General features: G+C 66.7%; 54 protein-coding genes and 1 pseudogene (1 of these 55 running past the window's edge). 32 read left to right on the top strand and 23 right to left on the bottom strand.

Features of this window, described 5'->3' with window-relative positions:
- Positions 1–186: hypothetical protein (locus tag CAG41_RS28760; protein WP_218192175.1), on the top strand; the 186-nt coding region annotated here is incomplete at its 5' end.
- Between the two features lie 196 nt (positions 187–382).
- Here CAG41_RS28760 and CAG41_RS21795 read toward each other — a convergent pair.
- Both CAG41_RS21795 and CAG41_RS21800 read right to left on the bottom strand, forming a co-directional pair.
- Complete coding sequence (locus CAG41_RS21795) at positions 383–1,876, bottom strand: CoA-acylating methylmalonate-semialdehyde dehydrogenase (RefSeq protein ID WP_085640943.1); 1,494 nt, start codon at positions 1,874–1,876, stop codon at positions 383–385.
- A gap of 75 nt (positions 1,877–1,951) precedes the next feature.
- On the bottom strand, positions 1,952–3,301 hold the full coding sequence (locus tag CAG41_RS21800; protein WP_085582597.1) for an aspartate aminotransferase family protein: 1,350 nt from the start codon (positions 3,299–3,301) through the stop codon (positions 1,952–1,954).
- 138 nt (positions 3,302–3,439) lie between these two features.
- Between CAG41_RS21800 and CAG41_RS21805 the strand changes: the two genes are divergently transcribed.
- The 3 genes from CAG41_RS21805 (at position 3,440) to CAG41_RS21815 (ending at position 5,734) form a co-directional block, all read left to right on the top strand.
- Positions 3,440–4,360 (top strand): LysR family transcriptional regulator, encoded by a 921-nt coding sequence (locus CAG41_RS21805; RefSeq protein ID WP_085582599.1) that lies wholly within the window; start codon positions 3,440–3,442, stop codon positions 4,358–4,360.
- A 134-nt stretch (positions 4,361–4,494) separates the two neighbouring features.
- On the top strand, positions 4,495–5,145 hold the full coding sequence (locus CAG41_RS21810; RefSeq protein ID WP_085582601.1) for a TetR/AcrR family transcriptional regulator: 651 nt from the start codon (positions 4,495–4,497) through the stop codon (positions 5,143–5,145).
- 7 nt (positions 5,146–5,152) lie between these two features.
- Positions 5,153–5,734, top strand: a complete 582-nt coding sequence (locus CAG41_RS21815; protein WP_085582602.1) for a YigZ family protein — start codon at positions 5,153–5,155, stop codon at positions 5,732–5,734.
- Positions 5,735–6,164: 430 nt separating this feature from the next.
- Here the strand turns inward: CAG41_RS21815 and CAG41_RS21820 are convergent, their stop codons facing one another.
- Positions 6,165–6,614 (bottom strand): hypothetical protein, encoded by a 450-nt coding sequence (locus tag CAG41_RS21820; RefSeq protein ID WP_085582954.1) that lies wholly within the window; start codon positions 6,612–6,614, stop codon positions 6,165–6,167.
- Between the two features lie 83 nt (positions 6,615–6,697).
- On the opposite strand from CAG41_RS21820, the gene CAG41_RS21825 reads away from it, so the two are divergent.
- From CAG41_RS21825 to CAG41_RS21840, 4 genes are all read left to right on the top strand, one after another.
- On the top strand, positions 6,698–7,054 hold the full coding sequence (locus tag CAG41_RS21825; protein ID WP_085582957.1) for a MerR family transcriptional regulator: 357 nt from the start codon (positions 6,698–6,700) through the stop codon (positions 7,052–7,054).
- A gap of 19 nt (positions 7,055–7,073) precedes the next feature.
- A complete protein-coding gene (locus CAG41_RS21830) occupies positions 7,074–7,757 on the top strand; it encodes an SDR family oxidoreductase (RefSeq protein WP_085634066.1) in 684 nt (227 codons plus the stop codon).
- Between the two features lie 258 nt (positions 7,758–8,015).
- Positions 8,016–9,374, top strand: a complete 1,359-nt coding sequence (locus CAG41_RS21835; RefSeq protein WP_085582606.1) for an 8-oxoguanine deaminase — start codon at positions 8,016–8,018, stop codon at positions 9,372–9,374.
- 190 nt (positions 9,375–9,564) lie between these two features.
- Positions 9,565–10,518 (top strand): adenosine deaminase, encoded by a 954-nt coding sequence (locus CAG41_RS21840; protein WP_085582608.1) that lies wholly within the window; start codon positions 9,565–9,567, stop codon positions 10,516–10,518.
- Positions 10,519–10,629: 111 nt separating this feature from the next.
- On the opposite strand, the gene CAG41_RS21845 is transcribed toward CAG41_RS21840, so the two are convergent.
- Both CAG41_RS21845 and CAG41_RS21850 read right to left on the bottom strand, forming a co-directional pair.
- The gene (locus tag CAG41_RS21845; RefSeq protein WP_085582610.1) at positions 10,630–11,361 is read right to left on the bottom strand and encodes a helix-turn-helix transcriptional regulator; all 732 of its coding nucleotides are present in this window, start codon (positions 11,359–11,361) and stop codon (positions 10,630–10,632) included.
- Between the two features lie 225 nt (positions 11,362–11,586).
- Positions 11,587–12,516, bottom strand: a complete 930-nt coding sequence (locus CAG41_RS21850; RefSeq protein WP_085582612.1) for a LysR family transcriptional regulator — start codon at positions 12,514–12,516, stop codon at positions 11,587–11,589.
- 117 nt (positions 12,517–12,633) lie between these two features.
- On the opposite strand from CAG41_RS21850, the gene CAG41_RS21855 reads away from it, so the two are divergent.
- The 3 genes from CAG41_RS21855 (at position 12,634) to CAG41_RS28675 (ending at position 14,279) form a co-directional block, all read left to right on the top strand.
- A complete protein-coding gene (locus CAG41_RS21855) occupies positions 12,634–12,927 on the top strand; it encodes a putative quinol monooxygenase (RefSeq protein WP_085582959.1) in 294 nt (97 codons plus the stop codon).
- Positions 12,928–12,954: 27 nt separating this feature from the next.
- Positions 12,955–13,968 (top strand): zinc-binding alcohol dehydrogenase family protein, encoded by a 1,014-nt coding sequence (locus CAG41_RS21860; protein WP_085695308.1) that lies wholly within the window; start codon positions 12,955–12,957, stop codon positions 13,966–13,968.
- 137 nt (positions 13,969–14,105) lie between these two features.
- On the top strand, positions 14,106–14,279 hold the full coding sequence (locus CAG41_RS28675; protein ID WP_170929978.1) for a hypothetical protein: 174 nt from the start codon (positions 14,106–14,108) through the stop codon (positions 14,277–14,279).
- Positions 14,280–14,289: 10 nt separating this feature from the next.
- On the opposite strand, the gene CAG41_RS21865 is transcribed toward CAG41_RS28675, so the two are convergent.
- Positions 14,290–15,498 (bottom strand): multidrug effflux MFS transporter, encoded by a 1,209-nt coding sequence (locus tag CAG41_RS21865; RefSeq protein WP_085640939.1) that lies wholly within the window; start codon positions 15,496–15,498, stop codon positions 14,290–14,292.
- Positions 15,499–15,602: 104 nt separating this feature from the next.
- On the bottom strand, positions 15,603–15,800 hold the full coding sequence (locus CAG41_RS21870; RefSeq protein ID WP_085582618.1) for a heavy-metal-associated domain-containing protein: 198 nt from the start codon (positions 15,798–15,800) through the stop codon (positions 15,603–15,605).
- A gap of 150 nt (positions 15,801–15,950) precedes the next feature.
- Here CAG41_RS21870 and CAG41_RS21875 point away from each other — a divergent pair, with 150 nt between their 5' ends.
- From CAG41_RS21875 to cueR, 3 genes are all read left to right on the top strand, one after another.
- On the top strand, positions 15,951–16,334 hold the full coding sequence (locus CAG41_RS21875) for a hypothetical protein (RefSeq protein ID WP_085582620.1): 384 nt from the start codon (positions 15,951–15,953) through the stop codon (positions 16,332–16,334).
- A 225-nt stretch (positions 16,335–16,559) separates the two neighbouring features.
- On the top strand, positions 16,560–18,953 hold the full coding sequence (locus CAG41_RS21880; protein ID WP_085634062.1) for a heavy metal translocating P-type ATPase: 2,394 nt from the start codon (positions 16,560–16,562) through the stop codon (positions 18,951–18,953).
- A complete protein-coding gene (cueR, locus tag CAG41_RS21885; RefSeq protein WP_085582624.1) occupies positions 18,950–19,363 on the top strand; it encodes a Cu(I)-responsive transcriptional regulator in 414 nt (137 codons plus the stop codon). Before CAG41_RS21880 ends, cueR begins: the two co-directional genes overlap by 4 nt.
- A gap of 289 nt (positions 19,364–19,652) precedes the next feature.
- On the opposite strand, the gene CAG41_RS21890 is transcribed toward cueR, so the two are convergent.
- Positions 19,653–20,549, bottom strand: coding sequence for a PA4780 family RIO1-like protein kinase (locus tag CAG41_RS21890; protein ID WP_085582626.1), 897 nt, complete (start codon positions 20,547–20,549; stop codon positions 19,653–19,655).
- Between the two features lie 410 nt (positions 20,550–20,959).
- Here CAG41_RS21890 and CAG41_RS29245 point away from each other — a divergent pair.
- Both CAG41_RS29245 and CAG41_RS29250 read left to right on the top strand, forming a co-directional pair.
- Positions 20,960–22,048 (top strand): annotated as a pseudogene (locus tag CAG41_RS29245) (cache domain-containing protein); the annotation flags it as partial.
- A gap of 129 nt (positions 22,049–22,177) precedes the next feature.
- The gene (locus CAG41_RS29250; protein ID WP_371856110.1) at positions 22,178–22,906 is read left to right on the top strand and encodes a methyl-accepting chemotaxis protein; all 729 of its coding nucleotides are present in this window, start codon (positions 22,178–22,180) and stop codon (positions 22,904–22,906) included.
- Positions 22,907–23,057: 151 nt separating this feature from the next.
- Here the strand turns inward: CAG41_RS29250 and CAG41_RS21900 are convergent, their stop codons facing one another.
- Entirely contained in the window at positions 23,058–24,335 is a 1,278-nt protein-coding gene (locus CAG41_RS21900; protein ID WP_085707467.1) for an acetyl-CoA C-acetyltransferase, read from the bottom strand.
- Positions 24,336–24,571: 236 nt separating this feature from the next.
- Between CAG41_RS21900 and CAG41_RS21905 the strand changes: the two genes are divergently transcribed.
- From CAG41_RS21905 to CAG41_RS21920, 4 genes are all read left to right on the top strand, one after another.
- Positions 24,572–25,924, top strand: a complete 1,353-nt coding sequence (locus CAG41_RS21905; protein WP_085640935.1) for a 3-oxoacyl-ACP reductase — start codon at positions 24,572–24,574, stop codon at positions 25,922–25,924.
- Positions 25,925–25,926: 2 nt separating this feature from the next.
- On the top strand, positions 25,927–26,781 hold the full coding sequence (locus tag CAG41_RS21910; protein ID WP_085707468.1) for a MaoC/PaaZ C-terminal domain-containing protein: 855 nt from the start codon (positions 25,927–25,929) through the stop codon (positions 26,779–26,781).
- Positions 26,782–27,137: 356 nt separating this feature from the next.
- On the top strand, positions 27,138–28,739 hold the full coding sequence (locus CAG41_RS21915) for a collagen-like triple helix repeat-containing protein (RefSeq protein ID WP_085707469.1): 1,602 nt from the start codon (positions 27,138–27,140) through the stop codon (positions 28,737–28,739).
- Positions 28,740–28,872: 133 nt separating this feature from the next.
- Positions 28,873–30,543 (top strand): ShlB/FhaC/HecB family hemolysin secretion/activation protein, encoded by a 1,671-nt coding sequence (locus CAG41_RS21920; RefSeq protein ID WP_085707470.1) that lies wholly within the window; start codon positions 28,873–28,875, stop codon positions 30,541–30,543.
- 757 nt (positions 30,544–31,300) lie between these two features.
- On the opposite strand, the gene CAG41_RS21925 is transcribed toward CAG41_RS21920, so the two are convergent.
- The 3 genes from CAG41_RS21925 to CAG41_RS21935 all read right to left on the bottom strand — a co-directional run bounded on the left by CAG41_RS21925 (position 31,301) and on the right by CAG41_RS21935 (position 32,306).
- Positions 31,301–31,708, bottom strand: coding sequence for a response regulator (locus CAG41_RS21925; RefSeq protein WP_085582640.1), 408 nt, complete (start codon positions 31,706–31,708; stop codon positions 31,301–31,303).
- Between the two features lie 69 nt (positions 31,709–31,777).
- Positions 31,778–31,990 (bottom strand): Flp family type IVb pilin, encoded by a 213-nt coding sequence (locus CAG41_RS21930; protein WP_085582642.1) that lies wholly within the window; start codon positions 31,988–31,990, stop codon positions 31,778–31,780.
- Positions 31,991–32,096: 106 nt separating this feature from the next.
- Positions 32,097–32,306, bottom strand: coding sequence for a Flp family type IVb pilin (locus CAG41_RS21935; RefSeq protein ID WP_085582961.1), 210 nt, complete (start codon positions 32,304–32,306; stop codon positions 32,097–32,099).
- Between the two features lie 343 nt (positions 32,307–32,649).
- Here CAG41_RS21935 and cpaB point away from each other — a divergent pair, with 343 nt between their 5' ends.
- Genes cpaB through CAG41_RS21975 form a run of 8 tightly spaced genes read left to right on the top strand, consistent with a single transcriptional unit; the run spans position 32,650 to position 40,116 of the window.
- Positions 32,650–33,600, top strand: a complete 951-nt coding sequence (gene cpaB, locus CAG41_RS21940; protein ID WP_085707471.1) for a Flp pilus assembly protein CpaB — start codon at positions 32,650–32,652, stop codon at positions 33,598–33,600.
- 20 nt (positions 33,601–33,620) lie between these two features.
- Positions 33,621–34,844 (top strand): type II and III secretion system protein family protein, encoded by a 1,224-nt coding sequence (locus tag CAG41_RS21945; protein WP_085640927.1) that lies wholly within the window; start codon positions 33,621–33,623, stop codon positions 34,842–34,844.
- On the top strand, positions 34,841–36,031 hold the full coding sequence (locus tag CAG41_RS21950) for a pilus assembly protein (RefSeq protein ID WP_085582648.1): 1,191 nt from the start codon (positions 34,841–34,843) through the stop codon (positions 36,029–36,031). The genes CAG41_RS21945 and CAG41_RS21950 overlap by 4 nt, the downstream gene beginning before the upstream one ends.
- Positions 36,028–37,311 (top strand): CpaF family protein, encoded by a 1,284-nt coding sequence (locus CAG41_RS21955; RefSeq protein ID WP_085582650.1) that lies wholly within the window; start codon positions 36,028–36,030, stop codon positions 37,309–37,311. Before CAG41_RS21950 ends, CAG41_RS21955 begins: the two co-directional genes overlap by 4 nt.
- Entirely contained in the window at positions 37,311–38,195 is an 885-nt protein-coding gene (locus CAG41_RS21960) for a type II secretion system F family protein (protein WP_085582963.1), read from the top strand. The genes CAG41_RS21955 and CAG41_RS21960 overlap by 1 nt, the downstream gene beginning before the upstream one ends.
- Before the next feature lies 1 nt (position 38,196).
- Positions 38,197–39,081, top strand: coding sequence for a type II secretion system F family protein (locus tag CAG41_RS21965; RefSeq protein WP_085640925.1), 885 nt, complete (start codon positions 38,197–38,199; stop codon positions 39,079–39,081).
- Positions 39,082–39,103: 22 nt separating this feature from the next.
- Positions 39,104–39,826 carry a tetratricopeptide repeat protein gene (locus tag CAG41_RS21970; RefSeq protein WP_085582654.1) on the top strand — a complete coding sequence of 241 codons (723 nt, stop codon included), beginning with the start codon at positions 39,104–39,106 and terminating at the stop codon, positions 39,824–39,826.
- A gap of 17 nt (positions 39,827–39,843) precedes the next feature.
- A complete protein-coding gene (locus CAG41_RS21975; protein ID WP_085582656.1) occupies positions 39,844–40,116 on the top strand; it encodes a DUF3613 domain-containing protein in 273 nt (90 codons plus the stop codon).
- A gap of 80 nt (positions 40,117–40,196) precedes the next feature.
- Here the strand turns inward: CAG41_RS21975 and CAG41_RS21980 are convergent, their stop codons facing one another.
- The 3 genes from CAG41_RS21980 to CAG41_RS21990 form a co-directional block, all read right to left on the bottom strand.
- On the bottom strand, positions 40,197–40,571 hold the full coding sequence (locus tag CAG41_RS21980; RefSeq protein ID WP_085707472.1) for a DUF6124 family protein: 375 nt from the start codon (positions 40,569–40,571) through the stop codon (positions 40,197–40,199).
- Positions 40,572–41,876: 1,305 nt separating this feature from the next.
- The gene (locus CAG41_RS21985; protein WP_085582965.1) at positions 41,877–42,650 is read right to left on the bottom strand and encodes a response regulator transcription factor; all 774 of its coding nucleotides are present in this window, start codon (positions 42,648–42,650) and stop codon (positions 41,877–41,879) included.
- Between the two features lie 123 nt (positions 42,651–42,773).
- On the bottom strand, positions 42,774–43,244 hold the full coding sequence (locus CAG41_RS21990) for a prepilin peptidase (protein WP_085582661.1): 471 nt from the start codon (positions 43,242–43,244) through the stop codon (positions 42,774–42,776).
- 75 nt (positions 43,245–43,319) lie between these two features.
- Between CAG41_RS21990 and CAG41_RS21995 the strand changes: the two genes are divergently transcribed.
- Positions 43,320–43,760 (top strand): TadE/TadG family type IV pilus assembly protein, encoded by a 441-nt coding sequence (locus CAG41_RS21995; protein WP_085582663.1) that lies wholly within the window; start codon positions 43,320–43,322, stop codon positions 43,758–43,760.
- Complete coding sequence (locus CAG41_RS22000; protein WP_085707473.1) at positions 43,757–46,498, top strand: PAS domain-containing sensor histidine kinase; 2,742 nt, start codon at positions 43,757–43,759, stop codon at positions 46,496–46,498. The genes CAG41_RS21995 and CAG41_RS22000 overlap by 4 nt, the downstream gene beginning before the upstream one ends.
- On the opposite strand, the gene CAG41_RS22005 is transcribed toward CAG41_RS22000, so the two are convergent.
- The 5 genes from CAG41_RS22005 to CAG41_RS22025 all read right to left on the bottom strand — a co-directional run bounded on the left by CAG41_RS22005 (position 46,495) and on the right by CAG41_RS22025 (position 51,098).
- A complete protein-coding gene (locus CAG41_RS22005) occupies positions 46,495–48,483 on the bottom strand; it encodes a pilus assembly protein TadG-related protein (protein ID WP_085656627.1) in 1,989 nt (662 codons plus the stop codon). The genes CAG41_RS22000 and CAG41_RS22005 overlap by 4 nt on opposite strands.
- Before the next feature lie 329 nt (positions 48,484–48,812).
- Complete coding sequence (locus CAG41_RS22010) at positions 48,813–49,370, bottom strand: DUF4136 domain-containing protein (RefSeq protein WP_085582670.1); 558 nt, start codon at positions 49,368–49,370, stop codon at positions 48,813–48,815.
- Between the two features lie 52 nt (positions 49,371–49,422).
- Entirely contained in the window at positions 49,423–50,034 is a 612-nt protein-coding gene (locus CAG41_RS22015; RefSeq protein ID WP_085582672.1) for a DUF4136 domain-containing protein, read from the bottom strand.
- 12 nt (positions 50,035–50,046) lie between these two features.
- Positions 50,047–50,796, bottom strand: a complete 750-nt coding sequence (locus CAG41_RS22020; protein WP_085582674.1) for a methyltransferase domain-containing protein — start codon at positions 50,794–50,796, stop codon at positions 50,047–50,049.
- Positions 50,793–51,098: a MazG-like family protein gene (locus tag CAG41_RS22025; protein ID WP_085582676.1), complete on the bottom strand. Its 306-nt coding sequence runs from the start codon at positions 51,096–51,098 to the stop codon at positions 50,793–50,795. Before CAG41_RS22025 ends, CAG41_RS22020 begins: the two co-directional genes overlap by 4 nt.
- Positions 51,099–51,271: 173 nt before the next feature.
- On the opposite strand from CAG41_RS22025, the gene CAG41_RS22030 reads away from it, so the two are divergent.
- Both CAG41_RS22030 and CAG41_RS22035 read left to right on the top strand, forming a co-directional pair.
- A complete protein-coding gene (locus CAG41_RS22030; RefSeq protein WP_085582678.1) occupies positions 51,272–51,565 on the top strand; it encodes a hypothetical protein in 294 nt (97 codons plus the stop codon).
- Positions 51,566–51,615: 50 nt separating this feature from the next.
- A complete protein-coding gene (locus tag CAG41_RS22035; RefSeq protein ID WP_085582680.1) occupies positions 51,616–52,965 on the top strand; it encodes an MATE family efflux transporter in 1,350 nt (449 codons plus the stop codon).
- Between the two features lie 4 nt (positions 52,966–52,969).
- Here CAG41_RS22035 and CAG41_RS22040 read toward each other — a convergent pair whose 3' ends face one another.
- The 3 genes from CAG41_RS22040 to speA form a co-directional block, all read right to left on the bottom strand.
- Entirely contained in the window at positions 52,970–53,764 is a 795-nt protein-coding gene (locus CAG41_RS22040) for a DUF4123 domain-containing protein (protein ID WP_085582682.1), read from the bottom strand.
- A complete protein-coding gene (locus CAG41_RS22045; protein WP_085582684.1) occupies positions 53,761–55,074 on the bottom strand; it encodes a type VI secretion system Vgr family protein in 1,314 nt (437 codons plus the stop codon). The genes CAG41_RS22040 and CAG41_RS22045 overlap by 4 nt, the downstream gene beginning before the upstream one ends.
- Positions 55,075–55,307: 233 nt before the next feature.
- Positions 55,308–55,382 carry the 3' end of an arginine decarboxylase gene (speA, locus tag CAG41_RS22050; RefSeq protein WP_085582687.1) on the bottom strand. 1,839 nt of this gene lie beyond the right edge of the window, so only the last 75 of its 1,914 coding nucleotides appear in the window; its start codon lies off the right edge, out of view; its stop codon occupies positions 55,308–55,310.

Below are 55,382 nucleotides of genomic sequence, written 5' to 3' on the forward strand. Positions count from 1 at the left end.
TCAAAATTTCTTTTTCAACTTCAACCACTTGCGCTTTCGATCTCTCGTCAGCGGGAGGCGAATTCTACAGCGTTGCACGCTGCTGTCAACACCTCTTTTTCTCCGCTTTCGACCGGGAGGATCGAAACGCCGAAAGGGCCAAACATCACCGCCCTCTTCGACTCCCTCCGGGCTTCGCTGAACTGAAGCGACCCGCTGCCGAAAACTTCGTAACTCGTTGAATCTCAAGGAGTTTTCCGTTTCGACTGCGCCGGAAGTGGGGCGAATTATAGAGAACTGAAATCTGCCGTCAACACCTTTTTCATATTTCTGTCATATCGGTCAAGGCACCCCGAAAACAAGAAGGCCGACCTCTTCGAGGTCGGCCTTCTTTTCCCTCTATTTACAAGCTAGGGAACGCGAACTGCGAGGCTTCATGGCTCGAACGCTGCGGCCAGCGCTGGGTGATCGCCTTGCGGCGGGTGTAGAAGCGCACGCCGTCCGGGCCGTAGGCATGCAGGTCGCCGAACAGCGAACGTTTCCAGCCGCCGAAGCTGTGATAGGCCACCGGCACCGGCAGCGGCACGTTGACGCCGACCATGCCGACTTCGATCTCGTCGCAGAACAGCCGCGCCGCTTCCCCGTCGCGGGTGAAGATGCAGGTGCCGTTGCCGTATTCGTGATCGTTGATCAGTTGCATGGCTTCTTCCAGGCTGTTCACCCGGACGATGCACAGCACCGGCCCGAAGATCTCTTCTTTATAGATACGCATCTCGGGAGTGACGTTGTCGAACAGGCAGCCGCCGAGGAAGAAGCCTTCTTCGTGCCCCGGTACGCTCAGGCCGCGACCGTCGACCACCAGGGTCGCCCCCGCCGCCACGCCGTCATCGACATAACCGCTGACCTTGTCGCGGGCCTGACCGGTCACCAGCGGCCCCATGTCCAGGCCGCAGGAAGTGCCGGCGCCGATCTTCAGTGCCTTGATCTGCGGCACCAGTTTGGCCACCAGGGCATCCGCCACTTGGTCGCCGACGCACACCGCCACCGAAATCGCCATGCAGCGCTCGCCGCACGAACCGTAAGCCGCGCCCATCAGTGCGCTGACGGCGTTGTCCAGGTCGGCGTCCGGCATCAGCACCGCGTGGTTCTTCGCCCCGCCCAAGGCCTGGACGCGCTTGCCGCGCTTGGTGCCTTCGGCATAGATGTATTCGGCGATCGGGGTCGAACCCACGAAGCTCAGTGCCTTGACTTCCGGCGCCTCGATCAGCGCATCCACGGCCGCTTTGTCGCCATGCACGACACTCAGCACACCTTTGGGCAGGCCCGCTTCCAGCAGCAACTGAGCAATCAGCAGGGTCGAGCTAGGGTCACGCTCGGACGGCTTGAGGATGAAGCAGTTGCCGCAGACGATAGCCAGCGGGTACATCCACAGCGGCACCATGGCCGGGAAGTTGAACGGCGTGATGCCGGCCACCACGCCCAGCGGCTGGAAGTCGGACCAGGCGTCGATGTTCGGGCCGACGTTGCGGCTGTACTCGCCCTTGAGGATTTCCGGGGCGGCACAGGCGAACTCGACGTTCTCGATGCCGCGCTTGAGCTCGCCCACGGCGTCTTCCAGGGTCTTGCCGTGCTCTTCGCTGATCAGTTGGGCGATGCGCGATTCGTTCTGCTCCAGCAGTTGCTTGAAGCGGAACATGACCTGGGCGCGCTTGGCCGGCGGCGTGTTGCGCCAGGCCGGGAATGCTGCCTTGGCCGCGTCGATGGCGTGCTGGATGGTTTCGCGGCTGGCCAGCGGCAGCTTGTGGATCGCCTGGCCGGTGGACGGGTTGAACACATCGACCGCGCGACCGTTCTCGGTCACCAGTTCGCCATTGATCAAATGCGGGATAACGCTCATCGGGAACTCCTGAATTTGTCCACAGGCACCCATGGCCGGGTGCCTGCTATTTGTAGGTCTATATAGAGAGAAGAATCAGTCGAGCTTGTTCAGCACGTCGCCGACCGCGTCGAACAGACGGTCGAGGTCTTGCGGCTTGCTGTTGAAGGTTGGGCCGAACTGCAGGGTGTCGCCGCCGAAGCGCACGTAGAACCCGGCTTTCCACAGCGCCATGCCGGCCTCGAACGGACGCACGATGGCGTCGCCGTCGCGGGCGGCGATCTGGATCGCGCCGGCCAGGCCGTAGTTGCGGATGTCGATGACGTTCTTCGAACCCTTCAGGCCGTGCAGCGCATTCTCGAAGTGCGGCGCGACTTCGGCCACGCTCTGCACCAGGTTTTCCTTCTGCAGCAGGTCGAGGGCCGCGATGCCGGCGGCACAGGCCACTGGGTGCGCCGAGTAGGTGTAGCCGTGGGGGAATTCCACCGCATATTCCGGCGTCGGCTGGTTCATGAAGGTCTGGTAGATCTCGGTGCTCGCGATCACCGCACCCATCGGGATGGCGCCGTTGGTGACTTGCTTGGCGATGCACATCAGATCCGGGGTCACGCCGAACGTGGTGGCGCCGAACATGGTGCCGGTACGGCCGAAACCGGTGATCACTTCGTCGAACACCAACAGGATGCCGTGCTGGTCGCAGATTTCGCGCAGACGCTTGAGGTAACCCTGCGGCGGCACCAGCACGCCGGCGGAACCGGCCAGCGGCTCAACGAAGACCGCCGCGATGTTGGAGGCGTCGTGCAGTTCGATCAGCTTCAGCAGCTCGTCGGCCAGGGCGATGCCGCCCTGCTCCGGCATGCCGCGGGAGAAGGCATTGCTCGCCAGCAGGGTATGCGGCAAGTGGTCGACGTCCATCATCGCCTGACCGAACAGCTTGCGGTTGCCGTTGACGCCGCCCAGGCTGGTGCCGGCGATGTTCACGCCATGGTAGCCACGGGCGCGGCCGATCATTTTGGTCTTGGTCGGCTGGCCTTTCAGGCGCCAGTAGGCGCGCACCATTTTCACCGCAGTGTCGGCGCACTCGGAGCCGGAGTCGGTGAAGAACACGTGGTTCAGGTTGCCCGGGGTCAGCGCGGTGATTTTCTCCGCCAGCTGGAACGACAGTGGGTGGCCGTACTGGAAACCCGGCGAATAGTCGAGGGTGCCCAGCTGCTTGGTGACCGCTTCCTGGATTTCCTTGCGGGTGTGCCCGGCGCCGCAGGTCCACAGGCCGGACAGCGAGTCGTACACCTTGCGGCCCTTGTCGTCGATCAGCCAGCTGCCCTCGGCGCCGACGATCAGGCGCGGATCGCGCTGAAAGTTGCGGTTCGCGGTGTACGGCATCCAGTGCGCGTCCAGCTTCAGTTGGCTGGCCAGTGGCGACGACGCGTTTTCAGGCATGTTCATGGGCAAAACCTCGCAGGGCGATAAGCGGCAGGGAGATGAAAGTCGTTGTTGCAGCTACGTTGCCACGCCGATAAAGTCGGTGAAATTCAACTTTTCTAACCTTCAGTTAGAACACCGCTAAACATTGAGCCTTTGAACATGAGCAGCCGCCGCCCCGATCCGCTGGCCCAGGTCAGCGACTTTGACATTCGCTTGCTGCGCATCTTCCGCAGCGTGGTCGAGTCCGGCGGGTTCTCCGCGGCGGAGACCGTGCTCGGCATCGGCCGCTCGGCGATCAGCCAGCAGATGAGCGACCTTGAGCAGCGCCTCGGCCTGCGCCTGTGCCAACGCGGGCGCGCCGGGTTCTCCCTGACCGAAGAAGGCCGGGAGGTCTATCAGTCGGCGCTGCAACTGTTGAGCGCGCTGGAAACCTTCCGCACCGAGGTCAACGGCCTGCACCAGCATTTGCGGGGTGAGCTGATCATCGGTCTGACCGACAACCTCGTCACCCTGCCCCACATGCGCATCACCCATGCCCTGGCGCAACTGAAGGAGCGCGGGCCGGACGTGCAGATCCAGATCCGCATGATCGCCCCCAACGAAGTCGAGCAAGGCGTGCTCGACGGTCGCCTGCACGTCGGCGTGGTGCCCCAGGCCAGCGCGCTGTCGGGGCTGGAGTACCAGCCGCTGTACAGTGAACGCTCGTTGCTCTATTGCGCGGTCGGGCATCCGCTGTTCTATGCGGACGACAAGCAACTGGACGACGAGCGCCTCAACAGCCAGGACGCCATCGCCCCGACCTTCCGCTTGCCGGCTGAGATCCAGGCGCACTATCAGGCGCTCAACTGCACCGCCAGCGCTTCGGACCGCGAGGGCATGGCGTTCCTGATCCTCACCGGGCGCTACATCGGTTACCTGCCGGATCACTACGCCAGCCTCTGGGTGCAGCAGGGACGTCTGCGGGCGCTCAAGGCCGGCAGCCGCTTCTATGACCTGAGCCTGGCTTCGGTCACGCGCAAGGGACGGCGCCCGCATCTGGTGCTGGAGAGTTTTCTCGACAGCCTGGCGGCCACGCGCTGAAATCCGTGCGCCCCAGCGCCATCGCCAGCAGGCTGGCGCCTGCACGGGGTTTATCGCACCAGGTCTTGTCTGGGACGTGCGGGTGCGCTATCAACACCACTGGTTTCCCCAACAAAACCGACCCGGAAGCGCCTATGACCCTTGAAGTCCCAGCCCATGGCGGCAAGCCCGCCAGCCGCATTCGTCAGAAGAACGAAGAGACCATCATCAAAGCCGCCGAAGACGAGTTCGCCCGTCACGGGTACAAAGGCACCAGCATGAACACCATCGCCACCAAGGCCGGGTTGCCCAAGGCGAACCTGCATTACTACTTCACCAACAAGCTGGGGCTGTACGTGGCGGTGCTGAGCAACATCCTCCAACTGTGGGACAGCACCTTCAACACCCTCACCGCCGACGACGATCCGGCCGAAGCGCTGACCCGCTACATCCGCGCCAAGATGGAATTCTCCCGGCGTCAGCCGCAGGCCTCGCGGATCTTCGCCATGGAGGTGATCAGCGGCGGCGAATGCCTGACCGAGTATTTCAACCAGGACTACCGCGCCTGGTTCCAGGGCCGGGCAGCGGTGTTCCAGGCCTGGATCGACGCCGGCAAGATAGATCCGGTGGACCCGGTGCACCTGATCTTCCTGCTGTGGGGCAGCACCCAGCATTACGCCGACTTCGCCACACAGATCTGCCGGGTCACCGGCCGCAGCAAACTGACCAAGCAGGACATGGAAGACGCCGGCGACAACCTGATCCGCATCATCCTCAAGGGCTGCGGCCTCACTCCTTCTATATAAGACGCTTATGCCATTCACCCTCAGCGGCCTTTGCGAATTCCGCGAAGAGATTCGCAAAAGCCGTTTCATCACCTTCGCCGCACCGATCGACAGCCCCGCCGAGGCGCAGGCGTTCATCGAACGGCACAGCGACCTGAACGCCTCGCACAATTGCTGGGCCTGGAAACTCGGCGACCAGTACCGCAGCAACGATGACGGCGAACCGGGCGGCACCGCCGGGCGGCCGATCCTGGCGGCCATCGAGGCCCAGGACTGCGACCGGGTCGCGGTGCTGGTGATCCGCTGGTACGGTGGCATTCAGTTGGGCACCGGCGGCCTGGCCCGGGCCTACGGCGGCGGGGCCAACAAGTGCCTGCAGGCAGCGGCGAAAACCGAGCTGGTCAGTCGCGTGCCGCTGCGCTGCGCCTGCGCCTTCGGCGAACTGGCCTTGGTGAAACTGCGGGTGGCGGAACTCGGCGGGCTGGTGGAAGAGGAAATCTTCACCGCCAACGGCGTCGAATTGCGACTGGCCGTCGGTTCGGCGCAGATCGAGGCACTGCAAACGCAACTGGCCGATTTGAGCCGCGGGCGGATCGTGCTCCAGCGCTGAGGCCCGCCGAGGCACCCTGACCGCTTATTCCACACAGTTGCCCACATCGCCTGTGGGCCCGGCTGTGGATAACCTGAGCACATCCCGCTGTAACCCTTCTGTCATGGGGCTTTGCGGGGTTTGTTCACTTTTCGCCCAATTTGCCGATCGAAAAGCAAATTCCACACTAAAACAATCAGTTAGCTCGGTTTATCACCTTTGGAAGAAAGCCGGGCGGCGCTTATGCCCGGCGTTTGCGCTTGCGCACAAATACTGTGGAGCAACCTGTGGATAAGCCGTTCATGGCTGGCGCAGCCGCCGATCCCGCAAGGTTTCCACTGGCTTGATCGTTTTTTGACCAGCCCACGACGCGCAAAACCTGTGCCGGAGCAACGGCCTCGGCGCCAAGTGGCGTCTGCTCATGCAGCCTTTTGGGGTTGAGCGCTCTGCATCAATGGCCGCCGGCCCCTGCCGCAGCGTGGTTCTGACCAGATGGCCAGGAAACCGCTTTATCCACAGGCAGCACCTGGGCGATTCCCCACGCCAGCTCAAACAGCAGGAAGCCCAGCAACAACGCGCTGGCGCCGTGCACCCAGGCGTAGGCTTGCCAGGTCGCGAAGAGAAACCTCGCCACTGCGTCGTACCGACCGTACAGCGGTTGCGGATCACGGATCCGCAGCACCGCCCATACGCACACCACTGAGCCCAACAGGTTCGCCATCAGCAAGTGCTCCGGGGCAAACGCCGGCAGCTCTCCGGGCAGACCCAGTGCCCGGCCCAGCACCGTCAAACCTTCATGCACCCAGGCAAAACTCCACGGTGTGGCAAACGCCGCCGTCACGATCAGGTCATACCAGGCACTGCCGCGCACCAGGCGGCGATACTGCGTTGAAGTCCACATCGTCCATGCTCCGAACATTCAGGGAGCACTCACGCTAAAGCCTGGAGTATGCTCCAAGGTCAAACACTTTCGGGATGTCCCAGATGCGCATCGGTGAGTTAGCCCAGGTCAGCGCCGTCAGCCGCGACACTTTGCGCTTCTACGAGCAGCGCGGGCTGATCGCCGCACAGCGCACGGCCAACGGCTACCGCGACTATCCGCCGGAGACGGTGCAACTGGTGCTCTACATCAAGACCGCCCAGCGCCTGGGATTCACCCTCAACGAAATCGGCGGCAGCGTCGCCGCGCTGTGGCAGGCGCCCGACCCGGACAGCGCCGTCGCGCAACTGCTGCGCGACAAGCTGCAATTGATCGAAACCCGCATCAACGAACTGGGCGCCCTGCGCGCCGAGCTGCAGCAGCGGCTCGGCCAGGCGTGCCCGCTGAACCCACGAGCCTGAACATTCAAGGAAGCCCTTCATGTCCGCAAAAACCGCACTGATCATCGGCGCCTCCCGAGGCCTGGGCCTGGGCCTGGTGAAAACCCTGCTGGCCGACGGCTGGCAAGTCACCGCGACCGTCCGCGATCCGCAGAAGGCCCAGGCGCTGCAAGCGCTGGGCAAGGTGCGCATCGAGAAACTCGACATGGACGACCAGCAAGCCGTGATCGCCCTCAGCCAGCAGCTCAAGGGCGAGACCTTCGATCTGCTGTTCGTCAACGCCGGGGTCAAGGGCCCCGAGGTGCAGACGCCCGGCGGCGCGACGCTGGCGGAGGTCGGCCAGCTGTTCTTCACCAACGCCGTGGCACCGATCAACCTGGCCCAGCGCTTCGTCGGGCAGATCCGCGACGGCAGCGGTGTGCTGGCGTTCATGAGTTCGGTGCTGGGCAGCGTGACCATGCCCGACGCGCCGGAACTGGCCCTCTACAAGGCCAGCAAGGCAGCGCTCAATTCGATGACCAACAGCTTCGTCACCCAGTTGGGCGAGCAGAAGCTCACCGTGCTGTCGCTGCATCCGGGCTGGGTGAAGACCGACATGGGCGGCGAAGGCGCCGACATCGACGTGGACACCAGCACCCGCGGCCTGGTGGATCAGGTGGATGCGTTCGCCGGCAAGGGCGGGCATCATTTCGTCAACTACAAGGGCGAGACCATTCCCTGGTGATCCCCTGCCCGCTCCCACAGGGCTTTTGGGTGGCCGCAGATTCTGCATTCACCCCAAGCTTCCTGTGGGAGCCAGCCTGCTGGCGATGGCGTCAGTGAGGGCAGCGCATTTGCGGGGGCTGTCCGGTCGGAAGCGGCTTGCCCGCGGCACGGTTTTGCCCGACACTGCGCACCTCGCCCCCGCGGCGACCCTGGATCAGCAGACAGGGCAACACTGAGCTGGCAACCCTGAACCCTACTTTCAGAGGAGCCGGCCACCATGCCTGCGACCCGTATCTGGCTACAGAATCCCCTCGCGATCTTCACCGCCAACCACCTCGACGCCCGTGGCGGCCTGGTGCTGCAGGACGGCCTGATCGCCGAAACGCTCGCCGCCGGCCAGCGACCGTCCGCGCCGTGCGATCAAGTGTTCGACGCCCGTGAGCACGTCATCCTGCCGGGCCTGATCAACACCCATCACCACTTCTACCAGACCCTGACCCGCGCCTGGGCGCCGGTGGTCAACCAGCCGCTGTTCCCGTGGCTGAAGACCCTGTACCCGGTGTGGGCGCGCCTGACGCCGGAGAAGCTCGCGCTGGCCACCAAGGTCGCCCTGGCCGAACTGCTGCTGTCGGGCTGCACCACCGCCGCCGATCACCATTACCTGTTCCCGGACGGCCTGGAGAACGCCATCGACGTGCAGGTGCAGAGCGTGCGCGAGCTGGGCATGCGGGCGATGCTCACCCGGGGCTCGATGAGCCTGGGCGAGAAGGACGGCGGCCTGCCGCCGCAGCAGACCGTACAAGAAGGCCAAGTGATTCTGGACGACAGCCAGCGCCTGATCCGCGAGTACCACGAGCGCGGCGACGGTGCGCAGATCCAGATCGCCCTGGCGCCGTGCTCGCCGTTTTCGGTGACCCCGCAAATCATGTCGGCCAGCGCCGAACTCGCCGACAAGCTCGACGTGCGCCTGCACACCCACCTGGCCGAAACCCTCGACGAGGAAGACTTCTGCCTGCAACGGTTCGGCCTGCGCACCGTGGACTACCTGGACAGCGTCGGCTGGCTCGGCCCGCGCACCTGGCTGGCCCACGGCATCCACTTCAACCCCGACGAAATCGCCCGCCTCGGCGCCGCCGGCACCGGCATCTGCCATTGCCCGAGCTCGAACATGCGCCTGGCGTCCGGCATCTGCCCAAGCATCGAACTGACCGCCGCCGGCGCGCCGCTGGGCCTGGGCGTGGACGGTTCGGCGTCCAACGACGCGTCGAACATGATCCTCGAAGCACGCCAGGCCCTGTATATCCAGCGCCTGCGCTACGGCGCCGAAAAGATCACCCCGGAACGGGTGCTGGGCTGGGCGACCAAAGGCTCGGCGAGCCTTCTGGGGCGCACCGACATCGGCGAGCTGGCGGTGGGCAAGCAGGCCGACCTGGCGCTGTTCAAGCTCGATGAACTGCGGTTCTCCGGCAGCCACGACCCGGTGTCGGCGCTGCTGCTGTGCGGCGCGGACCGGGCCGACCGGGTGATGGTCGGCGGCCAGTGGCGGGTCATCGACGGCCAGGTCGAAGGGCTGGACCTCAAGGGCCTGATCGCCGACCACAGCCAGGCGGCCCGGCAACTGATCGCCGGCGCCTGATCCTCGGGCATCCAGGGTGGGAGCGACGGTATTGCTCCTGCCTTGCGGTGCCTCGACCGACGCCATCGCCAGCTGGCTGGCGCCCAGCGTTTTTGTCCGAGCCGCACGATGATCGCCCGGTCAGGTTTTGCCATCTGTTGCGGCGCACATCTGTAGAATGCCCGCCAACCGCACCTGATGAGAAAAGACCATGTACGACTGGCTGAACGCCCTGCCCAAGGCGGAGCTGCACCTGCACCTCGAAGGCTCGCTGGAGCCCGAGCTGCTGTTCGCCCTGGCCGAACGCAACAAGATCGCCCTGCCGTGGAGCGACGTCGACACCCTGCGCAAGGCCTACGCCTTCAACAACCTGCAGGAATTCCTCGACCTGTACTACCAGGGCGCCGACGTGCTGCGCACCTCCCAGGACTTCTACGACCTGACCTGGGCCTACCTGCTGCGCTGCAAGGCACAGAACGTGATCCACACCGAACCGTTCTTCGACCCGCAGACCCACACCGACCGGGGCATCCCGTTCGAGACCGTGCTCAACGGCATCGCCGCCGCCCTGAAGGACGGCGAGCAGCAATTGGGCATCACCAGCGGCCTGATCCTGAGCTTCCTGCGCCACCTGAGCGAAGACGAAGCGCAGAAGACCCTCGACCAGGCGCTGCCGTTTCGCGATGCGTTCGTGGCCGTGGGCCTGGACAGCTCCGAGATGGGCCATCCGCCGAGCAAGTTCCGGCGGGTGTTCGACCGCGCCCGCAGCGAAGGCTTCCTGACCGTCGCCCACGCCGGCGAGGAAGGCCCGCCGGAGTACATCTGGGAAGCCATCGACCTGCTGAAGATCCAGCGCATCGACCACGGCGTGCGCGCCATCGAAGACGAGCGCCTGATGCAGCGGATCATCGACGAGCAGATCCCGCTGACCGTGTGCCCGTTGTCGAACACCAAACTGTGCGTGTTCGACCACATGTCCCAGCACAACATCCTCGACATGCTCGAACGCGGAGTGAAGGTGACGGTGAACTCGGACGACCCGGCGTACTTCGGCGGTTACGTCACCGAGAACTTCCACGCGCTGCACACCCACCTGGGCATGACCCAAGACCAGGCCAAACGCCTGGCGCAGAACAGCCTGGACGCACGGTTGGTAAAACCCTGACGCCGAAACTGCACAAGCCCGCCTGCCGGCGATGGGGCCATGGCATTCAACCTCTCCGTTGACTGGACATCCGCCATCGCCGGCATTCGGGCTCCCGCACCCGCATCGCCGCTACGCCATCTCCAGCTCGGGCTCGCGGACAAACCGATGGATTTCCCGCTGCCCCGCCGCCGTCAGCTGCAGCGCCCGGGACTCGTTGAGCAGCATCAGCCAGCCCGATTGCATGAACAGCTGGAGCAACGCCGCGCCGAGCGAGCCGCCCATGTGCGGGCGGCGTTCGCTCCAGTCCGGACAGGCGCAGGCCACCTGCACGTTGCGATGGGCCAGGGCCTGGATGAACACGCCCCGGGCCGCCAGTTGCGTGGCCCCCTTGTGGGTGACCGCGACCCGTTGCTCAAGCTGCTCGATCCAGCCGGCATCGAGCAGGCTCTGGTAAAGATCGGCGGCCAGCGTGCCGCCCAGGTGGTCATCGCAAAAGCGCGCGCGCAGCAGCGGCGACGGGGCCGGTCGCGGCCGCAGGATCGGTGCGGTGCGGGTGAGCGCTGGCGGAATGTCCCGGGGGGCGCTGGCGATCGAGGCACTGGCCAGTGCCTCGATCGCGGCCCCGACCTCCGGCGCCGCCAAGCGGAAAAAGCGCTTGCGCCCACGGTTTTCGACCTTCAACAGACCACCGGAGGACAACCGCGTCAGGTGCGCGCTGGCCGAAGACGGCGACAGCCCTGCCAGCAGGGCCAGTTCCTCGGTCTGCCGGGCCGAACCGTCCATCAGCGCCCACATCATCGCGCTGCGCTTGGGATCGGCCAGCAACGCGGCGATCTGGCTGATGCAAGGTGCATGTTCCATGTATTCACTCCCTGTTGAATCGATTCGACTACTGCCCGCGGGCATCTTGACCGGTCAAGGACCGACGGCCAAGGCGCGCCGGCGGCCGTGCAGCGGACCGCTCGCGCAAACGCCCGGGCAGGCACGAGGCGAGCGCTAGTATAAGCGCGATGGTCGCCGCGTCCCGCGCCGGGACGGGCTTGAGTGGTGATTGATCCTGAGGGAAATTTCTCTATTTGCATGCGACTAATGATCAACCGCGCGCAAAGCGGGAAACCGGCTACCCACTTCCGCGCATCGGCTGGCGAGCATCGCCCGCAAAAGGTTCACCGGCTTACTCAACTGAGCGCGATGGGCGCACAGCAGATTCAGCGGAGCCCGCTCACACAGCAGCTCAGGCAGCAGCACCCGCAGGCGCCCGGCCTCGACATCCGCCGCTACATCCAGCCAGGACTTGTAGGCGATGCCCGCCCCCGCCACCGCCCACAGGCGCACCACGTCGGCATCGTCGCTGAAGCGGTCGCCGCTGACGGTCAACCCGACCTCGCGCTTGCCGTCGTGAAAGGTCCAGTGGTCGTGGACCCGGCCGCCGAGCATGTACAGCAGGCAATTGTGCTGCGCCAACTGCTCCAGCTGGCGCGGCTCCCCGCACCGTTTCAGGTAGGCCGGCGCTGCGCACAGCACGCGGCGGTTGTCGGGCGCGACGGGCAGCGCCACCAGGCTGGAGTCTTCCGGCTCACCGTAGCGCAGGGCGATGTCCACCGGTTGCCGGAACAGGTCGGCGATGCGGTCGCCCAGCAACAGGCGCACGGTGAGCCTGGGGTGTTCGCGCTGGAACTCGTCGAGCCACGGCAACAGCAGGTTGCGACCGAAGTCCGAGGGCGCGGACAGCTGCAAGACACCGCTGACCTGATCCTGCCCGCTGGCCAGCAAACGCCGGCCTTCATCCAGGCTGCCCAGCGCCGCCCGGGCGTATTCGAGAAACCCTTCGCCCTCGGCGGTCAGGCGCAGGCTGCGGGTGGAGCGCGCCAGCAGACGCGCGCCCAACTGACGTTCGATGCGCTTGAGCGCCGCGCTGGCCACTGCGGCGGACATGTCCATCACCCGGGCCGCCGCCGACAGGCTGCCCAGGTCCGCAGCCCGCACAAACAGCTGCAAGTCATCGAAACGCAGCATTCCGACCTCGATTATCAAAAAACCATTGAAAGAGACTGTTCTTTTAGCCGGTTTTATCGCGCACCGAAATAGCCAATGATCCACCCCATCGAACACATCACGCTTGCGGAGCCGAACATGTCCCAACCCTTCACCGCCATCGCCACCCTGATCGCCAAACCCGGCCGGCAAGAGGCCCTCGAACAGCACCTGCGCGCCCTCATCGCACCGACCCGTGCCGAGGCCGGCTGCAGCCAGTACGACCTGCACCAGGACCTGGCCAACCCGCTGGCCTTCTACATGATCGAACGCTGGGCCAGCGACGAAGCCCTCCAGGCCCACGACGCCAGCGCCCACATCCAGCATTTCCGGGCGCAGGCCGGCGAGTTCCTCGAACACTTCGAACTCAAGCGCCTGCGCGCCATCGCCTGATCCCTTTCCCTTTTCCCGGAGTCCCTCATGAAAGCCATCGCCTATTACGCGTCCCTGCCGATCAGCGACGAGAAATCCCTGCAAGACATCGAACTGCCGGAACCGGTCCCCGGCCCCCGCGACCTGCTGGTGGAAGTCAAAGCCATCTCGGTCAACCCGGTGGACACCAAGGTCCGCCAGAACGTGGCGCCGGAAGGCGGCGCGGCGAAAGTGCTGGGCTGGGACGTGGCCGGCACGGTCAAGGCGGTCGGCAGCGAGGTGACGCTGTTCAAGGCCGGTGACAAGGTGTTCTACGCCGGCTCCATCGCCCGGGCCGGGGGCAACAGCGAGCTGCATGTGGTGGATGAGCGGATCGTCGGCCACATGCCCACGTCCCTGGGGTTTGCCGAAGCCGCCGCCCTGCCGCTGACGGCCATCACCGCCTGGGAACTGCTGTTCGAACGCCTGCAGATCCGCGAAGGCGCGCAAGACGAAGGCCAGAGCCTGCTGATCGTCGGCGCGGCCGGCGGCGTCGGCTCGATCCTGACCCAACTGGCCAGCCGCCTGACCGGCCTGACGGTGATCGGCACCGCTTCCCGCCCGCAGACCCGCGACTGGGTGAGCGCACTGGGCGCCGACCACGTGATCGACCACAGCCAGCCGCTGAGCGAAGCGCTCAAGCGCGCCGGCATCGGCCACGTGACCCACGTCGCCAGCCTGACCCAGACCGACCAGCATCTGGACCAACTGGTCGAGGCCCTGGCGCCGCAAGGCAAACTGGCGCTGATCGATGACCCCAAGTCGCTGGACGTGACCAAGCTCAAGCGCAAGAGCCTGTCGCTGCACTGGGAGTTCATGTACACCCGCTCGCTGTTCGAGACCGCCGACATGCTCGAACAGCACAAGCTGCTCAACCGCGTAGCCGGGCTGATTGACGACGGCACCCTGAAGACCACGGTCGGCGAGCACTTCGGCCGCATCACCGCCGCCAACCTGCGCCGCGCCCACGCGCTGCTGGAAAGCGGCAAGGCCAAGGGCAAGATCGTGCTGGAAGGCTTCTGATCCGCAGGGCTGACGGTGCCGTCCGACGGCGGGCGGCACCGTCAGTCCGAGAATTGACCCTTGTCACAAATGCGATCGCATTCGGGTCTACAATCGAGACCTCTGCGATGCAATCTTTTACGTACGGGAGGTCAGCAATGAAGATCCTGATAAAAGAAGTGGCAAAGTCCCAGTGGCAAGTCCGTCTTGACCAGCACGCCGTGACCTTCCGCAGCGAGGCCGAAGCCTTGGCCTTCACCCGCACCCTCGAAGCGCGCCTTCACGCGCCCCACCGGATCCCCGACCCCGGCCAGCAACGCGCCGCCGGCTGACCCAAGCGCCTCAGGCCTCGGCCTGCGCCAGCGCCAGCGCCAACGCACGGGCATTCTGCAAACGACGGGTGAACACCGCCGCGCTCACCACCAGCAGTCCGCACAGGCTGATGACCATGGCCATCGGCATCGCGCTGCCGTCGTGCAGCACGCCGACCAGCGCCGCCGCCCCGGACGCCACGCTGAACTGCAGGAAACCGAGCATCGCCGACGCGCTGCCGGCCCGGGCGCCCTGGCCGTTCATCGCACAGGCCGACGCATTCGGCAGGATGCAGCCCAGGCTGGCGATGCAGATGAACAGCGGAATCAGCAGTGGCCACAGCGCAGCGGTATGCAGCGCACTGACCGCCAGCAGCGTCAGCCCGGCCGTCAGGTACACCCAGACCGCACGCGCCAGCAGGAACGCCGGGCCGCGCTTGGCCAGCAGCCGCGCATTGACCTGCGCCACCAGAATGAACCCCGCCGCGTTGGCGCCGAAGAACCAGCCGAAATGCTCGGCCGGGACGCCGTAGAGTTTGATCAGCACGAACGGTGAACCGGCGATGTAGGAAAACATCCCGGCGATGGCGATGCCGCCGGTCAGGGCGTGGCCGAGATAGATCGGATCCTTGATCAGCCGTCCGTACTGGCGCAGCGCGCCGGACAACGGTTGACGCGGCACATGGGCCGGCAGACTTTCCGGCAGGCCCAGCGCCACCGCCACTCCGGCCAGCGCGCTGAAGCCGGTCAGCGCCAGGAAGATCGACTGCCATCCCGTGGTGTTGACCAGCAGGCCGCCGAGCATCGGCGCCAGGATCGGCGCCAGCCCCATCACCAGCATCAGTTGCGAAAAGACCTTGGCCGCGCCCACCGCGTCGCACTTGTCGCTGACCACCGCCCGGGAGATCACCATCCCCGCGCAGCCGCCGAGCGCCTGCACGAACCGCGCGCCGATCAGCCACTCCAGGCTCGGCGCATAGGCGCACGCCAGGGAGGCGACGGTGAACAGGCCGATGCCGGTGAGCAGCGGAATGCGCCGGCCGAAACGGTCAGCCACCGGGCCGTACAGCAACTGGCCGAAGGACAGCCCGAGGAAATACGCCGCCAACGTCAGCTGAACGTGTTTCTCATCGGTGCCGAACGCCTGCGCCATGGACGGGAAGGCCGGCAGATAGAAGTCGATCGCCAGCGGGCCGAAGGCGCTCAAGGCGCCGAGAATCAGAATTGTACGCAGGTTCATCAGGCATCCAGGTCGGGCAAGGTGTCGGGCATGGGACAAGCCCGACAGTCTAGCCGCGCCGGGACGCCTCGGACAGTCCGGTAGCTCGCTATCTATCGAACCGGTCAGGCAACCTTGACGGCGTAGCCTTCCTCGCTGATGGCGGCGATCACTTGTTCGGCGCTCAGCGCACTCTCGACACCCACTTCCCTGGCCGCCAGATCGACCCGCACGCTGGCGGCGGGATCCTTGCTCTGCACCGCCTGGGTGATGGCCCGGACGCAGTGACCGCAGGACATGCCTTCTACCGTGAACACTTGCATGGAACGACTCCTTTTCGAGTGAGGTTGCCGGCAGTCTCAGGCTTGCCACCATGGCAAGGTCAAGTTCTGCGAACAACTGCCGGGCTGGCAATCGACGCTTCAGTCGGCCAAGCTGCGTGCATCAATGACTCGATTTCAGGAGATTCAGCCATGCGCTGGTCAGTTTTCAGCCTGTTTGGCTTCCTCAGTCTCTTTGCCGCGATCCCTTCGGCGCACGCCGCCGCCGAGGATTACGGGGTGCTGATCATTTCCCGCGAGCGCCTGGAAGTCTCGACCCCCTGCGAGATCGGCATCTACATCCAGGATCAACTGTCGGCGCGGCTGTTCCAGGAACAGAGCACCTCGTTCAACCTGCCGCCGGGCACCGTGTCGCTGCGCCTGAAACTGCTGCCGGGGCAAATGCCGGGCTGCAATCCGGGCATGCTGGCGCCGGGTTCCCAGGACATCACGCTCAAGGCCGGCGACGTGCAGAAATACCGGATCGCCATGACCCGCGACGGCATGTACCTCAAGCGCACCGGGCTGGGCTACTGAGCCTTGATTCCTGCTTTGCGGTGTCTGGGCGGGCGCCATCGCCAGCAGGCTGGCTCCCACAGGGAATCTCGCCTGACACCGCGGAACACTTGTGGGAGCCAGCCTGCTGACGATAGGCCCCCCAAGTGCACCGCCCTCCCCTGCGACAACCTGGCGATTGGCGCTTGACCTTGCCCGCATGGCAAGGTTGATCCTTGTAGGCATCCACTACAGGGAGTACGACCGATGTCCGAATCCATCACCTTCGACCTGCCCATCGCGGGCATGACCTGCGCCAGCTGCGCCGGTCGGGTCGAGCGGGCCTTGAGCAAGGTCAGCGGCGCCAGCGCCGTGAGCGTCAACCTCGCCACCGAGCAGGCCCGCGTGCAGGCGCCCGGCGACAGTCTGCCGGCGCTGATCGACGCCGTGGCGCACGCCGGCTACAGCGTACCGCAGCAGACGCTGGAACTGAGTATCGACGGCATGACCTGCGCCTCCTGCGTCGGCCGGGTCGAACGCGCCTTGGCCAAAGTCGCCGGGGTGAAGCACGTCAGCGTCAACCTCGCCAACGAACGGGCCCACCTGGAGCTGCTCGGCGCCGTCGACCCGCAGCGCCTGATCGCCGCCGTGAGCAAGGCCGGCTATTCGGCCAGCGTCTTCGAGCTTGAGCAGCCCGGCGCCGACACCCAAGAACAACGCCTGAACCATGAGCGCTGGGCGCTGTTCTGCGCCATCGCCCTGGCCTTGCCGCTGGTGCTGCCGATGCTGCTGCAACCGTTCGGCGTGCACTGGATGCTGCCGGCCTGGGCGCAGTTCGCCCTCGCCACGCCGGTGCAGTTCATCTTCGGCGCACGGTTCTACAAGGCGGCCTGGAAAGCCGTGCGCGCCGGGGCCGGCAACATGGACTTGCTGGTGGCCCTGGGCACCAGCGCCGGTTATGGCCTGAGCGTGTACGAATGGGCCACCGCCGCCGGGCGCATGCCGCACCTGTACTTCGAAGCGTCGGCGGTGGTGATCGCCCTGGTGTTGCTGGGCAAATACCTGGAAAGCCGCGCCAAGCGCCAGACCGCCAGCGCCATCCGTGCGCTGGAGGCGCTGCGGCCCGAGCGTGCCGTCCAGGTCGTCGACGGCCGCGAACAGGACGTGGCCATCAGCGCCTTGCGCCTTGACGACATCGTGCTGGTCAAACCCGGCGAACGTTTCCCGGTGGACGGCGAAGTGCTCGAAGGCCAGAGCCATGCCGACGAAGCGCTGATCAGCGGCGAAAGCCTGCCGGTGCCCAAGCGGCCGGGGGACACGGTCACCGGCGGCGCCATCAACGGCGAAGGCCGCTTGCTGGTGCGCACCACCGCCCTCGGCGCCGAAAGTGTGCTGGCCCGCATCATCCGGCTGGTGGAGGACGCCCAGGCGGCCAAGGCGCCGATCCAGAAACTGGTGGATAAAGTCAGCCAAGTGTTCGTGCCCACCGTGCTGGTGCTGGCGCTGGCCACACTGGTCGGCTGGTGGCTGTACGGCGCACCGCTGGAGACCGCGCTGATCAACGCCGTCGCCGTGCTGGTGATCGCCTGCCCGTGCGCCCTCGGCCTGGCCACGCCCACCGCGATCATGGCCGGCACCGGCGTGGCGGCGCGCCACGGGATCCTGATCAAGGACGCCGAGGCGCTGGAGCGGGCCCATGAGGTCAACGCCGTAGTCTTCGACAAGACCGGCACCCTGACATCCGGCACCCCGCGCATCGCCCACTTCAGCGCACTGGACGGCGACGAAGACACCCTGCTGAAACAGGCCGGCGCCTTGCAGCGCGGCAGCGAACACCCGTTGGCCAAAGCGGTGCTGGACGCCTGCGCCGAACGCCGGCTGAGCGTGCCGGACGTCAGCGACAGCCAGTCCCTGACCGGCCGCGGCATCGCCGGCCACCTCGACGGGCGGCGCCTGGCCCTGGGCAACCGCCGGCTGCTGGAGGAAAGCGGACTGGGCGCCGGCACGCTGGCCGACGCCGCCAGCGCCTGGGAGGCCGAAGGCCGCACCCTGTCGTGGCTGATCGAGCAAGGCCCCGAACCGCGCGTGCTCGGCCTGTTCGCCTTCGGCGACACCCTCAAGCCCGGCGCCCTGCCCGCCGTGCAGCGCCTGGCCGCAGAAGGCATCCACAGCCACCTGCTGACCGGCGACAACCGCGGCAGCGCCCGGGCGGTCGCCGAGGCACTGGGCATCGACAGCGTGCACGCCGAAGTGCTGCCGGCGGACAAGGCCGCCACGGTCGCCGAGCTGAAGAAATCCGGCGTGGTGGCGATGGTCGGCGACGGCATCAACGACGCCCCGGCCCTGGCCGCCGCGGACATCGGCATCGCCATGGGCGGCGGCACCGACGTGGCCATGCATGCGGCCGGCATCACCCTGATGCGCGGCGACCCGCGCCTGGTGCCGGCGGCCCTGCAGATCAGCCGCAAGACCTACGCCAAGATCCGCCAGAACCTGTTCTGGGCCTTCGTCTACAACCTGATCGGCATCCCGCTGGCGGCGTTCGGCCTGCTCAACCCGGTGCTGGCCGGTGCGGCGATGGCGCTGTCCAGCGTCAGCGTGGTGAGCAATGCGCTACTGTTGAAGACTTGGCAACCCGAGGATCCGGAGGACAACCGATGAACATCGGCCAAGCGGCCCGCCACAGTGGCCTGAGCGCGAAGATGATCCGCTACTACGAGTCGATCGGCCTGCTCCAGGCGGCCCACCGCACCGACAGCGGCTATCGGATCTACGGCGACGGCGACCTGCACACCCTGGCGTTCATCAAGCGCTCGCGCGACCTGGGCTTTTCCCTGGAGGAGGTCGGCAAGCTGCTGACCCTATGGCAAGACCGCCAGCGCGCCAGCGCCGACGTGAAGGCCCTGGCCCGCCAGCACATCGACGAGCTGAACCAGAAAATCCGCGAACTGGGCGAACTGCGCGACACCCTGCAGGACCTGGTGGAGCACTGTCACGGCGATCACCGCCCGGACTGCCCGATCCTCAAGGAACTGGCCTCGGGGTGCTGCGCGCAGCCGGTCCGCGCTTGAGATCCATCGCCAGCAGGCTGGCTCCCACACTGGCATCGTGATTCACGCCAATCACTGTGGGAGCTGGCTTGCCAGCGATGGGGCCAGAACATTCAACATTGGGGGAGGCTGTCAGGCCGCTATCGCTGGCAAGCCAGCTCCCACAGGTACTGCGAATCCACTCAGGATCGGCGCTCATCCCAAACCATTGCGGGAGATTGACTGCAAGCGACAGGGCCGGCACAGCCAAATCTCGGTTGGCTGTCTGGCAGCTATCGCCAGCAGGATTTCAGTGTCCGGAGTCACTCGCTCACTGCATCCACGGCGGCGTCGGCGGCTCGTCGGACTTGCCCGGGGGCGCATCCTCCGCTTCACGCAGGGCCCGGCGGCGTTCCTCCTCGCGGCGGGCGGCTTCGATCTCGCGCATCACCCCACCGACATCCGCCAGCTCTTCGGAGTCGGCGAACTCACCGGTCAACACGCTGCCCGGATGCAAGGTGCCGGCCTCGTAGAGCGCCCACATTTCCTTGGCGTAGCGGGTCTTCTTCAGCTCCGGGGCGAACCGGCCGAAGTACGACGCCATGTTGCCGACGTCCCGCTCCAGCATGCTGAAGGCGTGGTTGTTGCCCGCCGCGTCCACCGCCTGCGGCAGGTCGATGATGACCGGCCCGCTCGGCGCCAGCAGCACGTTGAACTCCGACAGGTCGCCGTGCACCAGGCCGGCACACAGCATCAGCACGATCTGCGAGATCAGGAACGCGTGGTACTCGCGGGCCTGGTCCGGCTCCAGCACCACGTCGTTGAGCCGCGGGGCCGCGTCGCCGTGCTCGTCGGCCACCAGTTCCATCAGCAGCACGCCCTCCAGGAAGTCGTACGGCTTGGGCACCCGCACGCCGGCGTTGGCCAGGCGGAACAGCGCCGCGACCTCGGCGTTCTGCCAGGCGTCCTCGGCCTCCTTGCGCCCGAACTTCGAGCCCTTGGCCATCGCCCGGGCCTGCCGGCTGTTGCGCACCTTGCGGCCTTCCTGGTACTCGGCCGCCTGACGGAAACTGCGTTTGTTCGCCTCCTTGTAGACCTTGGCGCAACGTAACTGATTGCCGCAGCGCACCACATAAACAGCTGCTTCTTTACCGCTCATGAGCGGGCGCAGCACTTCGTCGACCAGACCGTCTTCGATCAGGGGTTCAATGCGTTTTGGAGTCTTCATCAGCTTTTATTGTGGGTCCTTTATAACCAAACACGCGAATGTCACTCGTTATACGGCAATCCTCGCGTCACGGGGAGGGGTTGCCGACCTGTGAACCTGCGATGCACACACTGTGCCGGAACGTGGCGAATCATAGCCGAGCCTGAGCGGACTGTTATCGGCGGATCCCGAAGGCATTTGCGACAGAATCTGACACAGGGAGCCGCCGCCCGAAGGATTTTTCCGCGCGGCCCTCAACTTCCCTCTCCGCCAGCCGAAGTCCTCAGAGACAGAGGATTTTGTCCGACAATCGTTCCCCGAAAAAGAACGAAGCCGCCCCGAAGGATCCGGACGCTGCACAACGTTTTTCGGCTGCCAATAACCGCGAGTCATCTGCACTGCGTGGGCTAACAAGAAAATCTGGAGCGCGGATGAACATCAAACAGAAGTTGACTTGGGCGTTTGCGATCATCGCCTGCTTGCCGGTGGTGCTGGTCGCCACCCTGGTGGTACTGAACCTGCGCAGCGATGCCCGGGACGAATTCGTCGACGGCAGCGGACGCGAGATCCGCCAGGTCAGCAACGCCATGCAGCTGTTCTTCGACGGCATCAGCCAGAACGTCGACTACCTGGCGACGCAACCGCTGATCAAGAACACCGACGACAGCCTCAAGACCTACATGAGCGCCAACGCCGAGAGCGTCCCCCAGGGCGAGATGGACAAAAAGGTGTTCGCCTTCCTGCAGGACCTGGGCAACAGCCACCCGGCCTACGCCTATGCCATCGTCGGCACGGCGGCCGGCGGCTACGTGTCGTGGCCCGACGACCCCAAGCTGAACAACTACGACCCGCGCCAGCGCCCCTGGTACAAGGCCGCCCAGGCCAAGCCGGGCAAGCCGCTGCGCACCGCCGCCTACTACTGGGCGCAGGACGACGCGACCTACGTCAGCACCGTGCGCACCATCGACAACAAGCTGGGCGCCAACGGCGGCGTGGTCAGCATCGACGTGACGCTCAAGCAGCTCACCGAGATCGTCAAACAGATCAAGCTCGGCGAAACCGGCTACCTGATGCTGCTGGAGAACAGCGGCACGGTGCTGGTGGATCCGAAGCGCCCGGAACACAACTTCAAGGCCCTCGACAGCCTCGGCGACGGCTATGCGCAACTGGCCAAGGCCGGCAAGGGACTGGTGGAAGTCGAGCTGGACGGCGAACGCTACATGGCCAACGTCTGGCCGTCGGAGCAACTGGGCTGGACATTCGTCGGCCTGATCAAGCGCAGCGACGTGATGAGTTCCGCCACCCAGCTGACCTGGCTGATCGCAATCATCGCCGCGGTGCTGGCGGTGGTGTTCGCGGTGGTCGGCGCCAGTTTCGCCAGCCTGATCGTGCGGCCGATCCGCAGCGTGGCCAGCGGCCTGGAAGGCATCGCCCAGGGCGAAGGCGACCTGACCAAGAACCTCGACATCCGCGGCAGCGACGAAACCGCGCAACTGGCCAACTGGTTCAACCAGTTCCTCACCGCGATCCGCAGCCTGATCCAGCACATCGGCGGCGCGGCGGGGAAAATCCTCGCCACCTCGCAGAGCTCCACCCGGGTCTCCGGCGACATGGCCGAAGCCGCCGGGCGCCAGCGCGAAGCGGTGGACATGGTGTCCACGGCGTTCCACGAAATGGTCGCCACCGCCAACGAAGTCGCCCGCTCGTGCAGCCAGGCCGCCGAGTCCGCCGACAGCGGCCAGCGCCAGGCGCGCCACGGCCAGCAGCAGATCGACGCGGCGGTGAACAGCGTCGACCAGTTGAGCCAGGAGCTGGAGCAGTCGGCCCAGTCGATGCAGCAGCTGGAGCGCGACAGCAACGACATCCAGTCGATCCTCGGCACCATCCGCTCCATCGCCGAACAGACCAACCTGCTGGCGCTCAACGCCGCCATCGAGGCGGCCCGGGCCGGCGAGCAGGGCCGCGGCTTCGCGGTGGTGGCCGATGAGGTGCGGGCGCTGGCCAAGCGCACGGCGGACTCGACGGCGGAAATCGACGGGCTGTTGGGCAACCTCGCCCGCCGCACCAGCGAAGTCACCCAGCAGATGCGCGCCAGCCTCGACGTGTCGCAGCAGTCGGTGGCGCGCATCGGCGAAGCGCGGGAAAGCTTCGGCCAGATCCGCGAATCGGTGGACGTGATCCGCGACATGAACACCCAGATCGCCACGGCCGCCGAAGAGCAGCACCAGGTGGCCGAAGACATCAACCGCCACATCAGCCAGATCCATGGCGATGCGCAACTGGTGGCGGAACTGGCGAACTCGGCGCGGCTGGACTCCCAGAGCCTGGCGGGGCTGTCGAACGAGCTGGACGGGTTGGTCAGACGCTTCCGCACCTGACGTTTTCTGCGGCGCCTTCACTGGCGCCATCGCCAGCAGGCTGGCTGGCTCCCACAGGGTTTCGGGGTGAATGCTAAACCTGTGGTCACCGCAAGCCCCTTGTGGGAGCCAGCCTGCTGGCGATGGCGGCCGAGAGGCCGCCGACAGTCCCTCAGCGTTCGAGGATGGCAGTGACGCCCTGCCCGCCCGCCGCACAGATCGAGATCAGGCCGCGCCCCTGGCCCGCCGCGTCCAGCAGCTTGGCCAGGTTGGCCACGATCCGCCCGCCGGTCGCGGCGAACGGATGCCCGGCCGCCAGCGAACTGCCCTTGACGTTCAGCCGGCTGCGGTCGATGGCGCCCAACGGCGCGTCGAGCCCCAGACGGGTCTTGCAGTAGTCCGCATCTTCCCAGGCCTTCAAGGTGCACAGCACCTGGGCGGCGAAGGCTTCGTGGATCTCGTAGTAGTCGAAGTCCTGCAGGGTCAGGCCGTTGCGCGCCAGCAGACGCGGCACCGCGTAGACCGGCGCCATCAGCAGCCCCTCGGCGCCGTTGACGAAATCCACCGCCGCCGCTTCGCCGTCCCGCAAGTACGCCAGCACCGGCAGCCCCCGCGCCTGCGCCCACTCCTCGCTGCCCAGCAGCACCACCGAGGCGCCATCGGTCAGCGGCGTGGAGTTGCCGGCGGTCAGCGTGCCCTTGGCGCTTTTCTCGAAGGCAGGCTTGAGGGTCGCGAGTTTTTCCAGGGTCAGGTCCGGGCGCAGGTTGTTGTCGCGGGTGAGGCCCAAAAACGGCGTGGTCAGGTCGTTGTGCCAGCCTTCGCTGTAGGACGCCGCCAGTTTGTGGTGACTGTCCAGCGCCAGCAGGTCCTGGTCTTCGCGGGAGATGTTCCAGGTCTGCGCCATCAGCTCGCAGTGCTCGCCCATCGAAAGGCCGGTGCGCGGCTCGCCGTTGCGCGGAAACTCCGGGATCAAGTGCCGGGGACGCAATTGCAGAAAGGTCTTGAGCTTGTCGCCCGTGGTCTTGGCCCGGTTGGCTTGCAGCAGGATCTTGCGCAGGCCTTCGCTGACGCTGATGGGGGCGTCCGACGTGGTGTCGACGCCGCCGGCCACGCCGCACTCGATCTGGCCGAGGGCGATCTTGTTGGCCACCAGCAGCGCCGCCTCAAGGCCGGTGCCGCAGGCCTGCTGGATGTCGTAGGCGGGCGTGGCCGGCGACAGCCGCGAGCCGAGCACGCATTCGCGGGTCAGGTTCATGTCCCGCGACAGCTTCAGCACCGCCCCCGCCGCCACTTCGCCCAGGCGCAGGCCGTGCAGGCCGTAGCGTTCGATCAGGCCTTCGAGCGCGGCGGTGAGCATCGCCTGGTTGCTGGCGGTGGCGTAGGGCCCGTTGGAGCGGGCGAACGGTATCCGGTTGCCGCCGATGATCGCGACGCGGCGCAGCTGAGTCATGAAAAGCTCCTTGTTGGATGGCACACCTAAGCAAGTTCCTGGGGCATGGCTGTCTTGATCCAAACCCTGCGGCGCCAGATCCGCCGCCGAGCAGGACGGTTGCGCCTGCCCGATCCGCATTTCTGCGCAAGACCTGCTAAACCTCAGTGTTCAAGCGTAGGCCCTATTGCACGGACCGAACGATTGTTTGCCTTGGGCAGTCCACACTCTGAGCATCTTTTTCCGGAGAGCGTTCCATGTCTGACCGCTATATCGACTTCGCCAACTCGTCCCTCGGACACCGCCTGGTCGGCGCCCTGGGCCTGCCGTCGCCGGTGCGGCTGGAGCGCTGGCAGGCCGGGCGCCTGCGGCCGGTGGAGGGCGCGCTGCTGATCGGCGGCGGGCCGTTGGCCGCCCGCGTCAGCGCCTTCGCCAACCGCCTGACCGACGCCATCTACCGCTACGGCGACGAACCGGCCTCCCTCACCGAGTGGATTCCCGGCGCAGGCCCGAAACTCAAGGCCGTGGTGTTCGACGCCAGCGACCTGCAACGCACCGATCAGCTCAAGCGCCTGCGCGAATTCTTCCAGCCGCTGATGAAGAGCCTCGACCGCTGCGCCCACCTGGTGATCCTGGGCCGCGCGCCGGAGTCGCTGGACGATCCGTTCGCCGCCAGCGCGCAACGGGCGCTCGAAGGGTTCTCCCGTTCGCTGGCCAAGGAGCTGCGCAGCGGCGGCACCCTGCAGCTGATCTACGTCGGCGACGGCGCCGAGGACCAACTGGAAGGCCCGCTGCGGTTTTTCCTGTCGCCCAAGAGCGCCTTCGTGTCCGGGCAGGTCATCCGCCTCCAGGCCTGCAGCACCCAGGTCAGCGACTGGACACGCCCCCTGGCCGGGCGCAAGGCGCTGGTGACCGGCGCGGCACGGGGCATCGGCGCGTCCATCGCCGAAACCCTGGCCCGCGACGGCGCCGACGTGATCCTGCTCGACGTGCCGCCGGCCAAAAGCGACCTGGAGGCCCTCGCCGCACGGCTGGGCGGGCGCGCCGTCACCCTCGACATCTGCGCCGAGGACGCCGCCGCGCAACTGACCGAACAGTTGCCCGACGGCCTCGACATCCTCGTGCACAACGCCGGCATCACCCGCGACAAGACCCTGGCCAACATGACGCCGGACTTCTGGGACGCGGTGCTGGCGGTCAACCTCAACGCCCCTCAGACACTGACCCAGGCCCTGCTCGACAGCGGCGCCCTGCACGACCACGCACGGATCATCCTGCTGGCCTCGATCAGCGGCATCGCCGGCAACCGCGGGCAAACCAACTACGCGGCGAGCAAGGCCGGGCTGATCGGGCTGGCCCAGGCCTGGGCGCCGACGCTGCAGGCACGGGGCATCAGCATCAACGCCGTGGCGCCCGGCTTCATCGAGACCCAGATGACCGCGCACATTCCGTTCGGCCTGCGCGAGGCCGGCCGGCGCATGAGTTCCCTGGGCCAGGGCGGCCTGCCCCAGGACGTCGCCGAGGCGGTGGCGTGGCTGGCGCAGCCGGGCACCGGGGCATTCACCGGGCAGGCCTTGCGGGTCTGCGGACAAAGCGTGTTGGGGGCCTAGGCATGAGCAACGACTGGCAGACACTGGAGCGCGAACCGGGCTTGCCCGGCCTTTACCTGCGGGCCGCGACCCGCCGCAAAATCACCGGCACCACCCTGCCCGACCTGGGCCTGCGCTGCTGGGTGGACGTCGATGGCCGGCGGCTGGCGGCCTACCGCACCGTCTGCGGCTTCGCCGACGACGGCCTGCTGCCGCCGACCTATCCGCACATTCTGGCGTTCGCCCTGCAGATGCGCCTGCTGACGGACAAGGCGTTTCCGTTCCCTTTGCTGGGGCTGATCCACCTGAGCAACCGGCTCCGCGTGCTGCGGCCGATGGGCGGGGTCAGCCGGGCGCTGGCGGGCGTGCAGGTGCGCAACCTGCAGCCCCATCCCAAAGGCGCGACCTTCGATCTGCTGACCACCCTCGACGATCAGCTCGGGCCGCTGTGGGAAGCCGAAAGCCGGATGCTGTGCCGCGGCGTGAAGCTTGAGGGCGAGCCGCAGGCCTCGTCGTGGGAACCGTCGCTGCCCCTGACGGAAGTGGCGCAGTGGAACGCTCCGGCGGACATCGGCCGGCGATACGCCAAGGTGTCCGGCGACTGCAACCCGATCCACCTGAGCGGCCCCAGCGCGAAGCTGTTCGGCTTCCCCAGCGCCATCGCCCACGGCCTGTGGAACAAGGCCCGCACCCTCGCCGCGCTGGCCGACCGGCTGCCCAAGGCCAACCTGGAGGTGACCGTGCACTTTCGCAAACCGGTGCGCTTGCCCAGCGAGGTGACGCTGCTGGCCAGCGCCGCCGGTTCCAGCGGCGAATTGCGCCTGACCGGAGCCGCTGGACTGGAGCACATGGTGGGCGACTGGCGACCGGTCGCTTGAGCGGGGTTCCGGCCGGCGGCTGTGCCTCGGGCGGGAGCACGCTCCCTCGCCGCGAGCGGTGGGAGCGACCTGGAAATTGTGTGTATATCACTTAAGTTTTTCCGCACCGCCCGCCCCTGCCGCGCCAAACGCCGCCATTGATTTGCAAGGCTTTTTTCGGCGCACCTATCACCACAGGATTAGTCCTTAGGCAGCATCCGCCGCCCCTTGCAGGAAGGCGTTAATACCAACTTGAGAATGGCGTGGATCCAACCGCTCGATTGAGATGACCACAACGGACGAAGGCATCGCCGGCGACAGAACCGGGGAGCCCTCGGCAACAACGAACGTTGTGACAGGTGCAAGGACTCTCAATCATGAACAATCAAGCGTGGTGCAAAACAGCGACAGCTCTGGCATTGATCCTCTCCCTCGGCCTCGCCGGCTGCAGCAGCGGCGGTGGCGGCCATCACAGCAGCTCCGGCAGTTCCTCGTCCGACGGCACCGCCGCCGGCACCAGCGGCACAGGCGGCTCGACCGGAACGGGCGGCACGGGCGGCACGGGCGGCACGGGCGGCACGGGCGGCAGCGGCGACACCGCCGGTACCGGAGGAACCGGTGGCACAGGAGGAACCGGAGGTACAGGCGGCACTGGCGGAACGGGCGGCACCGATCCGACCAACCCCACCAACCCGACGGATCCGACCGGCCCCACCAACCCCTCCGGCCCTCAACCCTTGGTGACCAGCACTCTGGTGCAGGACGTGGGCAACACCGTGGCAGGCGTCGGCAACGGCGTCGGTCAGGTCGGCGATGCGCTCAGCGGCCTGCCGGTGGCCGGCGGCATCGTACAGAGTTTCGCCACCACCGCCGGCAACGTCGTGAGCACCTTGGGTGACGGCGTGGCCAACGGCCTCGGCAAGCTGGGCACCACGGACAACGGCCTGGGCGTGACCGCCTCGGCGCTCGGCGGCGTGGTGCAGGATGCGGGCAACGGCGTGTCCGACCTGAGCGGCAAACTGGCCAGCGCCACCGGCAGCATTCCGGTGGTCGGCGGCGTGGTCACCCGGGTCGCGCCGGTGCTCGACGGCGTCGGCGAAAAAGTCACCATGCTCGGCGACACCCTGAGCACCGCCACCACCAGCGGCCCGCTCGGCTCGGCCACCCAACAGGTGAGCAAGCAACTGGTGCCGGTGATCGCCATGGTCGAAAGCACCACCGACAAGCTCGGCAGCGCCACAGGGCTGGGCGCCCCCCTCAACGGTGTGCTGCAGAAGGTCGGCGGCGCCGTCGACGGCCTGGGCAACAACGTCACCGGCGCCGGCAGCGGCAATGCGCTGACCAGCACCGTAGGCGGCGCCCTCAGCAACGTCGGCACCACGGTCGCCAAGGCCGGCGGGCTGACCGACAACGGCACCGGCGGCTCCACCGGCGGCATCGGCGGTGGCCTGGGCGGCACCGGCCTGCTGCAGACCGTCGGCGGCGCGGCGGTCAACGTCGGCGGCGGGGCGGCCACCGGCAACGGCAGCCTGACGGCGCCCGGCGGTGTCGTGGCCTCGGTCGGCAACGTGGTGGCTTCGGTCAACACCGTGCTCGGCGGCTCGGGCACCCCGATCACCAGCCCCACCACGCCGCTGGCAACCTTGGGCACCAACGTGGGCAGCGGACTGGCCCCGGTCACCACGGCCGTCACCAGCCTGACCCAGAACGTCGGCGCCGCCACCGGCGTCGGCAGTCCGGTGGCCAGCCTCACCGGGCAGGTCGGCGCCACCGTCGCCAATGTGGGCGGCGCCATCGCCGGCACCGGCAGCAACCCTGTCGTCACCGCCGTGGGCAACACCGTGACCGCCGTGGGCGGCACCGTCTCCGCCGTCGGCGGCCTGGTCACCGGCGGCACCGGCAACACCGGCAATACCGGCGGCGGACTGGGGGGAGCCCTCGGCGGCCTCACCGGCGCGCTGGGCGGCACCCAACGCTAATTGCACCTGGCCGATTCGACGGCCATCCCTACAGCGCCTACGCTTGGTTGGAGGCGGAAGATCCCCGCGGATCTTCCGCCTTTTTCTTGGGAAAGCATCAGCCAAGTGCTGCGGTCTGAACATGGAGTGTCCTATGCGCATCATGGCGTCCCTGCTGTTCTTCGGTCTCAGTTGCACGGCCCTCGCCGACACCCTGCCCAGCTTCCTCAACAGCAACGAAACCATCCGCAACCTCCCGGTGCCCAACCTGCCGGCCGACGCCTACCGCCCCAGCGCCGCGCCGTTGCAGGTGCCAGAACCCGGCGCCACCGCTGCGCAACCGCTGATGATGGGCACCAAGATCCATTTGAAGACCGTGCAGATCGAAGGCGGCACGCTCTACCCGCTGAACGAACTGGCGGCCATCTACCAACCCCTGATCGGCCGCGAATCCAGCCTCGCCGACCTGATCGAGGCGACCCGCAGCATCAGCCGCCGCTACCAGCAGGACGGCTACCTGCTGTCCTACGCCTTCCTGCCGCAGCAGTCCTTCGGCGACGGCGTGGCGCGGGTGGTGCTGGTGGAAGGCTACGTGCGCGACGTGCAGGTGCAGGGCGACATCGGCCGGGTCAAGGGCCTGCTCGACCGGCTGGCGGCCAAGATCCAGGCCGAACGCCCGCTGACCCGCAAGACCTTCGAACGCTACACCACCCTGATGACCCGCATCCCCGGCGTCACCCTGCAGGCCCAGGTGCCGCCGCCCGGCACCACCGACGGCGCCACGACGCTGTTGGCCCAGGCCAGCCGCAAGCCGTTCACCAGCACCCTGAGCACCACCGAGGACAACCGCAACGGCACCCAGGCCCTGCTCGGCGTCAGCAGCAACTCGCAGACGTCGATGGGCGAACAGCTGACCCTCAGCGGCCTGTTTCCGCCGGGGGACGACCAGGAACATTACTACCGCGCGGACTACAGCCAGTTCATCGACGACGAAGGCTCGCAGCTGATCCTGTCCGCCTCACGCTACCGCGCCGACCCCGGCACCAATGTGCTGCTGGACAACGGTCTGCAACTCAAGCCGCACCGCGAGAACGACCGCTACTCCTTCGGTTTCAGCCTGCCGCTGATCGCTTCGCCCAACGAACTGCTGACCGCCGGCTCGCGCCTGTACGCGGTCAACGACAAGACCCGCTACAAGGTCATCGGCTACCCGCTGAGCGTCGAAGAACGCACCGACATCCGCGCCCTCGCCTTCGAAAGCGACTGGCGCAAGGCCGATGCCCGGCAACTGCGGATCCTCAGCGGCGGCGTCTACCAGGGCTTCGACAGCATGGGCGCCCACACCAACAACGACGCCATCGACCTGAGCTTCTTCCGCCTGCGGCTGTCCGGGGTGCAGAGCGACAAATTCCTCGACAACTGGCAGGGCGTGGCGTCGGCGGCGCTGTACTGGAGCGACGACACCTTGCCCGACAGCGAACGGGCGGTGTTCGGCGGCCAGAACTTCGGCCGCGGCTACCCCGACGACCAGGCCTCCGGCGACAAGGGCTGGGGCGTGGCCTACGAGATCAACTACAGCTTCAACCGCGAGGGCAACTGGGTGCGCATCCTGCAGCCGTACGTGGTGCTGGACCGCTCGCGCAGCTGGTTCAACCGCTTGCCGGTGCAGGCCAACAGCCTGTCTTCGGCGGCGCTCGGGCTCAGGTTCGGCGACGCGAAGTACTACAACATCGCCCTGGAGGCGGCCAAGCCGATGTCGGACGAGGCGCTGGACACCTTCAACCGGCGGATGCGCTACAGCATCAGTTTCAGTTATCAGCTGTAGGTTGGTTTCCACAGTTTTGTTGGTGATGGGGGGTGTGCCGGCCCTGTCGGTGGCAAGTTGAGTCGTCGCACTGTAGTGCCCACAGGGATTGAGGTGGGCTGGGAGGGATTGGTTGGCTGGTAGGCCGTCATCGCCAGCAGGCTGGCTCCTACAGTTGGATCGGGTGGTGTCAGGTAGAGGTTGATCGGCTGTCAGGCCGCCATCGCTGGCAAGCCAGCTCCCACAGGGTCTGAGGTGGTCTGGGAGGATTGGTCGGCTGTCAGGTCGTCATCGCCAGCAGGCTGGCTCCTACAGTTGGATCGGGTGGTGTCAGGTAGAGGTTGGTCGGCTGTCAGGCCGCCATCGCGGCTCTTCAAAAGGCCGAGTGTCAGCTCGCCTCGCTTTTGATCTTGATCTGCCGGCCCCTTCGGAAGGCTGAGCGGAGGGGTTCATCCGGGGGTGGGCGCGCAGCGCCGTTTGGCGCAGCCAAACACATCGGAAGGAGGTGCAGCGAAGCAAACCGTAGCCGATGCCCCCGGATGAATCCCGGAGCGAAGGAACCCCGAGCCTAGGCGAGGGGCCGTACGCTGGGGCCCAGCCTTTTTGGTTACTTTTTTCTGGGCCGGCATTCCGGGCGTTTGAAAAAAGTGACCCGCCGTAAGGGCGGAACCGCCAGCGGCAACACCCGAAGAAACGGATATGTAATCAACCAAACCAAAGCCTGGTCGGCCCACAGGCCGCCAAGGCTAAAGGGTCAAAAGGCCAAAAGGCCAAAAGCTCAAGACACATTCACCTTCGGCTTAGGAAACAAATTATCCAGCGTCTCCAACAACCTGACGTGATAGATCGGCTTACGAAACAGATCCAGCACCTGCAACCGCAGCATGTCGCTGACGTCTTCCATGTCCGCATGCCCCGACGTCACGATCACCGGCAAATGCTCGCGGGACGTATGCTCGCGCAGCCGCCGGATCAGCGACATGCCGCTCTCCTCCGGCATCCGCAGGTCGGTGATCACCAGGGCAATGTCGGGATGCCGGGTCAGGTGGTGCAGGGCCAGCTTCACCGACGTCGCCGTGTGGCAGACAAACCCCTCGCCCTCCAGCAGCTCCGCCAGCTCCAGCAACGCGTCCTCCTCATCGTCAACCAGAAGCAACTGTTGGCGCGGCAAAGAGGAGGCAGTCATGGGCAATCCCTGAAAGGCAAAAGGTGGAACCGAGTGTAGCGGGGCTTTCGCCGCAGGCGACCGCTCCGGCTACGGCATCTGCGCCGGAGCGGACTGCGCCGAGCCGCCCAGCGCCACCAGGATGTTGTTGAAGATCGCCAGCACCCTGCCCCCCACGGGGGTCACGAACACCACGACCACCACCGCCACCATCGCCACGACAATGGCGTACTCGATGGCAGACGCCGCATCGGTACGGGCCAGAAACAGACGCACACGCATCATCAGGTAATCAAGGAACATGATCGTTCTCCTTCCGACACCGGGGATCCGGTCGCTAGGGTAATGCCTGCACGCACCCTTTCAGGGGCCGCGGGCAGGCACCGACGAGAACAGGGGGGGAATTCGCTCAAGGGATCACCGGACGGGTCACCGTTGTCCCGCCGAGGGAGGTCAGAATGGCGTTGAAGATGTTCAGCACCCTTGCGCCGACCGGGGTCACGAACACCACGACGACGACAGCCACCATCGCCACCACAATGGCGTATTCGATCGCCGAGGCGCCGTCATCCTTCTTGAAGAACAGCAGGGCCCGGGCCACCAGATAATCAATGATCATGCGAAGCATACGTCCACTCCTTTGCGCGCCTGGCGCCGATTCACGCAACGGCGGCAAAGCCTCCACCGTGCCATTTGAGCATTGCCAACAAAGCCCGGCGCAACAACTGTAAGAACGGATTAATCACAAAGGATTAATCCGTTCGTGACGCGGCGGTTTGCGTCTGCTAATTGGCCGCCGACCCTACTTTCGTAGGTTATTTTCCGGGCAGTAATGGCGTTTTGGCTCGGATCAGCTAGCGTGGAAATAGCCAAATCGTTGCATGTTCATAGCTGCCTGATTGCGAAGTTCCCTTGTTCAGGAAAGTGCGGGCCAGAGGTGCAGCAGGAAAGGGAGAGCCGTCATGAACAGTCGCGTCACCTTGGGCCTTGCGGCCCTGCTTATGCTCGGGGCAATCGTGGTGGGCTACTGGGGCCTGGTGCTCAGCCGCCAGCCGGCCCCCGTCGCCGAGGCCCCTGCCGCCCCCGCCGCGCCGGCGGCCAGCGTCGAGAAAACCGTCGCCGCCGCCGAAGACCAGACCCGTCAACCGGTGGTGGTGCTGCTGCATGACGTGCCCCCCTTCACACCGCTGACCGCCGCCGACCTTGCCATCGAAAAGCTGCGCAGCGCGCCCGCCGGCAGCCTGGGCACCCTGGAGCAGGCCGTGGGCCGCATGCCCTGGCGCCACCTGAGCGCCGGCACCTGGCTCAACGAAGACAGCTTCACCGCCGGCGGCACGCTGGCGCGCATGATCCGCCGCGACGAGCGCGCCCTGGCGGTGGCGGTCGACGAGGTGATCGGCGCCGCCGGGCAACTGATCCCCGGCGACTACGTCGACGTGCTGCTGTACCTGCGCCAGGACGCCAGCAACCCGCAGCAGTCGGCGCAGACCGTGGTGCCGGCCCTGCGCGTGCTGGGCGTCGGCGAGCAGTACGGCCTGACCAACGACGGCCAGCCCGCCTCGCCGACCCTGGGCGCCGACGAAAAGCTCAAGCAGGACCAGCGCCGGATCGCCGCGCGCACCGTGGTGCTGGCCGTGCCCGAACCCCTGCTGAGCCGGCTGATGCTCGCCACCCAGGTCGGCACTTTGCGCCTGGCGGTGCGCAGCAGCGAAGAACAGCGCCTGGCCAAGTACTGGGCCGGCGAACACGAGGCGCCGCAACGCCTCGACGCCGCCGACAGCCAACTCTTCCAGTTCACCCAACTGGCCCTGGGCAGCGCGCCGAAACCGCCGGCAGCCGAACGCAGCGCGGGCAGCCCGCGGGCGGCGGTGGAGATCATCCGCGGCAACCAGATCACCCAACAAACCCCATGACTGAGCAAGGATCCACGTGCATGCAGAGTCGCTTCCGGCCGACGTTCAAAAACGCGCTCATGGCCTTGCTGCTGACCGGGCTGTCGATGGACGCCGCCCTGGCGGCCACCGGCAACTGTGCGAGCCTGGGCCGGCTGCCGCCGGTGATCGAGATCGGCGAAGGGTTGCAGCAGGACATGCAGTCGCCGGTGGCGATCACCCGCCTGGCCATCGGCGACCCGAAGATCGCCGACGTGCATGCCAACGGCAGTTCCTCGTTCCTGCTCACCGGCATGGCCCCCGGCGCCACCAGCCTGATGGTCTGGACCGCCTGCGCCAAGGAGCCGCGCCAGAGCATGGTGTTCGTCCAGGGCGCCGCCACCGCCGCCCTGACCAGCGCCGGCGCGCTGCCGTCGGATGACCCGCAGCTGCCGTCGCAGGTGCAGACCGACATCCGCTTCGTCGAAGTCAGCCGCACCAAGCTCAAGCAGGCCACCGCCTCGCTGATCGGCACCCGCGGCAACTTCCTGTTCGGCTCCCCCGGCACCCTGCCGCCGGTGGACGGCGTGCCGACGCCGAAACTGCCGGTGGACAACTCGCTGTTCAACTTCTCGTGGATCGGCGGCAAGACCATGGCGATCATCAACGCGCTGGAGGGCAGCGGCTTCGCCTACACCCTGGCGCGGCCCAGCCTGGTGGCCCTGAGCGGGCAGAGCGCAAGCTTCCTGGCCGGCGGCGAGATTCCCATCCCGGTGCCCAGCTCCGGCAGCGACAGCGTGTCCATCGAGTACAAGGAATTCGGCATCCGCCTGACCCTGACCCCGACCATCATCGGCCACGACCGCATCGCCCTGAAGGTCGCGCCGGAAGTCAGCGAACTGGACTTCAGCAACGCCGTGAACATCGCCGGCACCACCGTGCCGGCCCTGACCATCCGGCGCACCGACACCAGCATTTCCCTGGCCGACGGCGAAAGCTTCGTCATCAGCGGCCTGATCAGCACCACCAACTCCTCCCAGGTCGACAAGTTTCCGGGCCTGGGCGACATCCCGGTGCTGGGGGCGTTCTTCAAGAGCTCGCAGATCAAGCGCGAAGAGCGCGAACTGCTGATGATCGTCACCCCGCACCTGGTGCAGCCGCTGTCGGCCCAGGCGCAGTTGCCGGCATTGCCGGGGGAAAAACTGCGCAACTACGACCCGAACTTCTACCGCATGTTCTTCCTGGAAAACGGCAACTTCGACAAGCGCAGCGGGTTATCCCAATGAGCCAGAGCCTGAGCCAGACGTTCCTCGCCATCACCCGCAACAGCACCGACCTGGAATGGCTGCAGAACGCCCTTGCGCCGCTGGGGCAAGTGGTGAGCGCCGGTGGCGGCAGCCTCGACGAACTGCTGGCGCTGGTGGACGTCACGTTCGCAAGCCTGGTGTTCGTCGGCCTCGACCGCGACCACGTGGTGGCCCAGTGCGCCCTGATCGAAGGGGCGCTGGAGGCCAAGCCGATGCTGGCCATCGTCGCCCTCGGCGACGGCATGGACAACCAGTTGGTGCTCAACGCCATGCGCGCCGGCGCCCGGGACTTCGTTGCCTACGGCTCGCGCTCAAGCGAGGTCGCCGGCCTGGTGCGGCGCCTGAGCAAACGCCTGCCGCCGGTGGCGCCGAACACGCAACTGGGCGGCCTCACGGTGATGTACGGCGTGCAGGGCGGCTCCGACGGCGCGCTGCTGGCCAACCACATGGCGCTGGTGGTGCAGAAGAGCGGGCAGCAGACGCTGCTGCTGGACCTGGGCCTGCCCCGAGGCGACAGCCTGGCGCTGCTGGGCCTGGAGAGCTCGTTCCACTTCGGCGACGCCCTGCGCCATCTGCGCCGGCTCGACGCCACCCTGATCGACAGCGCCTTCACCAGCGCCGAAGCGGGCCTGCGCATCCTGGCCTACGCCGACAACGACGAACCGCTGGAAAGCACCAGCGCCGCCGAGCTGTACATGCTGCTCAGCGCCCTGCGCCAGCACTTCCAGCACATCGTGGTGAACCTCACCGGCCAGCCCGACAGCGAAGCCCTGCGCACCTTCGTCAGCCACTGCGACAAACTGCTGTGGTACACCGACCAGAACGTCCTCGATTGCCGGCGCAACCTGGCGGTGTACAACCTGTGGCGGGAAAAGGGCATGAAGCTCGACCACGGCCGCCTGCTGATCGACCGCTACCTGAACAACGTCGCGCCGGACTCGGACACCCTCGGCAAGACCTTCAACCTGGAAGTCATCGCCGTGCTGGCCCTGAGCCCGGAACTGCGCCTGAACGCCAAGAACCAGGGCGTCAGCCTGTTCGAGCTGGCCCCGAGGGAGAAGCTCACCCAGAGCCTGCGCACCCTCGGCGAGCGGCTGGCCAAGCGCTCCGAAAGCCTGACCAAGCCGAAGGTCACCTGGTTCGACCGCCTGCGAGGCACCTCATGAGCCCGGAAAAACTGTTCGGCGCCCCCACGCGCAGCCCCGCCGGCAACGCCGACCACGAAGGCCTGAAACTGGTGCTGCACCGCTATATCATCGACGCCATCGAGGAGTCCGGGAAAAACCTGCTCGAAGGCTCGCGCCAGCAACTGGCGCAGTTCGTCATCGACAAGGTCGCCGAATACATCGCCCGCCTGCACCTGGCCATTTCCCGCTACGAGATGGAGCGCCTGGCCGAAGAGATCGTCGACGAGCTCACCGGCTTCGGCCCCCTCGAAGTGCTGCTGCGCGACAGCGCCGTCACCGAAATCCTGGTCAATGGCCCGCACCGGGTGTTCATCGAACGCGACGGCGTACTGCACCAGAGCGACCTGCGCTTCATCGATGCGCACCATGTCGAGCGGGTCATGCAACGCATTCTTGCGCCCCTCGGGCGGCGGCTGGACGAGTCGTCACCGATGGTCGACGCGCGCCTGCCGGACGGCAGCCGGGTCAACGCGATCATCCCGCCCATCGCCCTCGACGGGCCGTGCCTGTCGATCCGCAAGTTCCGCAAGGACATGCTCAAGAGCAGCGACCTGATCGCCATGCAGACCATCGACCTGCCGATCTTCGAGTGCTTCCAGGAGGCCGTGGGCCGGCGCTGCAACATCCTCATCAGCGGCGGCACCGGCACCGGCAAGACCACGCTGCTGAACATCCTCAGCCAGTTGATCAACCCCCACGAACGGCTGGTGACCATCGAGGACGTCGCCGAACTGCAACTGGGCCACCCTCACGTGGTGCGCCTGGAGACCCGCCCGCCGAACGCCGAAGGCCACGGCGAAGTGAAGGCCAGCGACCTGATCCGCAACGCCCTGCGGATGCGCCCGGACCGGATCATCCTCGGCGAGATCCGCGGCGTCGAAGTGCTCGACGTGCTGACGGCGATGAACACCGGCCACGACGGTTCCATGAGCACCGTGCACGCCAACAACGCCCAGGACGCGCTGCTGCGCCTGGAGACCCTGGTGGGCCTGACCGGCCGCAGCGTGGCCGAGCGCACCCTGCGCCAGATGATCTGCGCGGCGCTGGACCTCATCATCCAGCTGACCCGCATGCCCGACGGCCGCCGCTGCGTCAGCGAGGTGGTGGAAGTGGTGGGCGTGCGCGAGGACATCTACGTCACCAACACCCTGTTCCGCCTGGACCGGCGCACCGGCTTCGGCTTCCTGCGCGAGGCGGTCAACCCGGCCGGCGACAAGCTGCGCCACGAAACGGGCCTGGGCCGCACGGAGCTTTCATGATGATGGGGCCGGTGATCCTGATCGCCATTTGCCTGCTGTTGCTGGGGCTGTCGATCCGTCTGTTCCTGCACGGCGTGCACAAGACCGCCAACGAACGGGTGCTGAACCGCCTCGCGGCGGGCCAGCCGCAGACGGCCGTGGCAAAGCCTACCTGGGCACCCCTGGAGCGGATGTTCCTGCAGGCCGGGCTGGGCCGGCCGAGCGAGCGTTTCGGGCTGTGGCTGACCCTGTGGACCGTCGCCCTGCTGCTGGGCTACCTGCTGGCCGACTGGTTCGGCCTGCTCACCGCGCTGCTGGCGCCGCCCTTGGCCCTGCGGCTGTACATCGCCTGGCTGTACCGCAGCCGCCTCAAGCGCATGATCGAGCAGTTGCCGCAATTGCTCGACCACACGGTACGCAGCCTCAAGTCCGGGCGCACCCTGAGCGACGCGGTGCTGGGCAGCATCGAAAGCAGCGAGGATCCGCTCAAGAGCGCCATGGGCCGGGTGCAGCGCAACGTACAACTGGGGGTCAACCTGCCGGACGCCGTGAGCGACTTCGCCGAACTCTACGAACAGGATGAACTGCGCATGTTCGCCCTGGGCCTGAAGGTCAACCACCGCTACGGCGGCAACGCCAGCGAACTGCTGGAGAACCTGATCAAGCTGATCCGCGAACGCGACCAGGGCGCCCGCCAACTGCGCGCCCTGACGGGCGAGACGCGGATGACCGCCTGGGTGCTGGGCTCGTTGCCGGTGCTGCTGGTCAGCTACTTCATGCTCACCAACCCCGGCTACATGCTGGTCATGTGGAACGACCCGGCGGGCCACACCATGCTGATCGTCGCGGTGCTGCTGCAGGTGGCGGGCAGCCTGCTGCTGTGGCGCATGCTGAGGAGCGTCTGAGATGGTGATCCTGGCGGCCTTCCTGCTGTTGCTCGGCGCCCTGCTGCTGGTGGCCAACCACCTGCTGACCGAACGGCGCCGGGTGCGCCAGGTCAACGAACGCCTGCAAGGCCACCTGGTGCGCGAGAACCGCGTCGGCCAGTGGCTGCGGGCCTTGGGCAGCAGTCGCTTCGGCCAGCGTTCGGTGAGCATCGACAGCGAAACCCAGACCCTGCTCGCCCGCCTCGGCTGGCGCCGCGCCAGCGAACGTTCGCTGTACGCCGCCTGCCAGATCGGCACGCCGCTTTTGACCCTGGGGCTGGGCCTGTTCCTGCGCGAAGTGTTCTTCCCCCAGGCAGCGAACGGCTGGCTGGTGCCGATGCTCGCCACCGGCGCCGGCTACCTGCTGCCCAAACGCCTGCTGGCCTACGCCGCCGCCCGCCGGCAGAAGACCATCGCGGTGGAAGTGTCGACGTTCATTCCGCTGCTGCGCATCCTGTTCGAGTCCGGCATGGCCGTCGAACAGGCCCTGCGCGTGCTCAGCCTCGAAGGGCAAAAGCTGTTGCCGGAGCTGACCCGCGAACTGCGCCTGATCCTGTCTCGCGTGGACTCCGGCCTCGAACTCGGCCAAGAACTGAACAAGACCGCCGCACAGCTGGCAGTGGACGAATTCACCGACACCTGCGTGATCCTGCAACAGCTGATCCAGCAGGGCGGCGGCGCGATGAAATCGCTGCTGGCGCTCAAGCAGTTGCTGGACGACCGGCGCCTGACGCGCCTTCAGGAATACATCTCGAAGATGTCGGCCAAGATGTCGGTGGTGATGATGCTGTTTCTGTTCCCGGCCCTGCTGATCGTGCTGGCCGGTCCCGGCTTCACCGCGATTACCCGGGCGTTCGCGTCCTGAACCTGGCTAAGGAGAGCGTTTGATGAAAGCACTGATGGTCGTGGCGACCCTGTTGATGCTCGGCGGCTGCGCCACCGACGGCCAGGCGCCGTGGACGGCGATCCTCGCGCCGGCCAGCTGCAGCAAGTTGAGCTCCGAACAGGAACTGGCCCTGAACCTGGCCGACGACCTGGCCAACGACGGCAAACTGCACGCCAGCCTGGCCAACCTGCAAAGCCTGCCCGACAGCCTCGGCGAGGTGCGCCTGCGCAAGGCCAAGGTCTATCGCCTGCTCGGGCGCAGCGAAGCCGAACCCCTATACCGCAGCCTGCTGGGCTCGTGCCTGAACGCCGACGCCGAACACGGCCTGGGCCAGCTCTACGCGGCCCGGGGCGACAACGGCCAGGCCCAGGCCCACCTGCAACGGGCCGCCCGCCTGGCCCCGACCAACGAGAAAATCCGCAACGACCTGGGCGTGGTGTACCTCAACCAACTGCGCCTGGAAGACGCCCGCTTCGAATTCCTCACCGCCATCGAGCTTCAGCAGAACAACCCGCTGGCGACCCTGAACCTGGTCACCCTGCTGCTGTACCAAGACAACTGGCAGCAGGCCGCCGAAATCGTCAGCCGCGCCCACCTGACCCCGGAACAGTTCACCGAAGCCCAGCAGCGCGCCGAACGGCTCAAGGCCCCGGCCCCCACCCGGCCCGCTGCCGGCAACCAGGTCGCCGTCGTCGCCGACCCGCAGCCGTCGACACTCAAATGACCCCCAAGGAGGCCGCCATGAACACCCTCAAAGGCCTGTGCTGCCTGACCCTGCTGAGCCTGCCCCTCGGCGCCCACGCCATCGACGCCGGCCCCGCCTCGGCCCAGCAGCAGGAAACCGAAGGCTGGCTGCTGCTGCAAAGCCGCAACAAGGCCGCCTCCCCCACCCCGCAGACCGCCACGGCCGCCGAACGGGAACTGGCGATGCAGCGGTGGCTGAAGAAATACAAATACGAAATCCCCGACTTCTACGACCCGGATGCGGGCGGGAAGATCGAGACCAAGAACTGACGGGACATCCGTTGGGCCTTCATCGCCAGCAGGCTGGCGATGGCGATGTACCCGGCGCCGAAGATGCCCGTGCCGAACGGTTACACGATGCCCAGCCCGTTAAGCTTGACCCGGTCCAGCGCGCGGTTCACCGACAGCTCGGCCAACATGACGATCTGCTGGATCGCCAGCGCCGTGCTGCGCTGCGGGCCCTTGAGCTCGTTGGCGAAATTGCCGGACATGACATGGGCCGAGGCCAGGGACTCGCAGGCGTGAACCAGCAGGCTTTCGGAATCGATGTTCGGATGCACCCCGAACATCTCGCTGGGCTGACGCGGGTTGGCCGGCTCCGGGTTGAGATAGAAATCGAGGGCGCGGCGGGAGGCGTTGCGGTCCTTGATGAGGTCTTCGGCGCGCTTGTCTTCGGCGAAGGGGTTGGTGATGTTGTAGGGGGGATCGGGGATGACTTTGCTCATGTGAAGCTCCTACTTGGCAATGGGAGCCATCCGGTTGCCGTTTCCACACGGCAAAAGGGTGGCAGCTGTACGCAGGGTGGAAAACCGATAAGTAGGCAACCGGCCAGACCTGAGTCTGCCCACGCACAGCCGCCGTGACGCAGTTTGCAGACGAAAGAGGACGCCGGCAACGCTTACGGTGGTGATGCAATGCATCTACTTGGATTCGGGTTTCCACACCCGATCGCTGAGGTGTCAGCGACAGCCCAAGACTAGAGAGCGGGCTTCTGACGGACAACCTGAAAACCTTGTGGGAGAGTTCGTAAAATTTGAAACAGCCTTTAAACATTTCGGCTCTGAACCGCAGCCAGGTTCTATAGGGGATTGGGGTGGTCTGGGAGGAATTGGTTGGCTGGTAGGCCGCCATCGCCAGCAGGCTGGCTCCTACAGTTGGATCGGGTGGGTGTCAGGTAAAGGTTGGTCGGCTGGCAGGCTGTCATCGCTGGCAAGCCAGCTCCCACAGGGTCTGAGGTGGTCTGGGAGGAATTGGTCGGCTGTCAGGTCGTCATCGCCAGCAGGCTGGCTCCTACAGTTGGATCGGGTGGGTGTCAGGTAAAGGTTGGTCGGCTGGCAGGCCGTCATCGCTGGCAAGCCAGCTCCCACAGGGTCTGAGGTGGTCTGGTAGGAATTGGTCGGCTGTCAGGTCGTCATCGCCAGCAGGCTGGCTCCTACAGTTGGATCGGGTGGTGTCTGGTAGAGGTTGGTCGGCTGGTAGGCCGTCATCGCTGGCAAGCCAGCTCCCACAGGGTCTGAGGTGGTCTGGTAGAAATTGGTTGGTTGGCAGGCCGTCATCGCCAGCAGGCTGGCTCCTACAGTTGGATCGGGTGCAGTCTGGGAGGATTTGGTCGGCTGTCAGGCCGCCATCGCGCGCTTCTCAAAAGGCCGAGTGTCAGCTCGCCTCGCTTTTGATCTTGATCTGCCGGCCCCTTCGGAAGGCTGAGCGGAGGGGTTCATCCGGGGGTGGGCGCGCAGCGCCGTTTGGCGCAGCCAAACACATCGGAAGGAGGTGCAGCGAAGCAAACCGTAGCCGATGCCCCCGGATGAATCCCGGAGCGAAGGAACCCCGAGCCTCAGCGAGGGGCCGTACGCCGGGGCCCAGCCTTTTTGGTTACTTTTTTCTGGGCCGGCATTCCGGGCGTTTGAAAAAAGTGACCCGCCGTAAGGGCGGAACCGCCAGCCGCCACACCCGCAGAAACGGATATACACACAAAACAACCCACAACCTGGTCGGCCCAGAGGCCGCCAAGGCCAACACCCCCCAAAAAGTCAGTGAGCCGTCACCCGCTGCCGCCCCCCCACCCCACCCGGCGAAAGCGCCAACGCCAACTGCGTCCGGTTATGCATATGCGTCAACCGCAACACCTGCGACACATACAGCTTCACCGTGTTCTCGGTGATCCCCAACTCACAGGCAATCTGATAGTTGGTCTGCCCCTTGCCCACCAGCCGCGCCACATCGAGCTGACGCGGCGACAACTGATGGAAGATCGCCGGCATCTCCAGCTCATCGCCCTGCGCCGGCTCATCCTCGCGCACCGAAGGCCCGCGCCGGACCTTGTCCAGGTCCTGGTACAGATCGTCGATCGAGGACGACAGGTCCTGCAGCTTCTGGTTCAGGTGCCCCAGCTGCAGCGTCTTCTGCCGCTCCTGCAAGGCCGCCTCCTGGCGTTGCAGCCCTTGCAGCAGCTCGTCCAGGTCGATGGGCTTCTGGTAGTAGTCGGCGATCCCGGCGCGCAGCGCCTTGATCACGTCCTGCTTGTCGGCGCGGCCGGTGAGCATGATCGCCTCGAACACCCGCTGCTTGCCCGCCAGGCGCTGCATCGCCTGCACCAGTTCGATGCCGTCCATCTCCGGCATGTGCAGGTCGCACAGCACCAGGCCGATGCCCGCGTCATCGTTGAACCGTTCGAGGGCCTCCACGCTGGAGACACAAGGGACGCAGCGGTAGCCGCTGCTTTCGAGAAATTCGCAGAGTTCTTCGACGATCAACGGCTGATCGTCGACCACCAGAACCTTCACCGCCGATGTAAGCTTGTTCACGTCCCACTCCATGCCCAGGCCAAAGCTGACCATTCCTGTACTGCCAACCGATGGCAGAAATACCCTGCTTTGAAAGTAGACGCACTTTCCGACTATGTACATAAGACTAGTGGCGTTTCGCGACTAATGGATCCAGGGCCAGGCGAGCCCGACACCAACCAGCACAAACGGCGCATATGGCAGCTTTTTTGACGAATCTGGCCCCAGATAGCGCAAACGCTCCCTAAGCCCTTGACTCATATGCAGCCAGACTCTTGGCGCCAGCAGCCACCAGGCCACGCTCGCCGCCGCCGCGCCGATCACCGCCGCCAACACCCAAAGACCGTCCGTCGCAAGACCCAAGGCTGTCATTAGTTTCACATCCCCGGCGCCCATCCGGCCCATGAGGTAGCCCGGCAGCGTGAACGCCAGCGCGAGCCCGAACGCCCAGCCGCCCTGAACCGCGTCCGCACCGATCCAGGTACGTCCGGTGAGCAGCAGCCAGGCCAGCGCCAACGCGCCCGCACCGAGGGTCAGGGCATTGGCGATCCGCCGCTGGCGGGCGTCCTGGGCGGCGCACAGCGCCAGCCAGGCCAGGAGGACGACAGTCTGCATCGGGTAAAAACCGTCCGTTTCCGCTGAATGATTCTATGCTGATACTACGCAGTGACTGTCAGGGTAGACGCACTCATGAAAACCGGCTTCCGGAAGTCGCAAAAAGGCGCGGTGGCGATCGAGTTCGCCCTGGTGTTCGTGATCTTTTTCGCCGTGTTCTACGGGCTGGTCAGTTACAGCCTGCCGTTCGTGCTGATGCAGTCGTTCAACCAGGCCACGTCCGAAGCGGTGCGCCGCGGCGTGGCGGTGGATCCCGCCACGGCCAACTATTCCACGGTGCTGGTGAACACCGCCAACACCACCTTGCAGCAGCAACTGGCCTGGGTGCCGGCGTCGTTCAACCTGGTGATCGGCGTGGACACCAGCGCGGTCTACAGCGCCGGCACCCTGACCGTCAGCGTCAACTATCCCACCAGCAAGCTGAATCAGGTGCTGCCGTTCCTGGTGTTGCCCGGCGTCGGCACGGTGCCCAGCCTGCCGGCCAACCTGACCGCCACGTCGAGCCTGCAATTTTGAGTTCGGGGGACAAGCTCCTCGGCCGCCTGCTCAAACGCGCACCGCCCGCCGCCCTCGACCTGCCCAACCTGCTCGGCTCACCCGCCTCGGGCCTGCACCTGTACCTGGACGCCGACGGCCGCGTGCTGCAGGCCGCCGGCCCGCTGCGGCACCTGTTGGGCCAGCAGGCACCGACGGACAGCCCCCTGCCGCTTGCCGCCTGGCTGCTGCCCCACAGCACGCTGGCCATCGAAGGCCGGCCGGCGGACTGGCAAGCCCAGCCCCTGGATCTGGACTTTTCCGGCCTCGGCGGCCAGCCCCTGCATCTGCGCGGTTGGGTGCAGCCCCAGGGCGACGGCTGGCTGATGCAACTGATGGACATCGCCGACCTGCTGCTCGAACGCCAGCAGTCGCGCCAGCGCGAAGCCTGCCAACGGATGGCCGGGCACATCGCCGAGCAGTTGCGCGCCTGCAGCCTGCTGCGTTTGCCGAGCGTCATGGCCGAGCAGTTGCAGGTCATCGCCCAGCGCTGGCGCATCCCCTGCCTGGCGCTGGCCCTGCCGGACGAGCGCGAACAAGGCTGGCGCATCCAGGGCTGCTACGGCGCCCACGACGCGCCGGCGCTGTGGGAGGACGGGCAACGCCTGGGCACGCCGCTGGACAGCCTCAACGGCAGCGCGCCCCAGCGGATCGGCGCCCACCACGGGCTGGATGAGCACACCCGGGTGCAGGCCACGTTCGGCAACGCCGACGGCCTGGCCGTGCCGTACTGCGACGACCGCGGAACCGTGGCCTGGCTGCTCTGCGGCTTCTACCGGGCGGAGGATGGCGCGCCGCACCTGGCCGACCTCGACTGGATGCTGTTGGCTAGTGCCCTGGCCGGGCCGTTGCTCGGCCGCCTGCGCGAGCAGGAACACCATCGCCAACTGGAACGGCTGGAGTCCTTGCAGGGCCTGCTCGGCACCGGTTGGTGGGAGCTCTCCGGCAACGGCGAGTCGGTGCAGCTGGCGCCGGCGCTGGCGGCCGACCTGCAACTGGGCACCGAGGCCCTGCCGGTCGGGCACTGGCTGGAGCAGATCCACCCCGCCGACCGCGAAGAACTGCGCAGCCGCCTCGCGGCCCTGCAACTGCACGGCGAAGCCCTGTCGCTGTGCGTGCGCCTGCACCGTCCCGACGCCTGGTACCGCGTGCAGGGCCAGGTCGCCGGCAGCGGCGAGGGCCGGCGGCTGGTGGGCTTCATGCTCGACATCAGCGACATCAAGAACCAGCAACAGCAGACCGCCGCCGCCCACGCGCGCCTAGACAACCTGATCGCCAGTTCCCCGGCGGTGATCTATGTCCAGCGCTACGTCGAAGGCGCGCTGCTGCCTTCGTTCTTCAGCGCCAGCCTGCAACCGCTGTTGGGCTGGCGCCTGGAAGACCTCGACGCGGCGGCGCTGGCCGAGCGGATCCACCCCGACGACCGCGACGGTTACTTCGAGCGCTGCCGGCAGCTGCTGCGCGAAGGTTCGGTGCGGGCCCGCTACCGCTTGCGTGACCATCGCGGCGATTACCACTGGCTGCTCGACGAAGCCCGCTTGCTGCGCAACGACCTCGGCCTGCCGGTGGAGGCGGTCGGCCTGTGGCTGGACGTCACCGACGCGACCGTGGCCGCCGAGCAGATCCGCCAGAGCGAAGAGCGCTACCGGATCCTGGTGGAGGACTCGCCGGCGATGATCTGCCGCTACCGCCCGGACCTGATCCTGACTTTCGGCAACCAGCCCCTGGCCCACTACCTGGAATGTACGCCGCAGCAGTTGCCGGGCACCGACCTGGGCAGTTGGCTGTCCGACGAACAGCGCGCCGCCTTCCTCCAGCGCCTGGCCGCACTGACCCCGGACAACCCGGTCAGCACGGCGGAGATCAGCCTGCAGTTGCCGGGGCGCGAGCACGCGTGGTGGGTGTGGTCGGACCGCGGCGTGTTCGATGAGCACGGCCGGTTGACCGAAGTGCAGGCCGTGGGCCGCGACAACACCGAAGTGCGCCGCTCCCAGCAGCAGCTCACGCAGAGCGCGAAAATGGCCACCCTCGGCGAAATGGCCACGGGCCTGGCCCACGAGATCAACCAGCCGCTGAACGTGATGCGCATGGCCATCGTCAACGTGCTCAAGCGCCTGGGCAACGGCGATGTGCAGGTCGATTACCTGACCGACAAGCTCAACCGCATCGACGCCCAGGTGCAGCGCGCCGCGAAGGTGGTGGATCACATGCGGGTGTTCGGCCGCCGTTCGGAGATCGAGCAGCAACTGTTCAACCCGGCCACCGCCATCGAGGGCACGCTGTCGCTGCTGGCCGAGGGCATGCGCGGCAAGGGGGTGGATCTGCGCATCAGCGAGACCCCGTTCGCCGTGCACTGCCGTGGCTACGTCGATCAGCTTGAGCAGGTGCTGATCAACCTGATGGTCAACGCCCGGGATGCGCTGCTGGGCAAGCGCGAATCCGACCCGGTGTTCAAGCCGTGGATCTCGATCTACGCCGAGCGCGACGAGCACAAGGTGCGCCTGTGGGTCGAGGACAACGGCGGCGGCATCGACCCGCGGCTGCTGGAGCGGATCTTCGAGCCGTTCTTCACCACCAAGCCGGTGGGGGTCGGCACCGGGCTGGGGCTGTCGGTGAGCTACGGCATCGTCGAGAACATGGGCGGCCACCTGAGCGTGCGCAACTCGGCGGACGGGGCGCGGTTCTGCATCGAGCTGCCCATCGCCCCGGACGAGGCCTAGATGACCAGATAGGCCTTGCCGGTCTGGCCGCAGGTCATGTTGGCGCCGACGTCCACGCTCATCAGGTTGATGCCGAGGCTGGCCAGGAGGTTGTTGAGCAGAGGGTCGAGCAGCGGGCTCACCAGCCCGGTGATCAGCGGCTGGAGAATGTTGCTGACGTCCACGATCAGACTCGCGACGCCGGTCAGAGCCATGCCCAGCGGATTGCTGCCAACCGGTTTGTAGACAATCAGATTGATGCCGGCCAGCGTGTTGGACAGGCTGGCGACGATGTTGCTGGTGGGCGCGGCGGGCAGCACGCTCGGCGGCAATTTCAGGTTCGGCGGTGTGGTGAACGGGGTGCTGCTGGAGAACAGCAGATCCTGAGTGTTCTGGGCCACGCTGGTATCGACCATGATTGCGATGCCACCCGCCCCGTATTTAACGTGGGTCGTCGGATCGCAACTACCGATCCCGAGAATCTTGTGGCAGGTCACAGTGCCCAGATCCACCAATGGGAACGGCGTGACGGTGGGTTCGGCGGCGGAAGAGAACGCGTTGGTCGAGTCAATCTGACCGAGTTTGAGATCAGCGATGGAGGAGACGGTTCGCGCTGTCAGGCTTTTCGTACCGGTGTTGCCTGTCGGGCAGCTGTAATCGGTGACGTAGCTTTTGGCACCGCCGGCATCCAGGCTGATATCGATTTGCGTATAGGGCAACAGCTTTGGATCGAGTTGTTCGCAAGCAACGCAAGCCACCGAATTCAGCACCGCAACCAAATTCAGACTCAGCAACGCATTGAGCGTCGGGGTCAAACCGCCCACCAGCCCCAGCACCGCATTGGTCAGCCCGGTCACCCCGGACAGCACCGGCAAGTTCACCGACAACATCGTGCGCACCTGGGCCGTGCGCACGTAGATCCGGTTCGTCCCCAGCGGATCGGCCTTGGCCAGCGACGGGTCGCCCACGGCGGACAACTGCGGCGGCTCGATCACCTTGACCCGCACCGTGACGTTGGCCAGCCCCAGCACGTTGACCGGCAGCGTCGCGGCCACCGCGCTCTTGCTGTTGGCCAGTTGCACCATGCCCTGGATCAGTTGCAGCAGTTGCAGGTTGGCGTCCAGCCCGGCCGCCGTGGTGCCGGTCTGCAATTGCAGGATGTCGCCCAGCTTGACCGGTGAGGCATTGGCGGCCGCCACTTGCAGCGTGCCGAGCGCGGTGATCACCTCGGCGGTGGCGCCGTTGAGCTGCACCACCTTCGCGGCGGCCTGGATCAGTTGCGTCACCGTGGCCTGGGTGTTGAGCAGTTGGCTGTAATTGCCGGCGGCCACGTTCAGGTCGATGGCCAGTTGGTTCAAGTAGCTGAGCAGGTTGATGTCGGTGTTGAGCAGCCCGTTCCAGCCCAGCGCCGTCAGGTTGACGTTGCCGCCCAGCAGTCCGGAGAACAGCGGGTTGAGGATGTTCGACTGGGCGGTGCTGATGGTGGCCAGGTTGCTGCGGATGCTCAGCTGGGCGAGCGGCGGCTGCGGCTTGGCGGCCACCGCCGAAGCGGTGAGTTGGGTGTTCAGGCTGACCGGGGTGCCGGTGAACAGCGCTTGGACGCCGCCGGCGAAACTGGTGGTGAGGATGTGCGTGACGACGACTTTGACGGCGCCCGTCTGGGTCGCGTCGACGGTGAAGGTGCGCAGGCCCGAAGCGGCGGTCTGCACGGTGCCGCAGGTGGCGGCGAGGGTGTTGTCGGTATCGGTGGTGAAACCGTTGCGCGCGGCGTTCTGCGTGGCGTACGCAGCCGCCGTCAGCCCGCCGGCGCAGGTGCCGCCGCGGCTGACCGCTTCCAGGGCGGCATTGTCCGCCACCCGCTGCAATTTGCGCTGTTCCATGTAGAAGCGGCCGCTGTCGACCACCAGCAGCAGCATCACCACGGCCAGGCTCAACGTGGCGGCCGCCATCAACCCGATGGCCCCCCGCTGCCGGGCGGGGCCGCAAAACCGCGAACGAGGCGACATCGCGCACTCCTTTGCCGGCGCACGGCCGAGCGCTACCTCCATTGGTGCCCCTCAGTGTAGACGCGGCGGCGCGACACTGCTGGCAACACGCCAGCCCATCGGTTGGCGACGTGGATCGGGCTGATGCATTGAGGGCGGCCGGTCAGGCAATAGAATGCAAGCCGCGCTGGCCCCATCGCTGGCAAGCCAGCTCCCACAGGGTTCGGCGGTGACCGCAGGCTCGGCATCCACCCAAGAACCTTTGTGGGAGCCAGCCTGCTGGCGATGGCGGTGGGTCAGGCAACGGAAATGCCAGCCTCATCGCTTGCAGGCAAGTTCCCGCCAGGAGCCTAACGCGGCGGGTAGTTGGCCAGGATCCGGCCGACGGTCTCGCGGATCGCGCTGCTGCGGTCGGACGGGTTCGGCGTGCGGCTGAGCATCTGTTCGTCGCTGCCGCGCCAGACCAGTTTGCCGTCCTTGCCGTCGATCAGATCGATCTGGATGGTGGCGACCTTGTAGGTGACGTTGCGGGTTTCGTTGTACATCGGCGCGCCCCAGTAGCCGTTCCAGGGGCCGCCCCAACCGCCGCCGTAGTTGGTCGTCACTTGCTGCTGGCGGTCTTCGACGATCAGGTAGGTCTGTACGTTCAGGTCGCCCCGGGCCCCTTGGGCGGCCGGGCGCAGGCCGCGTTGGTCGAGCTGGTCGGCGACGGCCTGGCGGATGCGCTGTTCGGTGAGGTCGCTCTTGATCCGCGGGTCGTCGGGGCGGTATTGCAGGGCAGGTTCTTTCCAGCTCCAGCTGCGGTAGGCGGCGAAGTCGCGGCTGGCGTCGAAGTCATGGTTGACCTGGTTGGCGGCGCAGGCGCCGAGCAGCGCGGCCACAGCCAGTAGAGCGAGACGGCGGAACATGGTTTTTCTCCGGTGGAAGACATGAACCCGGGGGCTTCGCGTTGCCTTGAAGCTAACTGGGAGGATACGCCGACATGGCCTTTTCCACAGCCTCGCGGATCGCGTCGGCACGTTCGATCTGGTTGCCGCGGGTGCCGGTTTCGGCGCTGGCGCTCCACACCGGTTGGCCCGTGCCGGCGTCGAACAGATCGACCCGCACCACCACGACCTGCTCCTGATAGGTGCGCACGACCGGCACGGTGTTGTACATCCCGTAACCCCGGCCATAGCGGTCATAGCCGCCGTATCCGCCGTAGTAGCCGTAATCGTCCTGCACCTGGCGCAGACGGGTCTCCAGCCGGAGGTCGGCGCTGACGAACAGGTCGGCCGGGCGGTTGTCGCGCAACGGCCGCAAGCCGCGCTGATCGAGGGCGTTGCTGACGGCCTCGGCCACCTGCGCCGAATCGGCCCAGGCCGTGCCCGGCGGCAGACGCCCGTTGAGCCACGCCCAACTGCGGTAGCGCCCGTAGTCCCGCGGCGGCGCCGGGTAGGCGCTGCGGTCGAACACCGTGGCGGCCTGCGGCGGCGCCGGCGGCAAGGGGCGCGATTGCGCCACGTAAGGGTTGCTGCCCTGGCAGGCGGCCAACCCCAGGCAGATCAGCAGTAACCCGCAATGCGTCTTCATTTCGTGCTCCGATCAGATCGGCCGGCAGATCCAGTGCAGGTAACGCCCAAGCCCGGCGAAGCTTGGGTGGCGGCGGTGGGCAAGCTCCATTTCCAGCAAGTCAGGCAGTGCGGCGCGGGACTGGAACTCCACCGGCATGTAATCGTGGAAAACCCGCACGCCGCTCTGGCTTTCGACCTGCCACAGGCCCGCGAGTTGCGCGGCCAGCTCCCGCGGGTCCAACGGTTGCTGCGGGGTCAGGCTCTGCTTTTCGCCGGCCATGTCGTTCTTGCGCAGCTTCTTGAAATGGCCCTTGAGCAGGTTGCGGTAGACCAGCGCATCGCGGTTGTAGAACGCCAGCGACAGCCAGCCGCCGGGCGCGGTCAATTGATGCAGCACCGGCAGGATCGTGTGCGGCTCGGCCAGCCATTCCAGCACCGCATGGCAGACCACCAGGTCATAGGGCTCGCTGAGCAGCCCGGGCAGTTCCTGCCACGGCGCCTGGATGAACGTCGCCTGCCGCCCGGCCTCGGCGAAGCGCTGGCGTGCGCCTTCGAGCATCGGCTCGGCCGGCTCGGCCAAGGTCACGGCGTGCCCGCGCTCGGCCAGCCACAGCGACATGTGGCCCAGCCCGGCGCCGATGTCCAGCACCCGCAGCGGCCGCTCCGGCAACGCTTCGGCAAGGTCCGCCTGCAGCACCGCCAGACGGATCGCGCCCTTGGCGCCACCGTAGATCTTTTCGGCGAAGCGGGTCGCCAACCGGTCGAAGTGACGGTCGCTCATGCGCCGAACCGCCGTTCGCTGTCGGCCAGCTTGCTGCGCACCACCTCGTTCATGTCCAGCCCCAGCTCGCTGCACAGCAGGAGCAGATAGAGGACGATGTCGCCGACTTCCTGGCCGGCATGGGCGAGCTTGTCCGCCGGCAGTTCGCGCGACTGGTCTTCGCTCAGCCACTGGAAGATCTCCACCAGCTCGGCCATTTCCACGCTGGCGGCCATGGCCAGGTTCTTCGGACTGTGAAATTGCCGCCAGTCGTTGCGGTCGCGGATGGCGTGCAGGCGTTCGGTCAGTTCAACAAGGTTCATCGGGCTCTCCTGAATGCGCATAGCTTCGGGGGGATGCCCGGCGAAGGCAAGGGGCGCAGGTCCGGCGGCGCAGTGGGATTCACTGTGGGCACGAAGCAAAACCACTATGCTTGCAGGGAACCGGGCCGCGCTCGCGGCGGTCCAAGGTTCAGCCTTTTGATCAGGATGGATACATGCAGGCAGAAAGCTTTTTCGAATGGCTGGGCCAGGCGCTCGGCTCGGTCATCCGCTTCATCGTCGACGGTCTGAGCGGCCTGTTCAACCTGCTGGGCAACGCCGGCGGCAACTTCATCGACGGCCTGGCGCGCACGCTGGGCATGGACACGTCGATCATCAGCATCGTCACGCTGATCGTCGGGCTGATGCTGCTGTGGTCGGCGATCCGCGCCTTCATGAACGTGCGGATCGTCGCCGGGATCATCTGGCTGCTGCTGGGCCTGTGGCTGCTGAGCTGGATCATCCACTGACGCCATCCCCGCAAGCAGCCGCTACAATGCGGGCACCTCAAGGAGCCCGCATGTCCAACCTGACCGCCGACTGGCGTGACCGTCCGACCCACCGCCGGGTCTGGGCCCTCGCCGCCCCGATGATCCTTTCCAACATTTCCGTGCCGCTGGTGGCGCTGGTCGACAGCACCGTGATCGGCCACCTGCCCCATGCCCATCAGTTGGGCGCCGTGGCGGTGGGCGCCAGCCTGTACACGTTCCTGGCCTGGGCCATGGGTTTCCTGCGCATGGGCACCACCGGGTTCGCGGCCCAGGCGGCGGGACGCCGCGACGGCGCCGCGCTGCGCCAGATCCTGCTGCAAGGCCTGCTGCTGGCGATGGGGCTGGCGGTGCTGCTCGGCATCCTGGGCGTGCCCCTGAGCGGCATCGCCCTGCACGTCATGCAACCGTCGGCGGAGCTCGACCAACTGACCCGGGAGTTCTTCCACACCCGTCTGTTCGGCCTGCCGGCGGCCCTGGCCACCTATGCGCTGGTCGGTTGGTTCCTCGGCACCCAGAACGCCCGGGCGCCGCTGGCGATCCTGCTGACCACCAACCTGATCAACATCGTGCTCAACCTGTGGTTCGTCATCGGCCTGGACTGGGGCGTGGCCGGTTCGGCCCGGGCTTCGGTGGTGGCCGAATGGTGCGGCGCCCTGCTCGGCCTGTCGCTGACGTCGAAGGCCCTGCGGGCCTATCCCGGCCGCATCGTCTGGGCGACCCTCAAGCGTTGGGGCAACTGGCGGCCGCTGCTGACGGTCAACCGCGACATCTTCATCCGCAGCCTGGCGCTGCAATCGGTGTTCTTCCTGATCACCGTGCAAGGCGCGCGGCTGGGCGACGCCACCGTGGCGGCCAACGCGCTGCTGCTCAACGGCCTGCTGCTGACGGCCCACGCCCTCGACGGCCTGGCCCATGCGGTGGAAGCCCTGTGCGGGCACGCCATCGGCGCCCGCGACCGCACCGCCCTGCGCCGCTCGCTGGTGGTGGCCGGCGGTTGGTCATTGCTGGCCAGCATCGGTTTCGCCGTGGGGTTCCTTTACGCCGGGCACCTGTTCATCGACCTGCAGACCGACATCCCGAGCGTGCGCAGCACGGCGTACCTGTACCTGCCCTACCTCGCCGCCCTGCCGCTGATCGCCGTGTGGAGCTACCTGCTCGACGGCCTGTTCATCGGCGCCACCCGCGCCAGGGAAATGCGCAACTGCATGCTGCTGACGGTGGTGGCGCTGTTGCCCCTGGCCTGGCTGCTGCAGGATCTGGGCAATCACGGGCTGTGGATCGCGTTCCTGCTGTTCATGGCGCTGCGCAGCCTGACGCTGGGCGCCCAGGCGCTGCGGCTGGGCCGCGACGATGGCTGGTTCAGCGCCACCGCCCACTGAACCCTCAGGGGCCGTCGCGCTGCCACAGGCGATGCAGGTGATCGAGCCGCTGCTGCGGGGTCAGGCCCGCCGGCGGCGGCACCAACGGCGCACGGGGATGCTGCAGCCGCAGCCACAGCCAGCCGTCGAGCACGGCGCGTTCGCTGAAGCCCAGGCCCAACCCCTCCTGGACATATCGCCACAACGCCGCGTAATCGGCGTTCAACGCCCGGCTCCAGCGCCAGGCATGCTGCTCCAGCAGGCACGTGCGCAAACGCCTCTGCTGAAGCGCCGTAAGACTTTGATCCACCGCCAACGGCGTCACCGCAAGCCCGGGATTGCGCAGCTGCTGCCAGCCCAGGCTGCCGAGCGCCCGGTCGGCCCAGGAGCCGCCGTACCAGCGCAACCGGCGGATCGGCCCGAGCCAGCAGCTCAATTGCGCCGCATCGCAGGCGTCGAAGAAATAACTGGCGGTCTGCGTGTTGTAGAACCCGAACAAGGCCCGGTGATGCAGGCCCACCGAGACGGTCAGCATGCAGCGCAGATGCGCCAGCAAGCGTTCGACCGGCGCCTCGCAGCCGATCAGCAGACCGCGCCAGGTCTGCGGATCGCTGTGGCACAGGGCCGTCAACGCCGGGCTCCCCGCCAGCGCGACCAGCAGCGGCCCTTGCTCGCGCACCGGCTGAAACTCGGTGGCCTCGAACAGCCACACCTGATGCTGATGCGCAAACCCCTGACGCAGCGTGGCCTGCACCTGGGGCGTCAGCGGGGCGTCCAGCAGCAGCCATTGCGCCTGCGGCTCCGGCGACCGGCCGCTCATGCGGCGCCGCCCGGCTCAAGCGCGCCGAGCAGCCGGCAACTGCACAGCGGCTGCGGGCAATGGGCAAAACTGCCTCCGCCGGGGATCAGGCACAGCAACAGCAGCGGCTGCGCCGAGCCCAGCCATTGCGCCAGCCCTTCGCTGCGCGGCGCCTCCATCGGCGGGTCGTCCTCGCCATCGGCTCCGGCATCGAACCCGGCATCGACCGGCGCCTGAAGAATGCCGCTGATGACAGGCCGGTCGGGATCCCCCTCCAGAAACCCCACCACCACTTCAACGCCTTCGCGCAGCGCCGCCGGGGGCACATCGGCCAGGCCCGGCGCCAGGGCAAGCCAGCAATGGCTGGGCGCCGCGCCTTCACCCTGGTAGAGCCAGTCGAACTGCACCGCCACCCGCCGCAAGGGGTCGGGCGGCGGTTCGTCCACCCCGACCACCCAGGCCCGCTGCAGGCTGTGCAGGGCCGGGATGGCGGCCGGCGGGGGGACGGGCGCCGGACTGCCGGGTGCAACGCAGGCGATCCGGTTGCGGTAAGGAGGATCCAGGGCCGTGCCGGCCTGATGCTCGACCCGCGCCACCAGCCAGTCCCGTTCCCCGCCCATGGCCGCAGGACCGCTCAACGACAGCCTCCGGCCGCTGCGCAGCAACGGCATCCGCGTGCCGCCCTCGGCGGTCTGCGCCCGGCCATCGGTGCGCGCCTGCCACGGGTGCACGCCCGCGCCGTCCAACGGGCCTACGCTTATCTGGGGCAACTTCGCCGGGTCGTCGCCGAACACCAGGCAATGCCCGTCGCGCCGGTGTTCGAAGTGATAGTGGATCTGCGCCTGCGCGCACAGGCGCTGGACGAACTGCAGGTCCGACTCGCGGTACTGGGTGCAGAACGTTCGGGCCGGGTATTGGCCCGAAAGCCGAAACTGCCGCTGGACGCCGACGATGCCGTGCTCCTTGAGCACCTGGTCGAGGATCTGCGGCACCGAACGGCCACTGAACATCCGCTGGCTGCAGCGCAGCGCCAGGCAGCTCAACGCCGGCGCCAGGCGCACCCGGCACAGCCGGGCCCCGGGGCCGTGCTCACGCTGGACAAGACTGTGCAGGCGCCCGTGCACGCCCTCGGGCGCCGGGCCGAACTGCAGGAACGCCGCGCGGAACATCAGCCCGGCCAGGTCGAGGTGCGGATCGTCGATCAGCACATCGACCTCGAAGGCATAAGGCTCGGCGAACCCTTCCCGACCGGTGAAGGCCAGCACTTCCAGGGGCTCGGGCAGTCCCGCGACGTCGAGACGAAACAACGGCTCGTTGACTGGATCGAACATGGGGCGGATCTCTACAGGAGGGACAGCCGGGGATTCTCGCCGAGAGCCTTGGCCGAGTAGAGGGCCGAAGTACAACTTAGGAAATGACCTACGTGAAAAGCAGACCGCTTCACTTTGTCGGTCTAGGCAGCGAACTGTTTCACGCGGAAATTGAGAAAAGCCCTACCGGGCCATCCGAATTTTCCACAACGTCAGGAAAACATTCAGATGGCCCGGCAGAGCTGTGCCGTGTCTCAGGAAGACAGGTAGGAGGAGCGGGTCAGGCCCAGGCGCAGGGCATCGAGGAACTGGGTGCGCTCGTTGGCGCT

It is taken from the genome of Pseudomonas sp. B35(2017) (assembly GCF_002113645.1).
Lineage (GTDB): Bacteria > Pseudomonadota > Gammaproteobacteria > Pseudomonadales > Pseudomonadaceae > Aquipseudomonas > Aquipseudomonas ekonensis.

What these genes read in the sequence shown, in the direction of transcription:
- CAG41_RS21795 (WP_085640943.1), bottom strand. Translation starts at nt 1,876, where the DNA reads ATGAGCGTTATCCCGCATTTGATCAATGGCGAACTGGTGACCGAGAAC.
- CAG41_RS21800 (WP_085582597.1), bottom strand. Translation starts at nt 3,301, where the DNA reads ATGAACATGCCTGAAAACGCGTCGTCGCCACTGGCCAGCCAACTGAAG.
- CAG41_RS21805 (WP_085582599.1), top strand. Translation starts at nt 3,440, where the DNA reads ATGAGCAGCCGCCGCCCCGATCCGCTGGCCCAGGTCAGCGACTTTGAC.
- CAG41_RS21810 (WP_085582601.1), top strand. Translation starts at nt 4,495, where the DNA reads ATGACCCTTGAAGTCCCAGCCCATGGCGGCAAGCCCGCCAGCCGCATT.
- CAG41_RS21815 (WP_085582602.1), top strand. Translation starts at nt 5,153, where the DNA reads ATGCCATTCACCCTCAGCGGCCTTTGCGAATTCCGCGAAGAGATTCGC.
- CAG41_RS21820 (WP_085582954.1), bottom strand. Translation starts at nt 6,614, where the DNA reads ATGTGGACTTCAACGCAGTATCGCCGCCTGGTGCGCGGCAGTGCCTGG.
- CAG41_RS21825 (WP_085582957.1), top strand. Translation starts at nt 6,698, where the DNA reads ATGCGCATCGGTGAGTTAGCCCAGGTCAGCGCCGTCAGCCGCGACACT.
- CAG41_RS21830 (WP_085634066.1), top strand. Translation starts at nt 7,074, where the DNA reads ATGTCCGCAAAAACCGCACTGATCATCGGCGCCTCCCGAGGCCTGGGC.
- CAG41_RS21835 (WP_085582606.1), top strand. Translation starts at nt 8,016, where the DNA reads ATGCCTGCGACCCGTATCTGGCTACAGAATCCCCTCGCGATCTTCACC.
- CAG41_RS21840 (WP_085582608.1), top strand. Translation starts at nt 9,565, where the DNA reads ATGTACGACTGGCTGAACGCCCTGCCCAAGGCGGAGCTGCACCTGCAC.
- CAG41_RS21845 (WP_085582610.1), bottom strand. Translation starts at nt 11,361, where the DNA reads ATGGAACATGCACCTTGCATCAGCCAGATCGCCGCGTTGCTGGCCGAT.
- CAG41_RS21850 (WP_085582612.1), bottom strand. Translation starts at nt 12,516, where the DNA reads ATGCTGCGTTTCGATGACTTGCAGCTGTTTGTGCGGGCTGCGGACCTG.
- CAG41_RS21855 (WP_085582959.1), top strand. Translation starts at nt 12,634, where the DNA reads ATGTCCCAACCCTTCACCGCCATCGCCACCCTGATCGCCAAACCCGGC.
- CAG41_RS21860 (WP_085695308.1), top strand. Translation starts at nt 12,955, where the DNA reads ATGAAAGCCATCGCCTATTACGCGTCCCTGCCGATCAGCGACGAGAAA.
- CAG41_RS28675 (WP_170929978.1), top strand. Translation starts at nt 14,106, where the DNA reads ATGAAGATCCTGATAAAAGAAGTGGCAAAGTCCCAGTGGCAAGTCCGT.
- CAG41_RS21865 (WP_085640939.1), bottom strand. Translation starts at nt 15,498, where the DNA reads ATGAACCTGCGTACAATTCTGATTCTCGGCGCCTTGAGCGCCTTCGGC.
- CAG41_RS21870 (WP_085582618.1), bottom strand. Translation starts at nt 15,800, where the DNA reads ATGCAAGTGTTCACGGTAGAAGGCATGTCCTGCGGTCACTGCGTCCGG.
- CAG41_RS21875 (WP_085582620.1), top strand. Translation starts at nt 15,951, where the DNA reads ATGCGCTGGTCAGTTTTCAGCCTGTTTGGCTTCCTCAGTCTCTTTGCC.
- CAG41_RS21880 (WP_085634062.1), top strand. Translation starts at nt 16,560, where the DNA reads ATGTCCGAATCCATCACCTTCGACCTGCCCATCGCGGGCATGACCTGC.
- cueR (WP_085582624.1), top strand. Translation starts at nt 18,950, where the DNA reads ATGAACATCGGCCAAGCGGCCCGCCACAGTGGCCTGAGCGCGAAGATG.
- CAG41_RS21890 (WP_085582626.1), bottom strand. Translation starts at nt 20,549, where the DNA reads ATGAAGACTCCAAAACGCATTGAACCCCTGATCGAAGACGGTCTGGTC.
- CAG41_RS29250 (WP_371856110.1), top strand. Translation starts at nt 22,178, where the DNA reads ATGGTGTCCACGGCGTTCCACGAAATGGTCGCCACCGCCAACGAAGTC.
- CAG41_RS21900 (WP_085707467.1), bottom strand. Translation starts at nt 24,335, where the DNA reads ATGACTCAGCTGCGCCGCGTCGCGATCATCGGCGGCAACCGGATACCG.
- CAG41_RS21905 (WP_085640935.1), top strand. Translation starts at nt 24,572, where the DNA reads ATGTCTGACCGCTATATCGACTTCGCCAACTCGTCCCTCGGACACCGC.
- CAG41_RS21910 (WP_085707468.1), top strand. Translation starts at nt 25,927, where the DNA reads ATGAGCAACGACTGGCAGACACTGGAGCGCGAACCGGGCTTGCCCGGC.
- CAG41_RS21915 (WP_085707469.1), top strand. Translation starts at nt 27,138, where the DNA reads ATGAACAATCAAGCGTGGTGCAAAACAGCGACAGCTCTGGCATTGATC.
- CAG41_RS21920 (WP_085707470.1), top strand. Translation starts at nt 28,873, where the DNA reads ATGCGCATCATGGCGTCCCTGCTGTTCTTCGGTCTCAGTTGCACGGCC.
- CAG41_RS21925 (WP_085582640.1), bottom strand. Translation starts at nt 31,708, where the DNA reads ATGACTGCCTCCTCTTTGCCGCGCCAACAGTTGCTTCTGGTTGACGAT.
- CAG41_RS21930 (WP_085582642.1), bottom strand. Translation starts at nt 31,990, where the DNA reads ATGTTCCTTGATTACCTGATGATGCGTGTGCGTCTGTTTCTGGCCCGT.
- CAG41_RS21935 (WP_085582961.1), bottom strand. Translation starts at nt 32,306, where the DNA reads ATGATCATTGATTATCTGGTGGCCCGGGCCCTGCTGTTCTTCAAGAAG.
- cpaB (WP_085707471.1), top strand. Translation starts at nt 32,650, where the DNA reads ATGAACAGTCGCGTCACCTTGGGCCTTGCGGCCCTGCTTATGCTCGGG.
- CAG41_RS21945 (WP_085640927.1), top strand. Translation starts at nt 33,621, where the DNA reads ATGCAGAGTCGCTTCCGGCCGACGTTCAAAAACGCGCTCATGGCCTTG.
- CAG41_RS21950 (WP_085582648.1), top strand. Translation starts at nt 34,841, where the DNA reads ATGAGCCAGAGCCTGAGCCAGACGTTCCTCGCCATCACCCGCAACAGC.
- CAG41_RS21955 (WP_085582650.1), top strand. Translation starts at nt 36,028, where the DNA reads ATGAGCCCGGAAAAACTGTTCGGCGCCCCCACGCGCAGCCCCGCCGGC.
- CAG41_RS21960 (WP_085582963.1), top strand. Translation starts at nt 37,311, where the DNA reads ATGATGGGGCCGGTGATCCTGATCGCCATTTGCCTGCTGTTGCTGGGG.
- CAG41_RS21965 (WP_085640925.1), top strand. Translation starts at nt 38,197, where the DNA reads ATGGTGATCCTGGCGGCCTTCCTGCTGTTGCTCGGCGCCCTGCTGCTG.
- CAG41_RS21970 (WP_085582654.1), top strand. Translation starts at nt 39,104, where the DNA reads ATGAAAGCACTGATGGTCGTGGCGACCCTGTTGATGCTCGGCGGCTGC.
- CAG41_RS21975 (WP_085582656.1), top strand. Translation starts at nt 39,844, where the DNA reads ATGAACACCCTCAAAGGCCTGTGCTGCCTGACCCTGCTGAGCCTGCCC.
- CAG41_RS21980 (WP_085707472.1), bottom strand. Translation starts at nt 40,571, where the DNA reads ATGAGCAAAGTCATCCCCGATCCCCCCTACAACATCACCAACCCCTTC.
- CAG41_RS21990 (WP_085582661.1), bottom strand. Translation starts at nt 43,244, where the DNA reads ATGCAGACTGTCGTCCTCCTGGCCTGGCTGGCGCTGTGCGCCGCCCAG.
- CAG41_RS21995 (WP_085582663.1), top strand. Translation starts at nt 43,320, where the DNA reads ATGAAAACCGGCTTCCGGAAGTCGCAAAAAGGCGCGGTGGCGATCGAG.
- CAG41_RS22005 (WP_085656627.1), bottom strand. Translation starts at nt 48,483, where the DNA reads ATGTCGCCTCGTTCGCGGTTTTGCGGCCCCGCCCGGCAGCGGGGGGCC.
- CAG41_RS22010 (WP_085582670.1), bottom strand. Translation starts at nt 49,370, where the DNA reads ATGTTCCGCCGTCTCGCTCTACTGGCTGTGGCCGCGCTGCTCGGCGCC.
- CAG41_RS22015 (WP_085582672.1), bottom strand. Translation starts at nt 50,034, where the DNA reads ATGAAGACGCATTGCGGGTTACTGCTGATCTGCCTGGGGTTGGCCGCC.
- CAG41_RS22020 (WP_085582674.1), bottom strand. Translation starts at nt 50,796, where the DNA reads ATGAGCGACCGTCACTTCGACCGGTTGGCGACCCGCTTCGCCGAAAAG.
- CAG41_RS22025 (WP_085582676.1), bottom strand. Translation starts at nt 51,098, where the DNA reads ATGAACCTTGTTGAACTGACCGAACGCCTGCACGCCATCCGCGACCGC.
- CAG41_RS22030 (WP_085582678.1), top strand. Translation starts at nt 51,272, where the DNA reads ATGCAGGCAGAAAGCTTTTTCGAATGGCTGGGCCAGGCGCTCGGCTCG.
- CAG41_RS22035 (WP_085582680.1), top strand. Translation starts at nt 51,616, where the DNA reads ATGTCCAACCTGACCGCCGACTGGCGTGACCGTCCGACCCACCGCCGG.
- CAG41_RS22040 (WP_085582682.1), bottom strand. Translation starts at nt 53,764, where the DNA reads ATGAGCGGCCGGTCGCCGGAGCCGCAGGCGCAATGGCTGCTGCTGGAC.
- CAG41_RS22045 (WP_085582684.1), bottom strand. Translation starts at nt 55,074, where the DNA reads ATGTTCGATCCAGTCAACGAGCCGTTGTTTCGTCTCGACGTCGCGGGA.